Annotated in this window: 45 protein-coding genes and 2 pseudogenes; 11 read left to right on the forward strand and 36 right to left on the reverse strand. The window is 72.2% G+C overall.

Annotation, left to right across the window (positions count from 1 at the left end; translation table 11 throughout):
* The first annotated feature begins 73 nt into the window (after window positions 1–73).
* The gene (locus tag NZH93_RS00760; protein WP_259620889.1) at window positions 74–196 is read left to right on the forward strand and encodes a hypothetical protein; all 123 of its coding nucleotides are present in this window, start codon (window positions 74–76) and stop codon (window positions 194–196) included.
* Between the two features lie 51 nt (window positions 197–247).
* Here NZH93_RS00760 and NZH93_RS00765 read toward each other — a convergent pair whose 3' ends face one another.
* Window positions 248–1102, reverse strand: coding sequence for an NAD(P)H-binding protein (locus tag NZH93_RS00765; RefSeq protein ID WP_259620890.1), 855 nt, complete (start codon window positions 1100–1102; stop codon window positions 248–250).
* A gap of 111 nt (window positions 1103–1213) precedes the next feature.
* On the opposite strand from NZH93_RS00765, the gene NZH93_RS00770 reads away from it, so the two are divergent.
* On the forward strand, window positions 1214–2077 hold the full coding sequence (locus tag NZH93_RS00770; RefSeq protein WP_259620891.1) for a LysR family transcriptional regulator: 864 nt from the start codon (window positions 1214–1216) through the stop codon (window positions 2075–2077).
* Window positions 2078–2079: 2 nt separating this feature from the next.
* Here the strand turns inward: NZH93_RS00770 and NZH93_RS00775 are convergent, their stop codons facing one another.
* Window positions 2080–3225, reverse strand: a complete 1146-nt coding sequence (locus NZH93_RS00775; protein ID WP_259620892.1) for an FAD-dependent oxidoreductase — start codon at window positions 3223–3225, stop codon at window positions 2080–2082.
* A 102-nt stretch (window positions 3226–3327) separates the two neighbouring features.
* Here NZH93_RS00775 and NZH93_RS00780 point away from each other — a divergent pair, with 102 nt between their 5' ends.
* The gene (locus NZH93_RS00780; protein WP_259620893.1) at window positions 3328–3906 is read left to right on the forward strand and encodes a TetR/AcrR family transcriptional regulator; all 579 of its coding nucleotides are present in this window, start codon (window positions 3328–3330) and stop codon (window positions 3904–3906) included.
* 13 nt (window positions 3907–3919) lie between these two features.
* On the opposite strand, the gene NZH93_RS00785 is transcribed toward NZH93_RS00780, so the two are convergent.
* Window positions 3920–4795, reverse strand: coding sequence for an AraC family transcriptional regulator (locus NZH93_RS00785; RefSeq protein WP_259620894.1), 876 nt, complete (start codon window positions 4793–4795; stop codon window positions 3920–3922).
* A gap of 146 nt (window positions 4796–4941) precedes the next feature.
* On the opposite strand from NZH93_RS00785, the gene NZH93_RS00790 reads away from it, so the two are divergent.
* Entirely contained in the window at window positions 4942–5247 is a 306-nt protein-coding gene (locus NZH93_RS00790) for a putative quinol monooxygenase (RefSeq protein ID WP_259620895.1), read from the forward strand.
* Between the two features lie 31 nt (window positions 5248–5278).
* On the forward strand, window positions 5279–6244 hold the full coding sequence (locus NZH93_RS00795) for an alpha/beta hydrolase (protein WP_259620896.1): 966 nt from the start codon (window positions 5279–5281) through the stop codon (window positions 6242–6244).
* Here NZH93_RS00795 and NZH93_RS00800 read toward each other — a convergent pair.
* Window positions 6234–7505 (reverse strand): hypothetical protein, encoded by a 1272-nt coding sequence (locus tag NZH93_RS00800; protein WP_259620897.1) that lies wholly within the window; start codon window positions 7503–7505, stop codon window positions 6234–6236. The two genes, NZH93_RS00795 and NZH93_RS00800, sit on opposite strands and share 11 nt — an antisense overlap.
* A gap of 323 nt (window positions 7506–7828) precedes the next feature.
* Between NZH93_RS00800 and xynA the strand changes: the two genes are divergently transcribed.
* The 3 genes from xynA (at window position 7829) to NZH93_RS00815 (ending at window position 10620) form a co-directional block, all read left to right on the forward strand.
* Window positions 7829–8527: an endo-1,4-beta-xylanase XynA gene (gene xynA / locus NZH93_RS00805; protein WP_276022503.1), complete on the forward strand. Its 699-nt coding sequence runs from the start codon at window positions 7829–7831 to the stop codon at window positions 8525–8527.
* Between the two features lie 66 nt (window positions 8528–8593).
* Window positions 8594–9265 (forward strand): polysaccharide deacetylase family protein, encoded by a 672-nt coding sequence (locus NZH93_RS00810; protein WP_259620898.1) that lies wholly within the window; start codon window positions 8594–8596, stop codon window positions 9263–9265.
* 503 nt (window positions 9266–9768) lie between these two features.
* Window positions 9769–10620, forward strand: coding sequence for a hypothetical protein (locus NZH93_RS00815; protein ID WP_259620899.1), 852 nt, complete (start codon window positions 9769–9771; stop codon window positions 10618–10620).
* On the opposite strand, the gene NZH93_RS00820 is transcribed toward NZH93_RS00815, so the two are convergent.
* The 5 genes from NZH93_RS00820 to NZH93_RS00840 all read right to left on the reverse strand — a co-directional run bounded on the left by NZH93_RS00820 (window position 10586) and on the right by NZH93_RS00840 (window position 14764).
* Window positions 10586–11419 carry an alpha/beta fold hydrolase gene (locus tag NZH93_RS00820; RefSeq protein WP_259620900.1) on the reverse strand — a complete coding sequence of 278 codons (834 nt, stop codon included), beginning with the start codon at window positions 11417–11419 and terminating at the stop codon, window positions 10586–10588. The genes NZH93_RS00815 and NZH93_RS00820 overlap by 35 nt on opposite strands.
* A 24-nt stretch (window positions 11420–11443) precedes the next feature.
* Window positions 11444–12292 carry an SDR family NAD(P)-dependent oxidoreductase gene (locus NZH93_RS00825; RefSeq protein WP_259620901.1) on the reverse strand — a complete coding sequence of 283 codons (849 nt, stop codon included), beginning with the start codon at window positions 12290–12292 and terminating at the stop codon, window positions 11444–11446.
* Window positions 12289–13116 carry an IclR family transcriptional regulator gene (locus NZH93_RS00830; protein ID WP_259620902.1) on the reverse strand — a complete coding sequence of 276 codons (828 nt, stop codon included), beginning with the start codon at window positions 13114–13116 and terminating at the stop codon, window positions 12289–12291. Before NZH93_RS00830 ends, NZH93_RS00825 begins: the two co-directional genes overlap by 4 nt.
* A gap of 81 nt (window positions 13117–13197) precedes the next feature.
* On the reverse strand, window positions 13198–13878 hold the full coding sequence (locus tag NZH93_RS00835) for a DJ-1/PfpI family protein (RefSeq protein WP_259620903.1): 681 nt from the start codon (window positions 13876–13878) through the stop codon (window positions 13198–13200).
* Between the two features lie 145 nt (window positions 13879–14023).
* The gene (locus NZH93_RS00840; protein ID WP_259620904.1) at window positions 14024–14764 is read right to left on the reverse strand and encodes an AfsR/SARP family transcriptional regulator; all 741 of its coding nucleotides are present in this window, start codon (window positions 14762–14764) and stop codon (window positions 14024–14026) included.
* A 150-nt stretch (window positions 14765–14914) separates the two neighbouring features.
* Between NZH93_RS00840 and NZH93_RS00845 the strand changes: the two genes are divergently transcribed.
* Window positions 14915–15373, forward strand: coding sequence for a calcium-binding protein (locus NZH93_RS00845; RefSeq protein WP_259620905.1), 459 nt, complete (start codon window positions 14915–14917; stop codon window positions 15371–15373).
* Between the two features lie 27 nt (window positions 15374–15400).
* Here the strand turns inward: NZH93_RS00845 and NZH93_RS50455 are convergent, their stop codons facing one another.
* The gene (locus NZH93_RS50455; RefSeq protein ID WP_259620906.1) at window positions 15401–18475 is read right to left on the reverse strand and encodes an AfsR/SARP family transcriptional regulator; all 3075 of its coding nucleotides are present in this window, start codon (window positions 18473–18475) and stop codon (window positions 15401–15403) included.
* Between the two features lie 180 nt (window positions 18476–18655).
* Between NZH93_RS50455 and NZH93_RS00855 the strand changes: the two genes are divergently transcribed.
* Complete coding sequence (locus tag NZH93_RS00855) at window positions 18656–19507, forward strand: hypothetical protein (RefSeq protein WP_259620907.1); 852 nt, start codon at window positions 18656–18658, stop codon at window positions 19505–19507.
* Between the two features lie 40 nt (window positions 19508–19547).
* Here NZH93_RS00855 and NZH93_RS00860 read toward each other — a convergent pair whose 3' ends face one another.
* The 18 genes and pseudogenes from NZH93_RS00860 to NZH93_RS00945 form a co-directional block, all read right to left on the reverse strand.
* Window positions 19548–19763, reverse strand: a complete 216-nt coding sequence (locus NZH93_RS00860) for a hypothetical protein (protein WP_259620908.1) — start codon at window positions 19761–19763, stop codon at window positions 19548–19550.
* Window positions 19764–20033: 270 nt separating this feature from the next.
* Complete coding sequence (locus tag NZH93_RS00865) at window positions 20034–20261, reverse strand: hypothetical protein (RefSeq protein WP_259620909.1); 228 nt, start codon at window positions 20259–20261, stop codon at window positions 20034–20036.
* Between the two features lie 266 nt (window positions 20262–20527).
* Window positions 20528–21973, reverse strand: a complete 1446-nt coding sequence (argG, locus tag NZH93_RS00870; RefSeq protein WP_259620910.1) for an argininosuccinate synthase — start codon at window positions 21971–21973, stop codon at window positions 20528–20530.
* Between the two features lie 53 nt (window positions 21974–22026).
* A complete protein-coding gene (locus NZH93_RS00875) occupies window positions 22027–22533 on the reverse strand; it encodes a hypothetical protein (protein WP_259620911.1) in 507 nt (168 codons plus the stop codon).
* Window positions 22530–23018, reverse strand: a complete 489-nt coding sequence (locus NZH93_RS00880) for a hypothetical protein (protein WP_259620912.1) — start codon at window positions 23016–23018, stop codon at window positions 22530–22532. Before NZH93_RS00880 ends, NZH93_RS00875 begins: the two co-directional genes overlap by 4 nt.
* The gene (locus NZH93_RS00885) at window positions 23018–24241 is read right to left on the reverse strand and encodes an MCE family protein (protein WP_259620913.1); all 1224 of its coding nucleotides are present in this window, start codon (window positions 24239–24241) and stop codon (window positions 23018–23020) included. Before NZH93_RS00885 ends, NZH93_RS00880 begins: the two co-directional genes overlap by 1 nt.
* Window positions 24238–25392: an MCE family protein gene (locus NZH93_RS00890; protein ID WP_259620914.1), complete on the reverse strand. Its 1155-nt coding sequence runs from the start codon at window positions 25390–25392 to the stop codon at window positions 24238–24240. Before NZH93_RS00890 ends, NZH93_RS00885 begins: the two co-directional genes overlap by 4 nt.
* Window positions 25389–26573: an MCE family protein gene (locus NZH93_RS00895; RefSeq protein WP_259620915.1), complete on the reverse strand. Its 1185-nt coding sequence runs from the start codon at window positions 26571–26573 to the stop codon at window positions 25389–25391. The genes NZH93_RS00890 and NZH93_RS00895 overlap by 4 nt, the downstream gene beginning before the upstream one ends.
* Window positions 26570–27585, reverse strand: a pseudogene (locus NZH93_RS00900) (MCE family protein). The gene NZH93_RS00895 and the pseudogene NZH93_RS00900 overlap by 4 nt, the downstream one beginning before the upstream one ends.
* Complete coding sequence (locus tag NZH93_RS00905) at window positions 27582–28616, reverse strand: MCE family protein (RefSeq protein WP_259620916.1); 1035 nt, start codon at window positions 28614–28616, stop codon at window positions 27582–27584. Before NZH93_RS00905 ends, NZH93_RS00900 begins: the two are co-directional and overlap by 4 nt.
* Entirely contained in the window at window positions 28613–29881 is a 1269-nt protein-coding gene (locus NZH93_RS00910) for an MCE family protein (protein WP_259620917.1), read from the reverse strand. Before NZH93_RS00910 ends, NZH93_RS00905 begins: the two co-directional genes overlap by 4 nt.
* Complete coding sequence (locus tag NZH93_RS00915; protein ID WP_259620918.1) at window positions 29878–30702, reverse strand: MlaE family ABC transporter permease; 825 nt, start codon at window positions 30700–30702, stop codon at window positions 29878–29880. The genes NZH93_RS00910 and NZH93_RS00915 overlap by 4 nt, the downstream gene beginning before the upstream one ends.
* Window positions 30702–31433 (reverse strand): MlaE family ABC transporter permease, encoded by a 732-nt coding sequence (locus tag NZH93_RS00920; protein WP_259621427.1) that lies wholly within the window; start codon window positions 31431–31433, stop codon window positions 30702–30704. Before NZH93_RS00920 ends, NZH93_RS00915 begins: the two co-directional genes overlap by 1 nt.
* Before the next feature lie 239 nt (window positions 31434–31672).
* On the reverse strand, window positions 31673–33880 hold the full coding sequence (locus NZH93_RS00925; RefSeq protein ID WP_259620919.1) for a xanthine dehydrogenase family protein molybdopterin-binding subunit: 2208 nt from the start codon (window positions 33878–33880) through the stop codon (window positions 31673–31675).
* On the reverse strand, window positions 33877–34857 hold the full coding sequence (locus NZH93_RS00930) for an FAD binding domain-containing protein (RefSeq protein WP_259620920.1): 981 nt from the start codon (window positions 34855–34857) through the stop codon (window positions 33877–33879). Before NZH93_RS00930 ends, NZH93_RS00925 begins: the two co-directional genes overlap by 4 nt.
* On the reverse strand, window positions 34858–35433 hold the full coding sequence (locus NZH93_RS00935; protein WP_372506451.1) for a (2Fe-2S)-binding protein: 576 nt from the start codon (window positions 35431–35433) through the stop codon (window positions 34858–34860).
* A 93-nt stretch (window positions 35434–35526) separates the two neighbouring features.
* On the reverse strand, window positions 35527–36219 hold the full coding sequence (locus NZH93_RS00940; protein WP_259620921.1) for a TetR/AcrR family transcriptional regulator: 693 nt from the start codon (window positions 36217–36219) through the stop codon (window positions 35527–35529).
* Window positions 36220–36270: 51 nt separating this feature from the next.
* Complete coding sequence (locus NZH93_RS00945; protein ID WP_259620922.1) at window positions 36271–36531, reverse strand: hypothetical protein; 261 nt, start codon at window positions 36529–36531, stop codon at window positions 36271–36273.
* Between the two features lie 134 nt (window positions 36532–36665).
* Between NZH93_RS00945 and NZH93_RS00950 the strand changes: the two genes are divergently transcribed.
* Window positions 36666–37058, forward strand: coding sequence for a hypothetical protein (locus NZH93_RS00950; protein WP_259620923.1), 393 nt, complete (start codon window positions 36666–36668; stop codon window positions 37056–37058).
* A 71-nt stretch (window positions 37059–37129) separates the two neighbouring features.
* Here NZH93_RS00950 and NZH93_RS00955 read toward each other — a convergent pair whose 3' ends face one another.
* The 8 genes and pseudogenes from NZH93_RS00955 to NZH93_RS00990 all read right to left on the reverse strand — a co-directional run.
* Entirely contained in the window at window positions 37130–40429 is a 3300-nt protein-coding gene (locus NZH93_RS00955) for a discoidin domain-containing protein (RefSeq protein WP_259620924.1), read from the reverse strand.
* 27 nt (window positions 40430–40456) lie between these two features.
* Entirely contained in the window at window positions 40457–41881 is a 1425-nt protein-coding gene (locus NZH93_RS00960) for a glycoside hydrolase family 43 protein (protein ID WP_259620925.1), read from the reverse strand.
* Window positions 41882–41904: 23 nt separating this feature from the next.
* Entirely contained in the window at window positions 41905–44382 is a 2478-nt protein-coding gene (locus NZH93_RS00965) for a beta-L-arabinofuranosidase domain-containing protein (protein WP_259620926.1), read from the reverse strand.
* 72 nt (window positions 44383–44454) lie between these two features.
* Complete coding sequence (locus NZH93_RS00970) at window positions 44455–45303, reverse strand: hypothetical protein (protein WP_259620927.1); 849 nt, start codon at window positions 45301–45303, stop codon at window positions 44455–44457.
* Window positions 45304–45329: 26 nt separating this feature from the next.
* Window positions 45330–46139, reverse strand: a complete 810-nt coding sequence (locus tag NZH93_RS00975) for a carbohydrate ABC transporter permease (protein ID WP_259620928.1) — start codon at window positions 46137–46139, stop codon at window positions 45330–45332.
* 13 nt (window positions 46140–46152) lie between these two features.
* On the reverse strand, window positions 46153–47097 hold the full coding sequence (locus tag NZH93_RS00980; protein ID WP_259620929.1) for a carbohydrate ABC transporter permease: 945 nt from the start codon (window positions 47095–47097) through the stop codon (window positions 46153–46155).
* A gap of 16 nt (window positions 47098–47113) precedes the next feature.
* On the reverse strand, window positions 47114–48385 hold the full coding sequence (locus NZH93_RS00985; RefSeq protein ID WP_259620930.1) for an ABC transporter substrate-binding protein: 1272 nt from the start codon (window positions 48383–48385) through the stop codon (window positions 47114–47116).
* A 28-nt stretch (window positions 48386–48413) separates the two neighbouring features.
* Window positions 48414–48618: pseudogene (locus NZH93_RS00990) on the reverse strand (glycoside hydrolase family 127 protein); the annotation flags it as partial.

A 48618-nucleotide genomic window follows, 5' to 3' on the forward strand; every position in this document is an offset into this window, starting at 1 on the left:
CGGCCGCCCCGGGGGGGGGGGGGGGGGCCGCGGGGGGGGGGGCCCCCCCCCACCCACCACCGGAGGCACCACGATGCACCTGCACCACGTCTACGCCATGGTCGTCGTCCGGCAGCGCCGGAGGGAAGCCGAACGCGTGGCCGAGGACCACCGCCTGGCCCGGCTCCTCCGGCGGCGGAACCGGAACGGCACCTGACGACCGGTGCCCGCACCGGCCGGAGGCGGTGCGGGCACCGGTGACCACCGGCTAGCCGATCGCCGCGCGCAGCACCTCCCGCAGCGGCAGCGCGGGCCGTCCGAGCAGTCGGGGCAGCGCCGGGTCCACCCGTGCGAACTCGCCCTGGCGGCTCGCGGCGAACAGGCCGACCAGCAGGTCGGCCGCGTGGGCGGGTGCGCCGTGGGCCAGCAGGCCCGCGCGATACTTGTCGTCGGAGACGACGACCCGGCGGACGGGCTTGCCCGTCAACTCCGAGGCGATGGCCGCGACACCAGCCATGTCGACCGCCTCAGCGCCGGTGAGTGCGGGGGTCACGCCGTCGAGGACGTCGTCCGCCAGCGCGACCGCCGCCGCCTCGGCCAGGTCGGCGTGGGCGGTCCAGGACACGGGGCCGTCCTCGGGCAACGCCAGTTCGCCCGTCGTGAGCGCCGCGCCGAGCAGCAGGTGCGCCGACGACGCGTAGAAACCGTTCCGCAGCACCGTGTACGCCACCCCCGAGTGCCGCAGCACCTCCTCTGTGGCGGCGTGGTCGGGCATGGGCGCGAAGGGGGAAGCCGGGTTCGCGCCCATGTGGCTGGTGTAGACGACGCGGGCGGCACCGGACTTCACCGCCGCGCCGATCGCGTCCCCGTGCAGGCGCACCGCGGTCTCGCCCGCCGAGTCCACCGACACGACGAGGACCCGCGTCGCTCCCTCGAACGCGTGCTCCAGGCTCGCGGGGTCGGCGAAGTCGCCGCGGCGGACGCGGACGCCCCGCTCCTCCAAAGCCTTGGCCTTCGCCGGGTCCCGGACGCACACGCCGACCCGGTCGGGCGCGACCCGGTCGAGCAACCGCTCGACGACCGCGCCGCCGAGGGTTCCGGTGGCACCGCTGACAATGATCATGACAACCCGTTCTCCAGTGACCGGCCCAATTCCTGGGCCTGGTGATCACGATGCCCGCGACCCCGCCGCGCCGGAAGGATCGCCGTGCTCAGGACTGTTACCCTGGGGGACATGCCGATCGGGGGTGGCCAGGTGGAGTCCCGGCCGCTGCGGTACTTCGTCGCCGTCGCCGAGGAGCTCAACTTCTCCCGCGCCGCCGACCGGCTCGGCATCTCCGCCCCGCCCCTGTCCCGCGCGATCCGCGCCCTCGAAGCGGACCTGGGCGTCACCCTGTTCGAGCGGACCACCCACAGCGTCGCGCTGACCCCCGCCGGGACCGTCCTGCTGGACCAGGCCCGCATCGCGCTGGACGCCCTCGGCGCGGCCACCCGCCGGACGCAGCGGGCCGCCGCCCGCGAACCGAAGCTCGTCCTGGCCGTCAAGGCCGACAGCGACGCGGGCCTGCTGGACACCATCCTGGCCGACTACGCGGCCGATCCCGCGGCCATCCCCCTTGCCGTCCACCTGTGCGGCTGGGGCGAGCAGGCCCGGCTCCTGCGCCGGGGCGAGGCCGACGTCGCCCTGCTCCACGAACCGTTCGACCGCACCGGCCTGGACACCGAGACCGTCGCCGTCGAGGTCCGCGTCGCCGCCGTCCCCTCGGGACACCCGCTCGCCGACCGCGACCACGTCCGCCTCGCCGAACTCGGCCTGCCCATCGCGGACCCGGCCCGCCCCGAGGACGTCGCCCGCTTCCTGGACGGGATCGTCGAGACGCACGGCGTCCGCGACCTGCCCCAGTTGCTCAAGCTCGTGGAACTGGGCGAACTCGTCACCCTGCTCCCCCACTCCGTCGTCGCCCGCTACCCCCGGCCGGGCATCGCCTACGTCCCCGTCCCGGACGCACCGCCCGCGGTCCTGTCCATCGCGTGGCCGCAGCAGTCCCGCTCGACGGCGACCGCGGCGCTGGTCCGCGCCGCCGCCGCGTCCGGCTGAGGTCAGCCCGACGCGGCGGTGGCGCGGTCGCCGTCGGCCAGGTGGTCCAGGTCCGGCAGGCCCGCGGTGAGCGCCGAGTGCAGCGCCTCGTGGGAGTCCGCCGCGTTGGCCGCCGCCCTCGGGAGCATCACGGCCTCGTAGTCGGCCAGCGCGGTGAACAGGTCGGCGGAGCCGATCACCGCTTGGGCGAGTTCGGCCCCGTCGAGCATCGCGGTGTTGGCCCCCAGTCCGGAGAACGGCGACATGAGGTGCGCGGCGTCGCCCAGGATCGTGACGCCCGCACGGGTGTTCCACACGTGCGGGACCGGCAGCGCGTGCAGGGGACGCGGGATGAACGCGTCGTCGCAGTCGGTGAGCAGGGCCCGCAGCCGCGGTGACCAGTCCGCGAACATCGCCAGCAGCGAGGCGCGCACGGTCGCCGCGTCGAGGCCGTCCGCCCAGCCCTGATCCGCGCGGAACGCGACGTAGGCCCTGATCCGGTCCCGTGCCTGGCGCTGGGCGATGAGCGCCTTCTCGTCCTGCATGGCGAACATGCCGCCCCGACCGACCAGTTCGGCGATCCGCGGGTGCTTCCGGTCGACGTCGTCGAAGCGGATCTCGATGAACATGACCCCCTCGTAGAACGGGCGGGCGGGCGAGACGAGCGACCGCACCTTCGACCACGCGCCGTCCGCGCCGATGAGCAGGTCGGTCGTCGCCGTGCCGCCGTCGCGGAAGCGCAGCTCGTGGACGCCGCGCCCCAGCGGCACGACGTGGTCGAGGGTCTCGCCGAACCGGACCGTTCCGGGGTCGAGCGAGTCGAGCAGGAGCGCGCGCAGGTCCGCGCGGTCGATCTCGGGGCTGTCGTGCTCGTCGGGGCCCGCGACGTGCTCGGCCAGGACGGTGGCGTGCTTGTCGAGCGTCGACATGTCCTGCCCCTCGGGCCGGGCGATGGCCGAGAACCGCTCCAGCAGCCCGGCCGCGCGCAACGCGGCCTGGCCGGTCGTCCGCTGCATGTCGAGGGTGCCGCCCTGGTCGCGGGAGTCCGGGGCGCTGTCGTGCTCGTGGACGGTGACCGGGATGCCCGCGCGTTGCAGGATCCGCGCGCAGGTCAGGCCGCCGGGGCCCGCGCCGATGACGGCGATGCGGGGTGGTGTGGACGTGGTCACGGAGGTACCGCCTTTCCGGGTTTCCCCCACAAAAGCACAGCGGTTGCATATGTGCAACTGCTACACCTTTTAACTCGGTCCAGCATTTGTTAGGGTGTGTCCGTGCAGGAGACCGCGGGCAGGCGTGAACGCAAGAAGGCCGCGACCAGGCAGGCCCTCGCCGACGCGGCCCTGCGGCTCTTCCTCGACCGCGGCTTCGACGCCGTCGGGGTCCGCGAGATCGCCGACGCGGCCGACGTCGCGACCACCACGCTGTTCAAGTACTTCCCCACCAAGGAGTCCCTCGTCTTCGACGAGGACGCGGGGCGCGCCGAAGCGCTCGCCGCCGCGGTCCGCGACCGGGCGCCGGGCACCTCGGTGGTCGACGCGCTGCGCGCCCTCGTCGAGCACGACGTCGTGCGCCGCCACACCGACCCGGACATGGCGGGCTTCCGCCGCCTGCTCGACGAGACCCCCGCGCTGCGCGACTACCGCCGGGGCATGTGGCTGCGCCACGAGGCGAGCCTCGCCGCGGCCGTCGCCGCCGACGCGGGCCTCCCACCCGACGACCCCAGGTGCGCCGCGCTCGCCCACTTCGTCCTGGACAGCCCCGACTTCATCAGCGCGGCCCCGGACCCCGTGCGCGCGCTGGACGGCGTGTTCGCGCTGCTCGACCGGGGCTGGTCGACGCTCGCGGGCTGACGAGGTCCCGGTCTCAGGCCCGCAGGCGGACGGCGTCCAGGCTGGGCGGCGCGCCGAACTGGCGGCGGTACTCGCGGCTGAACTGCGAGGGGCTGTCGTAGCCGACCCTGCGGCTGATGCCGGTGACGTCGGTGGGGTCCGCGGCGAGCAGCAACCTGGCCTGCTGCAAGCGGATCTGCTTCTGGAACTGGATCGGGCTCATCGCCGTGACCGCCTGGAAGTTGCGGTAGAAGGCGGACGCGCTCATGCCCGCGAGCCGCGCCACCTCGTCGACGCGGAACTGCTGGGCGAAGTGGTCGCGGATCCACCGGACCGCGCGGGCGACGTGGCTGAGACCGCTGTCGGCCAAGCCCAACTGGCGCACGGCCGCGCCCTGCTCCCCGGTGATGAGCCGCCACAGGATCTCCCGCTTGACCAGCGGCGCCAGCACGGTGATGTCGCGGGGCTCGTCCAGCAGGCGCAGCAGGCGGACGACCGCGTCGACCAGGCCGTCGGACGCGGCGCTGACCGCGAGCCCGGACGGCGTGCCGCCCCCGGCGGGCGGCAGGTCACCCGGCCCCGCCCGCAGGAGCAGGTCGGCGATGGCGGCCGGGCGCAGGGTCAGGCCGAAGCCCACGGCGGGGTGCTCGGGGCTGACGCCGACGTAGTGGCCGGTGATCGGCAGGTCGACCGAGGCGATCAGGTACTGGCCCGCGCCGTACTCGTACACGCGGTCGCCGAGCGCGATGTGCTTCGCGCCCTGCGCGATGAGCGCCAGCACCGTGCCCGACATCGACGACGACGGCTCGGTCTCCCCCTCGACCTTCGAGATCAGCACGTCCTCGATCGCCGTGGTCGTGTCGGGGCGCGCGTGGCGGTGCAGCAGCGCACGCAGCTCGTCGAGGTCCATGCCCCCGAGTGAAGCACGGAACGATGCTCGCCACAACGAGAGGATCAGGCAAGCGCCGAAGAGCATCGTTCTACCGTTCCAGCAGGTGGAGCTGGTTTTCTTGGGTCATCGAAATCCCCGCTCCACCGGACGAAGGAGACAGCACCGTGCTCGTCAACCACGGTTTCCACGCCACCCTGACCGCGCGGCCCGGCAAGGGCGACGAACTGGTCGCGTTCCTGCTCGACGCGCCGTCCCTGCCGAACCCGGACTGCGTCGTCTTCCTGGTCAGCCGCTCGGCGGGCGACCCGGACACGGTGTTCGTCACCGAGGGCTGGACCAGCCGGGACGCCCACGGCGAGTTCTTCGCGACCGAGCGGGCCAAGGCGCTGGTCGAGCGGCTCCAGCCGCTGCTCGCGGGCGAATCCGAGTACGTCGACGCGGTGCCCGTCGGCGGCAAAGCCGCCTTCTGACCAGCCCCCACCCACCGAGAGGACCTCCACCATGGCTCCCGCCCGCCCCGACCTCGACCCCGAACTGGGCGCGCTGCTCGACGGCACGCCGCTGATGACCGAGATCGACCTCGACGTGCTCGCCCAACTCCGGCGGTACCCGTCGACGCCGGTCGACACCCTCCTCGACGGCCGCGCCGTGGAACGCCGGGAGGTCACCGTCCCCACCCCGGACGGAGCGCGGATCCCCCTGTCGGTCTTCCGCCCCGCGGGCGCCGACAGCACCGCGCCCGCGCCGTGCGTCTACTGGATCCACGGCGGCGGCATGGTCATGGGCGACCGCTTCTCCCAGATCGACATCCCGCTCGACTGGCTGTTCCGGTTCGGCGCGGTGGTCGTCACCGTCGACCACCGCTTGGCACCGGAGGTGACCGGCACGACGCTGGTCGACGACTGCCACCTCGGTCTGCTGTGGACGGTCGAGCACGCCGACGAGCTGGGCGTCGACCCCACCCGCGTCGTCGTGGCGGGCATCAGCGCGGGCGGCGGACTCGCCGCGGGCGTCACGCTGATGGCCCGCGACCGCGGCGGGCCGCCGATCGCCGCCCAGGTGCTGATCTGCCCCATGCTGGACCACCGCAACAGCACCACGTCGAGCCTCCAGTACTCCGGCGACCCCGCTGTCTGGACGCGCGAGATGAACGGGTTCGGCTGGCGGTCGGTGCTCGGCGACCTCGCGGCCGAGGACGTGCCCGGCCACGTCTCCCCCGCCGTCGCCGACGACCTCTCCGGCCTGCCGGCCACCTACCTCGACGCGGGCACGGCCGAGGTCTTCCGCGACGAGGTCGTCGCCTACGCCTCCCGGATCTGGGCGGCGGGCGGGCAGGCGGAACTGCACCTCTGGGCGGGTGGCTGCCACGGGTTCGACGCCCTGCACCCACGGGCGCAGGTGTCCCTCGCGGCCCGCCGGACGCGGAGCGACTGGCTGGCCCGCGTCCTGGACGCGCCTACCCCGTAGCGGTGCGCGCCCGGGGCCGCCGCACCAGCGCGGGCAGCCAGGGCACCGCGCCGACCACGGCCAGCAGGAGCAGCAGCGGCACGCGCCACCACGCCGAGACGCTCGCGGGCGGCGGGGACGGCGGCGGCGCCAGCCACGGCCGGGCGGTCTTCGACCACGCCAGGAACGCGTCGCCGATCGGCACCAGCCCGAGGGCGTACCGCTTGGTCCACGGGGTGTCGACCGGGAGCCCCGCCAGTTCGACGTGGTTGGCCAGCGCCGACGCGAGCCGGTCGTCGCCGTTGACCTGCGCGGCGCCGAGGGTGACCACGCTCGCGGACAGGCTGACCCCGAGCGGGAGCGGGCCGGAGTCGACGTCGGCCGGGCCGTCCACCCCGTGCGGGTACTCCCGGACGGCCGGGCCCAGCCCGAGCGGCGAGACGACGAACAGCTCGCGGAAGCGCCGGTACTGCTCGTCCGCGAAGACCGGGTCGACCTCGCGGAGGAACCGGTGGACGAGGCTCTGCGAACTGCCCCTCGCCGTCTCGACCGGGTCGCCGGTGTCGGGGTCGACCCGGTGCGGCAGCAGCCCGGTGCCGGGGTCGAGGCGTTGGCGCACGCCCTGGAGCCAGCGCTCGGTGGTGGCGGCGAACCGCGGTGGCAGCAGGGTGTCGTGCAGCCGCAGCGACGCCATCGCCACGGTCGAGTCGACCGGCCACGCCTGGCCGGGGTAGGCCGCCAGGTACGGCGAGGCCGAGGCGTCGAACGCCGCGCCGAGGGCGGTCGAGTCCTGGGTGAAGCGCTCCAGCTCGGCGGGATCGCGGCGGTCGGCGGGTTGCAGGCTCAGCACCCCGCCACGCAGCCAGTTGTCCCAGCCCCGGTAGAACACGCCGTACGTCGGCGAGAGCGCCGGGCTGAACGGGCGGCGGCCGAACGGCGAGTCCAGCCGCTCCAACGCGAACCTGGCTTCCCGCAGCGCTTCCGCCCGCTCGCCGTCCGGTTCGCGCAGGCCGATCTCGACCCAGCTCAGCCCGTACAGCGCGTGCAGGAAGAAGTTGCCCTCGGGGAACTGGCCCTGCGCCTCCGCGCCCGCCCCGTCGTCCAGTTCCGCGCGGAGGAACTCCAGTTGCCGCCTAACGCCCGCGGGTTCACCGGCCGTCCCGGCGGTGGCGGGCGCCACGAGCCGCACCGCGCCCAGGAGCGCGCAGGCCGTGACGCCGACGGCGACCAGCAGGCGCGCCCACCGCAGGAGTTGACGCGCGGTCAGCGGTCGTCGGGGCATTCGATGATCATAAACCGCCAGTGAACGCTCGAAACTTTCGCCGTTGATGACCTCTCACACGGTCAATCGATTCAGCCTTGCTTGCTCAACGTCGGGGACATTTGTGAGCTGAAGCCGCCTTTCACCTCCATTCCACCAAAGATAGTTTCCGAAACATTCCCGAAACCCGTTGACAACCTCGGGAACCCCGTCCAACACTGTCTGTGTCGACAGGGCTCACCACCGTCGCTCCGGGTCACCGACCACCGCGGTCCCCGGCCGCAGCCCGTCGGGTCGCATCACGCTGCCTCGCCGCCGCGTCACACCCTCAACGAGGAGGAAGCATGCGCACGACCGACGCACCCGCACGTCCGAAACGCCGCGGTCCCGGCCGCTTCAAGGTGCTGGCAGGCGGCGCCTGCGCCGCACTGGTCATGGCGCTCCTGCCCGGTTCGGTCGGCGTGGCGAACGCCGCCACGTGCAACAGCCAGACCGGCAACCACAACGGCTACTACTACTCGTGGTGGACCGACGGCGGCGGATCGGCCTGCATCACCCTGGGCTCCGGCGGCAACTACAGCACCTCGTGGCGCAACACCGGGAACTTCGTCGGCGGCAAGGGCTGGAGCAACGGTTCGCGCAGGACGGTGAGCTACTCGGGCAGCTTCAACCCGTCCGGCAACGGCTACCTGGCGCTCTACGGCTGGACGTCCAACCCGCTCGTCGAGTACTACGTCGTCGACAACTGGGGCAACTACCGGCCCACCGGCACCTACAAGGGCTCGGTGACCACCGACGGCGGCACGTACGACATCTACCAGACGATGAGGTACAACGCCCCGTCGATCGAGGGCAACAACAAGACGTTCCCCCAGTTCTGGAGCGTCCGCCAGCAGAAGAAGACCGGCGGGACCATCACCACCGGCAACCACTTCGACGCGTGGTCCCGCGCGAACATGAGGCTGGGCAGCTTCAACTACTACATGATCCTCGCGACCGAGGGGTACCAGAGCAGCGGCAGTTCCAACCTCACCGTGCAGTGACCGACCGGCGGTCTCCCGGCTCCGGGAGACCGCCGCCCACACCGGAGTGATGGAGGAACGAGACGCATGCGCACGAAACACCCACTGGTCACCGGACTGGCCGTCGCCGCGCTGGCGCTGGCGAGCGCCGCCACCGCGACACCCGCGAACGCCGCCGCCTGCAACGGTTACGTCGCACTCACCTTCGACGACGGCCCGTCGTCCGGCAACACCCCGGCCCTGCTGAACGCGTTGCGGCAGAACGGTCTGCGCGCCACGATGTTCAACCAGGGCAACTACGCCGCCGCCAACCCCACCCAGGTCAGGGCCCAGGCCCAGGCGGGCATGTGGATCGGCAACCACAGCTACTCCCACCCGCACCTGACGCAGCAGAGCCAGGCGCAGGTCGACTCGGAGATCTCCCGCACCCAGCAGGCCATCGCGAACGCGGGCGGCGGCACACCGAGGCTGTTCCGCCCGCCGTACGGCGAGACCAACGCGACCGTGCGGTCGGTCGCGGCCAGGTACGGGCTGACGCAGGTCATCTGGGACGTCGACTCGCAGGACTGGAACGGCGCCAGCACCGACGCCATCGTCCAGGCCAACGCCAGGCTCACCAACGGCCAGGTCATCCTCATGCACGAGTGGCCCGCGAACACCCGCGCCGCGATCCCGCGCATCGCCCAGGGCTTGGCGAGCCGCGGCCTGTGCGCGGGCATGATCTCCCCGCAAACCGGACGGGCCGTGGCCCCCGGCTGACCTGGGGGTAAGGGGAGCGCCGGGTGCGACCGACGGGGGTCGCACCCGGCAGCAGGCCTTACACCGACGCTGCCGCTGCCGCTGCCGGGCCGGATGACGGCCTGGGGCGCGGTCCCGGCACCGCACGCTTACGCACCACACCACAGCCCCCACACGAAACCCGCCCTGGCCCAACCCGCACACCATCACCAACCGACCCAGACCACCACCCGGCGCGACAGCCTGCACACGCACCACACCGCCACCCCAGCGCAAAGCCCACCCTGACCCACAATTACCGGCACCACCCACGCACGCACGTCACCGCCGCCCCATTGCGAAGCCACCCTTGCCCGCAAACCGGCCTGACGACACCGGAACCACCCGCGCACCCCGCCGCCACCCGCCTCTCACCACCACCCGGCGCGACAGCCCAGGCGCGGCGCACGCCCCCACCCCCGCCCGTTGACCACCACCCGGTGCCGTGACCAGGCCGTGTCGGGGGTCTGGCAGACTGGCGGCAAGTGGAGATCCTGCCGCTGAAGCTGTTCCTCGCTCCCCTGCTCGTCGTGGCGTCGACCCTCGCCGGTCGCCGCTGGGGGCCGCACCTCACGGGTGTCCTCGTCGCCCTCCCGATCGTCGCCGGCCCGATCCTGTTCATCTCCTACCGCGCGCACGGCGCGGACTTCGCCGCCTCGGCGGCCACCTCGTCGTTGCTCGGACTCGTGTCGTTGGCCGTGTTCGCGGTGGTGTTCGCCCGCGCGGCCGGCAGGTTCGGCTGGCTCGCCACCTCGGCGTTGAACTGTGCCGCCGTGCTGGTCGTGGACGTCCTGCTGTCCTTCGTGCACGCCACCGCCCCCGTCGCCCTCCTGATCACCCTGCTGGCGACCACGATCGCGACGAAATCCCTCCCCGCCACCAAACCCGACCTCCCCGAGGTCCGCCGACGACCACCGTCGTGGGACCTGCCCGGCCGCGCGGTCGTGACCGCCGGGCTGGTGTTCGCCGTGACCACGGCCGCGGGCGCGCTGGGTCCGAAGTGGACGGGGCTGCTGGCGCCGTTCCCCGTCGCCACCAGCGTCGTGGCGGCGTTCGTCCACGCGCAGCACGGCAGCGCGGCCACCACCCGGACCATGGCCGGTGTCCTCAAAGGCCTGTACGGCTTCGGCGCGTTCTGCGTGCTGGTCGCCGTCCTCGTGCGCCCACTCGGCGGGGTCGCGTTCCTGGTGGGCGCGGTGGCGGCGGTGGCCGTCCAGCTCGCGCGCGACTCCGGCCACCCGGCGAAGCTGCCCCCGTGCTCGCCGCGGGCGCGCTGTGGGCGGTGTCCGGACTGCCGTCGGCCTAGTCCGCCAGGAACTCCTCCACCACCGCGTTGAACGCGGGCGGGTTCACCAGGAACGGGAAGTGCGAGGTGGCCACGTCGGCGGTGAAGACGTGCAGCTTCGCGCCGGGGATCCGGGCGGCCACGTACGCCTGCGACGACACGCTGACGTGGCTGACCTCCGACCCCATCACCAGGGTCGGCACGTCGATCGCGGGCAGCACGTCGCGCCAGTCCTGGGCGCAGTGGTCGAACAGCAGCGGCACCGCGCCCGCCGCCGGGACCGTGTCCAGTTCGCCGGTGACGAACTCCCACACGTCCTCCGGAGCGCCCGCGGGGAACATGCCGCGCACGAAGTCCTCCCGCGCCTTGCCGCCCTCCGGGCCCGCCAGGCTGCCGCCCAGCGCGACGAGCGCCTCGACGTCGAAGATCGCGCCGCACTCGGCCTGCTCCCGAGGGCTCATCCACGGAACGGCGGCCACGGCCGACGGCTGGTCGACGGCGATGAACCGGCGGAGGCGGCCGGTGCCGGAGCGGTCGATCAGGCTCCACCACAGCGACACGCCCATCGACCAGCCGAGCGCGTCGACCCGGTCGAGCCCGAGGTGGTCGAGCAGTTCCTCCACGTCGGTGGCCAGCCGGGCGATCCGGTACCCGTGGTCGGGCTTGGCCGACAGGCCGTGGCCGCGGTGGTCGAGGGTGATCACCCGGTGGGCGCTCGCCAGGCCGTCGAACTGGTGGCGGAACATCGCCTGGGTCTGGCCCCAGCCCGGCAGCAGGACGAGCGGGAACCCGTCGCCGCCCCGGTCCTGGTAGGCCAGTTCCACGCCGTCGCCGGTGGTGAAGGTGGGCATAGCGGTCGTCCTCTCGGGAAGGGGTCAGCCGGTGCGGACGTGCATCCCGCCGTCGACGGGCAGCAGGACCCCGGTGACGTAGCGGGACTCGTCGGAGGCCAGGAAGAGCGCGGCGTCGGCCACGTCCTGGGCGGTGCCCATGGCCCCCGTGGGGCTGCGGGCCGAGCGGTCGGCACGGGTCGCGCCCGCCGACCCGCCCGCGAGCTGCCGGTACACCAGCGGCGTGTCGATCAGGCCCGCGAGGATCGCGTTGGCCCGCACCCCGCGTCCGGCGTACTCGATCGCGATGGTGCGGGTGAGCTGGTTGACCGCGGCCTTCGCCGCCGCGTAACCGGGGTACGGGTAGCCGGTGGAGCGGATCGAGGCGACCGACGACATCGTGATGAGCGAACCGCCGTGCGCCGCGAGGTGCGGGAGGGTGTGCTTCGCGGCCAGGAACACCGTGTCCAGGTTGAGCGCGAACGACGTGCGCCAGGCGTCGAGCGCGATGTCCTCGACGGAGCCGAGCGCGGTGACGCCGATGTTGGTGTGCACCACGTCGATCGCGCCGAACGCGTCCAGCACCTCGTCGACGACGGCACGCACCTGCCCGTCGTCGGTCGCGTCGGCGACCAGCGCGAGCGCCTCACCGCCCGCGTCGACGATCGCGGCCATCGTGCGCCCGGCCGCCTCCGCGTCGTGGTCGACCACCGCCACCCGAGCACCGTGCCGCGCGAACGTGGCGGCGGTGGCGAACCCGATGCCCGTGACCCCACCCGGCCCGACACCCTGGTGCCCACCGCCGACGACGACCGCCACCCGCCCGGCCAGCCTCCCCCCGACGACCCTGCCCCCGACGACCCTGCCCCCGACAACCGCACCGGCCCCGGTCACGCCGTGTCCCCGACCGCGACCCGACCACTGCCCCGCAGCAGCCTCTCGAGGGCTTTGGCCGTGGTGTGCAGCATCCCGGCGATCTCCCGCCGCCGGTCCGCGCGCATCCGCTGTTCCACGCCCGCCACCGTGATGGCCGCGGCGGAGTCGCCCACCACCACGGCGACGCCCCACGCCCCAGGGCACACGCGGCCGTCGTTGAACGCCCAGCCCTGCCGCCGGGTGGCCGCGATCATGTCGAGGATCCGGGCCCGGTCGAGCAGCGGGTAGTCGGTCGCGATCCGGTCGGCGTCGCGGTCCAGCGACGCCGCCACGGTCTCGTCGTCCTCGGCGGCGAGCAGCGCGAGGCCGCCCGCGTTGACGCCCATCGGGTGGGTGTCGCCGACGGCCAGCACGTACGTGCGGATCTGGCCCAGACCGTCCTCGCGGTGCAGGCACAGGCACTCGTGCTCGCGCCGCACGGTGAGCAGCACCGTCTCGCGGGTGCGGGCGGCGAGGTCGGCCAGCAGCGGCTGGGCGATCCGCTGGATGCTCGTGCGCCGCGCGGCGAGGGCCCCGACGAGCTGCGCCTCCGCGCCGAGCCGGTAGCGCGACGTCCGCGGGTCCTGCTCGGCGAACCCGCTCGCGACGAGCGCCCCGAGCAGCCGGTGCACGGTCGGCTTCGCCAGCCCGCAGGCCCGCACCAGGTCACCCAGCCCGCACCCGTACTCGGTGGCGCCGCCGTTCGTCGCGAGCAGCCGCAGCACGTGCAGCACCCGGCCAGCCGACTGGGCGCCGGAGGGCGTGCTGGTCCACGTGGTGGACCGGTCGTCCGATTCGTTCACCGCTGCTCCACAACCTCGTCGATGCGGGTCAGCGAAACATAACCGGTGGCGGACGCCGGTGGTCCACATGGCGGACCGCTGTCAGGCGCGCCAGACGGTGCCGCGCCGCTCGTACTCCAGGATGGTCTCCACCCGCTGGGTCGTCTTCGCGCCGACGAAGCGCTCCACGAGCCACAGCGCCACGTCCAGCCCGGACGTGACGCCACCGCCGGTGATCAGGTCGCCGTCGTCGACCACGCGGGCGTTGACGACCGTCGCGCCCCGCGCTGCCAGGTCCGCCTTCGCCGCGGAGTGCGTCGTGGCGTTCCGGCCCGCCGTCACCCCCGCGGCCGCCAGCACCATGACACCGGTGCAGATGCCGACGCGCAGCGCGTCCACACCGGCCAGGCGGCGGAGGAACTCCCGGTCGGCCATCAGCCTGCGGACGCCGGGACCCGCCGGGTCGGTGTAGCGGCCACCGCCGGGCACCACCAGGACGTCCGCCTCCCGCGGCGACCACCCGCGGGCCACCTCGACCCGCGAGCCGAAGTTGCAGGTCACGACTCCGGGCCGACCGGTGGTGACCAGGGTCGTGGTGATCGCGCCGCCCGCCATGCCCAGCACCTCCACCGGGGCGGCCCAGTCCTGCTCCTCCACCCCGTCGAACATCAGCACCTGCACGCGCAGCGGCTCCGACGCCGACGCCTCCCGCGCACCGGCCGCCACCGCGCCCAGCCCACCCACCGACAACACCGACGCGCGCAGGAAAGCACGACGCTCCACCGTGAACCTCCAGGGTCTCGTCCTACCCCCACAGGTCGTGCGGACCCCGCCGCGGGTTCCCGCGAGCCGCTGATCCCGTCCACCGGACAGCGGCGCAGGGACGAGAACCATGCCCCACCAACAGAACCGGGCGCGTGCCGCGGCGTCAGGCCAGCACCAGCGCCTCCACCCTGCGCAGTCCGGGACCGGGTTCCAGCCCGAACTCCTCGACGAGCACCGCCCGCACCCGCCGGTACGTGCGCAGCGCGTCCACCGACCGCCCGGCCCCGTGCTGGGCCTCCACCAGCAGCTCCCACAACCGTTCCCGCCACGGGTACCGGGCGACCAGCCGCTCCAGTTCCCCGATGGCCTCGACGTGCCGCCCCACCAGGCACAGCGCCGCGGCGAGGTTCTCCTCGACGAGCGTCAGCGCCTCGCGCAGCCTGCCGACCTCGGCGTCCGCCCAGCCGGTGACCGGGCAGTCCGCGAGCGGATCCCCGCGCCACAGGCCGAGCGCCGCGGTGAGCCGGTCGACCGCCCGGTGGCCGTCACCCCGGTCCAGCGCTTCCCGGCCGAGCCGCGCGGACGCGTCGAACTCGTGCACGTCCACCCGCACCCGCCGCAGGTCGAGCAGGTAACCGGGGTCCCTGGTCACCACCATCCCGCCGAGCCCAGCGGCGGACAGCGCTTTCCGCACCTGCGCGACGTGCCCCTGCACCGTGGCCGTCGCCGTCGGCGGCGCCCGGTGGCCCCACAGCGCGTCGATCAGCGACGACCGCGACACCAGCCGCCCGGAGCCCAGCGCCAGCAGCGCGAACACCGCCCTGCGCCGGGGACCGGTCCAGCGGACCGGCTCCTGCGGACCGCGCACCTCCAGCGGCCCCAGCAACCGCACCTCTCCGTCCACCGGTCGTTCGCCTCCCCTCCTCCGTACGGGTAAGGCGTTCCACGGTGTTCCACCGAGCGGATCAGTCGGGCAGCGCCTGGTTAGCGCACCGCGCGTTGCCTGGTGCCGTGGACGCCACCCGGCTCCACGGCACAGGCAAGGAGAATCCCCATGCACCTACGCACTCGGCTGGTCGTGCTCACCGGAGCGGTGCTGCTCTGCCTCGGCGTGACGGCCGCGAACGGTCTCGCGAGCCCGGACCCGGTCCCACCGGCGGTGGTGACCTGCGCGGGGCTGCCCGCGACCATCGTCGTCCCGGCTCCCGGCATGGTCACCTTCGGCGACCCCGGCGGCGTCCCCACCAACGACGTGATCGTCGGGACGTCCGGTGTGGACACGATCCACGGCCTGGGCGGCGACGACGTCATCTGCGGGCTCGGTGAGGAAGACCTCCTCACCGGTGGCAACGGTGACGACCGGATCTTCGGCCAGGGCGACGACGACGACATGTTCGGCGGCTCCGGCGAGGACGTCCTCAACGGCGGCCCGCACAACCTGGGCGACCGCGGCAACGGTGGAGCGGGCGTCGACGCCTGCCCGGCCACCGAGGTCCTGCTCAACTGCCCCTGACCGCCCCGACCCCTGCCCCCGCGCCGCTCACCGGCGCGGGGGCAGCGCTTGGCGCAGCAGGAGTTCCGTCGCCGGGTCGGGTCGCGCGCCGAGCTGCCGGAGCGCGGACAGGACGTCGTGCCGGGCGGTCGCGATCCGGCGGAGGTCACGGCTCTTGAGTGCCGCGGCGAGGACCAGCCGGTGGCCGCGCGCGTCGTAGGGGTCCACCGCGAGCGCCCGGACGGCGAGGTGCTCCGCCCCGGCCGCCTCGCCCGACACCAGCCGCAGTTCGCCGAGGTCGAGCAGGTTGCGCACGTGGTGCGCGCGGACCCGGTCGATCTCAATGCCTGCATCGGGGTCCGCCAGGGTCCCCAGGTCGGGCAGCGGGTCACCGCGCCACAACCCGACCGCCGTGCCGAGCAGGTCCTTCGCCCGGTCGACGTCCCCCTCCGCGCGGGCCTGGTCGACCTGGACGGCCAGCAGGTCGAACGTCCACAGGTCGACCGAGAGCCACGCGGAGCCGACCAGCCGGATCGTGTCGCCGTCGGACCGCACGTGGAAGGTCGCGTCGCCGCCGGACCGGCCGGGTTCGACCAGCCGCCGGAGGTGGGTCAGGGTGACGCGGAGGTTCCGCGCCGCGCTCGCCGGGTCCAGCCCCGGCCAGAGCAGGTCCAGGGCCCGGTCGCGGGTGAGCACCGGGGTCAGCACCAGCGCCCCGAGTAGCTGCCGCACCCGCGTCCGGCGGAGCTGCGGGACGTCGACCGGGACGCCGTCGCGGGTCACCCGCATCGCGCCGATGACGTCGATGCCGGTCCGGTGGGTCGGCGGCGACGGCAGGGCGGCCAGCAGCCGGGTCGCGCCCGCGGCGACCACCTCGTCGGCCGACCGGACCGCCCGGCGGAACTCCCGGTGCACGGCGGGGCCGACCGCGTCGGCCAGCCACCTGCCCAGTTCCACGCCCTCGCCGTCACCCGCCGCGGTGAGCCGGGCGGCCAGCTCCACCGACCACGGCAGCGGCAGGAAGCACAGCGCGTGCTCCGGGGCGAGCATCGACGGCTCACCCGCCCGTGCCCGGACCAGCGCCCGTGCCGCCGCGCGCGCCCTGCGGTGCGACGGGCCCAGCTCGACGGCGTCCCAGCACGCCCGCAGGCGCTCGTCCAGGACGTAGCCGAGGGTCAGGAACCGCCGCAGGTGCCGTTCGCCGAACCGCACGTCGACCGGCCACCGGGCCAGGTGGTGGGCGTACGCCCGGCGGGCGGCGGGCTCGTCGCCGGAGGCCACCGCGACGGCCGCCCGCGCGGCGCAGGCGAGGGCGGCGTCCCTCGGGTTGTCGTGGCCGTCCGGGTCGGCGCAGGACGGCGGCTCGTCGCCGCAGCAGGACGCGATCACCGCCAGGAAGGCCGCCGTCACGAACGCGTCCCGCGCCGTCCCGACGACCCCGCCGGGTCTTCGCGGTGGCGCGTCGCGCAGCCTGCCGAGGTCCGAGGGGTCGCCGTCGAACCAGCGCGCCACCGCCGAGGCCAGCCGGACGTGCTCGTCGTCGGAGCCGCCCACCGTCCGGTCCGCGAGTTCGGCGGCCTCCGCGCCCCGCCCGCACATGTCCAGGCAGTGGTAGTGGAACCTCACCGTGGGCAGCGCGATCACCGGCGGGACCTCCAGCACGGGCGCCTGGACGATCTCGGCGAGCGCGGCCTCCGGATCGCCGCCGACCTCGGCCAGCGTCGCGGCGACGCTGTGCCGCAGCAGCCGGGCCATCGGCGTCGGAGGACCGGGCAGGTGGTCGGCCCGGCAGGCGAGTTCGGCCAGCCGCCCCACGTCCGCCCGCGAGTGCGCGGTGATCACGGCCTGCGCGAGGACGACGGCGGCGTGCCGGTCCCGCAGTCCGGCCCAGGCCTCGTCGAGCAGGACGTCGATGCGCGGGTCGGTGAAGTCGACGGCGTGGACCACCGCGGCCCGCAGCAGCACGAACTCCGGCCGGTCCGCCACCGTCGGCGTGACGGCGCCCAGCCACCGCTCGGCCATCTCCCTGGGCAGGGCGGACAGCGTGGTGTTCACGAGTCGCACCGCGAGGTCGGCGAGCACCTCCCAGTCCCGCGTCCGGCACGCCAGCGCCCCCGCACGGGCCAGGTCCCCGCGGTCCGCCAGCACCGCGGCGGCCCTCCGGTGCAGGTGCCGCGCCTCCTCCGCCGCCATCGTCGCGGCCAGCGCCTCGGTCCACAGCTCGTGCGCGCGGTACCGGCCGTCGTCGAGGGCGCGCACCAGCGGGACCGCCCTGGCCAGCCCGTCGAGGCGGACCGCGTCCCCGGTCACCGCCGCGACCTCCGCCGAACTCGCGGTGCCCAGCGCCGCCAGCGCGCCCAACGCCCGGCGCCGCGGCGCCGACAGCCTCCCGAGGATCTCCTCCCGCGCGTACCGCCACGGCGCCGACGGCCCGGCCGCGAACGCCAGCCGCACCAGCGCGGGCCACCCCCGCAGCGCGCCGGCCAGCGCCGGGTCCCGCCCGAGCCGCCGCCCCAGCGCCCGCAGCTCGACGTCGGTGAAGGACAGGTCGTCCGTCCCGATCCGCACCACGTCGCCCGCGGCCTCCCGACGCGCCAACGGCAGGTCCGGCACCGTCCGCCCGGACAGCACCAGGTGCGCCGTGGTCGGCAGGGCGCGCACGACCTCCCCCAGCATCAGCGCTCCCGGCGACCCGGCGGGGATCTCGTGCACGTCGTCCAGCACCAGGCTCACCTCGACCGGCGCCAACCGGATCAGCGCGTCGACGACGTCCCGCGCCCCCGGCGCCCGCACCCCGTCCCCCGTGGACAGACCGGCCAGCACCACCCGCGCGAACACCACCGAGTTCCCGTGGGCCGCCTCGCAGTCCACCCACACGTCGATCCCCCGCGGCTCCACCAGGTTCGCCCGGTGGGCCTGCGCCAGCACGGTCGTCTTCCCGAACCCCGGCCCGGCGACCACTACCGTCACCGCGCGCTCCCACCGCTGCGCCAGCATCCGCACCAGCCGGAGCCGGGGCACCTCGACGTCCAACGGCCGCGGCGCGGCGGCCGGGCTGACCAGGAACGCGCGCACGGCGGACCCCGGCTCGCCGACCGGTCGGGCCGCCCTGGTGGTGTCCACGCAGGGAGGAGCCCCCACCGGGCGGTTTGATACCTCCGCGGCCCCCGTAGGACACCAAGGACACGATCGCCGCGATACCCGACCTGTTCACAGCGGTCACGTCCCTGGTCGACCGCGCGCCGGCTGACGGCGAACCTCGCGCGCGTTCGCCTCCACCGGGTCCCGCAGTAGGCTCCGTGGATGGTCGGCGCGGGGTCGGGCGGGCGTTGGGTGCGGATCACGGCGGAGGTGGTCGTCGAGGTCCGGGACGCCGCCGCCCTCGAGCGTGAGGCGCTGGCGCACGTCGACGGGGTCGAGTTCTCGGTGGACGACGGCTCCGTGGCGACCGTCGAGCAGGTGCGGGCGGGTGCGCGGGACGCCGTCCGCGGCGATCCCCTCGCCGCGCTGGAGATCCTGGCCGACCCGAGCGCGATGGTGGACTCGGTCGCGGGCGTCCACGCGCTCCAGGCCGAGTACCGGGTGGAGGACATCGGCCGGGAGGGCGGTCCGCTGCCGGACTTCGCCGCGCTGTTCCCGCCGTGCGGGTGCGACGACCCGGCGTGCGCCGCCGTGACGCCGAGGACGGCGGCGGTGCTGTGGAGCGTCGGGCAGGTCCTCGCGGGCTTCGCCTACGACGACGTGCTGGAGCACGGGGACGACCCGGTGGGCGAGACGGTCGCGTGGTCGGTGTTCGACGAGTTCCCGCGGGCCACCTGGCACCGGGACGCGGTGTGGCGGCGGCTGGTCGCGCGGTCGTTCGACGACCTCTCCCTGGACCTCGAATCCGGGCGGCGGCCGGTGCCGCGCAGCCGGGCCGAGGAAGTGGTGCTGAGCCTGATGGTGCGCCACGCCCGCGCGGCGGTGGCCGACGGGTGGGAGAGCCTGGAGGTCGGGTTCACCGCCATGCCGCGGCACCGCGACGACTTCGACTGGGCCTCGCTGGTCGACACCGAGACCGACACCGACCCCGGCGGCACCGACGACGTGGCCGCCTGGCACACCCCGTTCCCCACCGCGGAGAAGCGGGACCCGCGCAGGCCGTTCCGGCGGTGAGGAGGCCGGAACCGGTCGGTCCCGGCCTCCCGAGCACGGTCTAGGGGCAGGGCACGATCTGGTCGGCCGGACCGCCGACCGCCGTCCAGGTGGTACCGGACACCCACCGGTAGACCTCCTGCCTGTTCGGCGTCAACCCGTAGATCGCCCCGTCGGTCACGGCCCACTCGTAGCCCGCGCCACCGACCTGCGCCCAGTTGTTCGGCGACCCCAGATAACCGTAGATCGCACTGCCGTTCGGCGTAGTCGCGAACAAGCCGTAGCTCCCGCCGTACAACCAATCGGCGGGACCCCCGACCTGCGTCCAGGCGGTGCCACTCCCGTTGTAGCGGTACACGCCACTGCCATTGGGCGAAATTCCGTAAATGGCACCGCCGGTAACCGCCCAGGTGCGGCCGGGACCACCGACCAGCGCCCAGTTGTTCGGCGACCCCAGATAACCGTAGATCGCGCTCCCGCCGGGAGTGGTCGCGAACAGGCCATAGCCGCCGCCGTACAGCCGCCCGGCCGGACCACCGATCTGCGTCTACCCGGACCCGTTGTAGCGGTAGACCCCGTTTCCCCCTGGTGAGAGCGCGCAGACGGTGTTGGCGGCCGCGACGCCGGGTCTGCTCGGGGCGAACGTGGCCGAGGGCTCGTTCGACGGGAACGAGGTGGTGGCCACCGCCGAGGCGGACGGCCCGATGAATAGACCGGACACGACGACGAGGGTCGCCGAAATGACGGACGAGCGAATCCTGCGGAGTGCGCCCATGAATCCTCCAGAATTCCACACGAAATGGTTTTCGCCCCGGTTCGGACACCACCCATGGTGCAGTAATCCGCTATCCCGAACAGCCACCATCCGCTCGTCGACGGAATAGCCCGATCGCACGACCGATCATCCGCCGGACCGATTCACCACATTGTTTTTCGCCATGACCACCGGCGGCCGTCGCCCATTCGCACGACGAACACGGGTCGGGAAACGTCGAGAGCCGCCGGACAGGTGTCCGGCGGCTCTCGGCGAAGGGAGGGCGGTCAGTCGTTGCCGGCCTCAAGGGCGGCGTGGTCGAGCAGTTCGTCGTCGGCGACCTCGCCGCGGGACGCGATGGCCTCCGCGCCGCCGTCCGGCATCGTGCCGATGAGTTCGGTCGACGTGACCTGCGCGGCGCTGATCAGCTCCGAGTGCCTGCTGCCGACCATGCCGAACCCGGCGTACAGCTCCAGCTTGGCGCGGGAGTCGGCGATGTCCAGGTTGCGCATGGTCAACTGGCCGATGCGGTCGACCGGGCCGAACGCCGAGTCCTCGGTGCGCTCCATCGACAGCTTGTCGGGGTGGTAGCTGAACGAGGAGCCGGTGGTGTCGAGGATCGAGTAGTCCTCGCCGCGCCGCAGGCGCAGCGTCACCTCGCCGGTCACCGCCGTGCCGACCCAGCGCTGGAGCGCCTCACGCATCATCAGCGCCTGCGGGTCCAGCCAGCGGCCCTCGTACATCAGCCTGCCGAGCTTGCGCCCGTCGTTGTGGTAGGCGGCGAGGGTGTCCTCGTTGTGGATGGCGTTGACCAGCCGCTCGTAGGCGGCGTGCAGCAGCGCCATGCCAGGGGCCTCGTAGACGCCGCGGCTCTTGGCCTCGATGATCCGGTTCTCGATCTGGTCGGACATGCCGAGGCCGTGGCGGCCGCCGATCGCGTTGGCCTCCAGCACGAGGTCGACCGCGGAGCCGAACTCCTTGCCGTTGATCGTCACGGGACGACCCTGCTCGAACCCGATGGTGATGTCCTCGGGCGCGATCTCGACGGCGGGGTCCCAGAACCGGACGCCCATGATCGGGTCGACGAGCTCGATGCCGGTGTCGAGGTTCTCCAACGCCTTGGCCTCGTGCGTCGCGCCCCAGATGTTCGCGTCGGTGGAGTACGCCTTCTCGACGCTGGAGCGGTACGGGAGGTCGCGGGCGAGCAGCCACTCGGACATCTCGGTGCGGCCACCGAGCTCACCGACGAACTCGGCGTCCAGCCACGGCTTGTAGATCCTCAGCGACGGGTTGGCCAGCAGGCCGTAGCGGTAGAACCGCTCGATGTCGTTGCCCTTGTAGGTGGAGCCGTCGCCCCAGATCTGCACGTCGTCGTCGAGCATGGCGCGCACCAGCATGGTGCCGGTGACGGCCCGCCCGAGCGGCGTGGTGTTGAAGTACGTGCGGCCGCCCGTCCGGATGTGGAACGCCCCGCAGGCCAGTGCCGCGAGCCCCTCCTCGACCAGCGCGGCCCGGCAGTCGACCAGCCGGGCGATCTCGGCGCCGTAGAGCTGGGCGCGGTCCGGGACCGAGGCGATGTCGGGCTCGTCGTACTGGCCGATGTCGGCCGTGTACGTGCACGGGACCGCGCCCTTCTCACGCATCCACGCGACCGCCACCGAGGTGTCGAGGCCGCCGGAGAAGGCAATGCCGACGCGTTCGCCGGCCGGGAGGGAAGTGAGCACTTTGGACACGCATCAATTATGCACGACGATGCATGATCATACAAACCCCTAGATCCGGACCCCTAGAGCACGGTGATCGCCGTGATCCTCCACTGCTCCTCCACCCGCTCCGCGCGGACCTCCAGTTGACCCGCGCGCGAGGTGTGGTTCCCCTCCCCCGACCGCAGGGTCTGCTGGTCGACGAACACCAGCAGCCGCGCCCGGTCACCGGTCAGCTCCACCACGCCGATGGACCGGACGGTGGTCGTGAACACCACCTGCTGCTCGACCGCTTGCTTCCGGACCTCGCCGAAGAGCGCGGTGTACTGCTCGACAGCCTCACCCGCCAGCACCCGCCGCGCGGACTCCTCGGTGACGTCGGTGTTGCCGTAGTCGTAGGAGAACACCGATCGGACCGCCGCGCCGACCTCGTCGACGACCGCGCTGGTGCCGGACGCGTCCACCAGCGCCGCGTTGGTCGCCCACGGGCTCTCGCGCAGGCGGTCCGCCGCCAGGCCGAACCACAGCGAGGCGACCGCGGACACCACCACGACCGCCGCCAGCACGCCCAGCGCGGACGCCCGCCTCATCCGCCGAACCCCACGACCTGGACCGAGCTGAGCAGCCACTCGTCCCCCACCCTGGTCAGGTCCGTGTCGAACCGGGTGCGCTTGGCGGTGGCCTGACCGCCCTCCGGGGTCACGCTCACCTCCAGCACGGCGATCAGCTCCGCCTGCCCGGAGTGGACGTCCAGCGACGTCACCGCCGCGCCGAGCACCGTCACGGCCGTCACGGTCTTCGCGGCCCCGATGTCCTGCACGTACGCGTCGTGGTCGCGGGTCAACTGGTCCAGCAGCCGTCCGGTCGCCGTCGCCCGCCAGGCCCGCTGCACCTCCTCCGGCTCGCGGTGGTCCAGGGTGTTGAGCACCACGAGCCGCTGCTCGCCCTGGCGCAGCACCTCGTCCCGCGTCTGCGCGAACCGCTGGAGGTCGCCGTGGCCCGCCTCCCACCAGGTCCAGCCGAACCAGAGGGCGCCGAGCACCCCGACGGCGGCGAGCGCCGCGAACAGGCGCATCACTCCCCCAGCCCGAGCAGGCCCGCCAGGCTCGTCGGCGCGGGCCGGGCGTCCAGCGAGCCGAGGACGCCGGGGAGCCGCTGCCGCTGCTGCTCCGGCGCCGGGAGCTGCTGCGGGATCCCGGCGAACGGGGCGTTCTGCGCGCCGCGCACGCTGATCGGGCTGCCCGGCGGCTCAGCGCAGTAGGCCTGGCTGTTCGCCGGGATCGAGGTCACGTCGTCGGCGGGCCGCTGGTGGGTGGTCTCGTAGCCCCTGGTGCACGACATCGGGTCGAAGAAGTTGAGGACCGCCCCCAGGTGCCCGGTCCCGTCCGGTGACGTCGTGCGGGTCGTGGCGACCACGATCGGGTAGACCACCAGCGCCTGCTCGATGGCGTCCTTGCGGCTCGTGGTGATCTGCGTCGTGGTGAGCAGGTTCGCCACCAGCACGCTGAGGTCGGTGCCGGAGGTGCGCAGGACGTCGTCGACCTGCCTGGCCACGACGGGCGCCTGCCCGATGACCGCGCGCAGGTCGGGGTCGGACTCCTTGAGCTGGGCGGAGATCCGCGCGAGCCCCTCGCCGAACGCGGCGATGTTCGCCGACTCGGCCCGCTGCGTCTCCAGGACCGTGCGGCCGTCGGCCAGCAGCCCGACCGTCTGCGGGAGGTGGTCGATCGCGGTGCCGGTCAGGGAGTCGGCGCTGTCCAGCAGCCGCTGCAACGGCTCCCCGGCGCCGCTGAACGCGGTGTCCAGCTCGTCCACGACGGTGCGCAGCGACTCGATCGGGACGGACGTGACGAGCGCGTCGAGGTTGGCCAGCACCGATTCCGGGCTGGGCGGGATGGCCGTCCGGTCCAGCGGGATCACCGAGCCCTGGCCGAGGAACGGGCCGTTCTCGTCGTCCGGTTCCAGCTCCACGTACTGCTCGCCGATCGCGGACCGGTTCGCCACCAGCGCGCGCGTGCTCGCCGGGATCGGCGGCGCGGACGGCTCGACGTCGAGGTCCACCTCCACGCCCCAGTCGGTGAGCCGCAGCTCGGTGACGCGGCCGACGGTCACGCCCCGGTAGGCGACCTCGGCGTTGACGAAGATCCCGCCGGAGTCGGTGAGGCGCATGGTCGCCACGTACCCGCGCGCGCCGAACAGCCGGTCCAGCCTGGCGTACTCGGCGCCCGTGTAGGTCACGCCCACCACGGCGATGACGACGAGCACCAGGAGGCGGACCCTGGTCCCCCGGCTGATCACCGCCCACCCCCAAGCAGGTCTTCGAGCACGCCCGCCAGCCCGCCGACCGTGGAGCCCACGACGGGGAAGCCGGGCAGGGCGAGCACGGGCGGTGTGGTCGCGGTCGGCGGCGCGGTCAGCCCCGGCACGGACGTCAGTGGTGGCAGCGGCAGCAGCGGCCGGTCCGCCGAGGCGAGGTTGTCCACCAGGTTCGACAGGTCCAGGTCGATGCGGACGTCGGAGTTGAAGTAGTCGCCCTTGACCGCGTTCGCCGCGTACGGCGTGAACGGGTAGGTGGCGATCGTGGTCATCGCCTTCGGCAGGTCGTGCCCAGCCTCCACCAGCCGCTGGAGGATCGGCACGAGCGCGCGCAGGTCGGCGACGACGTCCTCGCGGCTCCGGTTCAGCGTGTCGACGGCGACGGTCGACAGCTCGTCCAACGCCTGGAGCATGGTCACCAGCTCCACCCGCTGCTCGGTGATCACCTGGAGGCCGGGGGCCAGGTCGTCGAGCGTGGTGGTGATGTTCCCGGTTTGCGCGACCAGCGTCCCGGACAGCCGGTTGAGGCCGTCGATCGCCCTGGTGATGCTGTCCTTCTGCCCGTCGAGGTTGCCGACGAACGTGTCCATCGTGGACAGGAAGGAGCGGATCTGCGGCTCCTTGCCGGACATGGCCGCGTTCAGCTCCTGGACGATCCCGCGGAGCTGGCCGATGCCACCGCCGTTGAGGAGCAGGGACAGCGCGCCGAGCACCTCCTCGATCTCCGGGTTGCGGTTGGTCCGGCTGATCGGGATCACCGCGCCCTCGCCAAGCACGCCCTGCCCCGGCTCACCGGTCGGCGCACCCAGTTCGACGTACTTCTCCCCCAGCAGGCTGGACTGGCGCAGGTGGGCCGACGCGTTCGCGGGCAGCCGCACGTCGCCGTTGAGCGCGACGGTGACGAGCGCGGTCCTGTTGTCCTGCGCCAGTTCCACCCGTTCGACGCGGCCGATCGCGACGTCCGCGGTCTTCACCCCGGCCTGCGGCACCAGGTCCAGCACGTCGGCGAACTCCGCGGTGATCCGGTACGGGTGGTCGCCGAGGTCCGCGCCGCCCGGCAGCGGGACGTCGTAGAGGCCGCCGGAACACCCGCCGAGCGCCAGCACGGCCACCAGGCCCCACCGGGCGTTCACCGGTCCGCTCCCCGGTACCAGACCTCCATGGCGGGCAGCGGCAGCGGCGGCAGCTTGCCCTGCTGGACGGCCGCCAGCACCTCGGCGACCGAGGGCAGCCGGACCACGCCGTCCAGGATCGGCGCCAGTTGCTCGCACGCGGAGGCCAGCGCGTCCGGGACCTGCTTGGGCGTGGTGAGGCGGAGGAGCTTGCACGCCATCAGCACCGGCGGGTAGGTCAGCTCGTTCAGGTTGGCCCGCACGGCGATCGAGCCCGACGCCTCGTCGTAGGCGTTGAGCAGGCCGGACGCCGCGTTGGGCGCGATGTCGAGCACCTCGGCCAGCGCGCCCCGCTGGTCGACGAGCGCTTTCGTGACGCCGGTGAGCCTGCCGACGTTCGACTGGAGCAGCTCCCGGTTCTGCTCGATGAAGCCCTGCACGTCGGTCAGCGCGAGGGCGAGCGAGCCGAGCGCGGCCCCGGCCTGCTCGCTGTCGGCCGCCAGGAACGTGGACACGTCCGCGACCTTGCCGCTGAACTCGCGGACCTGGCTGTCGCTCCGGGCCAGCGCGCCGGTGAAGGTGCGCAGGTTGTCGACCGTGGCGAACAGGTCGCCCTTGGAGCCGTCCAGCGCGGAGGCCGCCTCACCGAGCCGCTTGACGGTGTCGTTGAGGTTCTGCCCGTTCCCGTCGAGGTTCGCCGCGGCGGCGTCGAGCAGGTCGGACACCGCCCCGTCCGCGTTGGCGCCGTTGGGTCCCAGCGCAGTGGAGAGGTCGTTGAGGCTGCGGTACAGGGAGTCCAGCTCCACGGGGGTGGCCGTGCGCTCCCTGGGGATCCCCGCGCCCGGAGCCAGTTCCGCGCCGTCGCGGTAGGCGGGGGTCAACTGCACGTACCGGTCGCTGACCAGGCTGGGCGCCACGACGACCGCGCGCACCTCCGCGGGGACGCGCACGTCCCGGTCCACCAGGATGTCCACGTCGACCTGGCCGCCGCGCGGCCGGACGTCGGTGATCACGCCGACCTGCACGCCGAGCACCCGCACCGCGGATCCGGTGTGGACGCCGATCGCCTTGTCGAACACGGCGGTGATCCGCTTGCCCGCGGTCCCGATCTGCACCCACCACAGCGCTCCGGCGGCCAGCAGCGCGAACACGCAGCCGAGTGCGAGCCACCTGCCGAGGCCGCGGTCCGCGTCCGTCCTCATCGGACACCCGCCGCGAGCGGGGGCAGGCAGCCCTCGGGGTTGACCTGCACGACGTCGGTGATGATCGGCGGCGGGAGCAGGCCGCACAGGTAGCCCTCGAACCAGCGGCCGTTGCCGACGGTGTTGCCGAAGACCCGCACGAACGGCGCCATCGACGCCAGCGCGGCGCTGAGGTTGTCCTGGTTGCGCTGGAGGATCGTGGTCACCCGGTCGAGCTGCTCGAGCGTCGGTTTGAGCTGGGCGGTGTTGTCGGCGACCAGTCCGCGCAGCTCGTCGGCGAGCTTGCGGGTGCCGGACAGCAGGGCGCTGACGGCGTCGCGGCGCAGTTGCAGCTCGCCGAGCAGGAGGTTGCCGTCGGAGATGAGCTTCGTCAGCTCGCCGTCGCGGTCGGCGAGGGTGTTGCTCACCTGGCGCGCGTTCGACGCCAGCGCCACGAGCTGGCGGTCGCGCGAGGAGATGGTGGTGGACAGCGCCGACAGGCCGTCGAGCGCGCCCTTCAGGTGCGGCGGGGTGTCCTTCAGCGCCTCGGCGACGACCTCGAAGCTCTGGGCGAGCTGCCCGGTGTCGATCCGGCTCACCGTCTCCGAGAGCTGACCGACCGCCTGGGAGACGTCGAACGGCGAGAAGGTGCGGTCGCGCGGGATCGCCGCGGCGGGGTCGAGCGGGGAACCGCCCACCGGGGCGAGGTCGAGGTACTTCTCCCCCAGCAGCGTCTTGATCCCGATGGACGCCGACGTGCGGTCCCGAGCCAGGTGTCGCGCACCCGGAACACGACGTCGACCTGGTCGGCCGCCAGCTCCACGTCGGTCACCTTGCCGACCTTCACCCCGGCGACGCGGACCTCGTTGCCCGAGGCCAGTCCGGCCGACTCGGCGAAGTGCGCCCGGTAGGTCACGCCGCCGCCGATCAGCGGCAGGTCGTCGAGGTTGAACGCGACGACCCCGCCCAATAACAGGATCACCAGCGTCGCGACGCCGACGTGCGCCTGGTCGCGTTCTCGCAGCGGTTTCACGGGCCGCACCTCTCGGGCATCCTCGTCGCGGGCAGGGGGGCGATGGGCAGCTCGACGCTCAGCGACGAGATGCCGACGGTCCCGGACATCCGGCACAGGAAGAAGTTGAACCAGCTCCCGTAGCTCGCGGTCCTGGTGAACGCCTGGAGGTTGCCGGGAAGGCCGATCAGCAGCTCATCGATCACCTGCCCGCTGTCGCCGAGGTTGGCCGACAGCAGGCCGAGCGCCGCGATGTCGTCCTTGAGCGGTGGCCGCGCGTCGGTCAGGAGCCCGGCGGTGGTGTTCGTCAGGTCGCCCAGCGCGCCGATGGCGGCACCGATCGGCTTGCGCTGCTCGGCCAGGCCCGTCGCGAGCTGCTGCACCTGGACGATCAGCCCGGACAGCTCGGGGCCGCGGGCGTTCACCGCGCCCAACACGGAGTTCAGGTTGTCGATCACCTGCCCGATCACCGCGTCCTTGTCGGCCAGCGCGGTGGTGATGGACGCGGTGTGCGCGAGCAGGCTGTCGATGGTGCCGCCTTCTCCTTGCAGCACCTGGATGATCTCGTGGGACAGCTCGTTCACCTGCTCGGGGTCGAGTGCCTCGAACAGCGGCTTGAACCCGTTGAACAGCACCGTGAGGTTCAGCGCGGGCCGGGTCCGCTCCAGCGGGATCGCGCCGCCGGGCGGCAGGGTGGCGCCGACGTCCCCGACGCCCACGTCCAGCGCCACGTAGCGCTGGCCGATCAGGTTGCGGTACCTGATCACCGCCGAGACGCTCGCGGGCAGCACCCGCCGCTCGTCCACGTCGAAGCCGACCTCGGCGAGCGTGCGGTCGGCCACCTCGATCGACGTGACCCGCCCGACGCGGACGCCGGACATCCGCACGTCGTCGCCGACGTTGAGCCCGACGACGTCGGTGAACCTGGCCGTGTACGGCGAGGTGCCGCCACCGCCGAAGTTCGCGATCGTCGCGCCGAGCACCCAGGTCAGCGTGATCGTCACCACCGCGAAGACCACCAGCTTCACCAGCGCCGGCCGGAAGGCGTTCACCGCAGCTCCACCTCCGTCCCCCGGTAGAGCGGCCCGACCAGCAGGGCGCCCCAGCTCGGCACCTCCTCCGGCATCACGCCGACCTGCGGTGCCAGCAGCAGGCCGACGAGTTCCTGCTCCTGCGGGGAGTTCGCCAGCGCGGGCGCTCCGGCGGAGGACGGTTTCGTGGAGCCGTCGAGCACGGGACCGCCGGGCGGGTACTGCGGGAACTTGCCCGGCGGCTCGACCGGGTCGTAGCAGCGCGGGCCGCGCTTGTCGTCGTAGCGCGGGGTGTCGACGCCAGGCAGGTACTTCCCGCGGCTGGTGGTGATCTCCAGGGTGAACTTGCCCATCTCCGGGTGTTCGGTCCCCTTGCCGAAGGTGAAGTCGGCCCGGTCGACGGAGTCGGCGAGCTGCTTGAGCACGCACGGGTACTCGGGCGCGTACCTGGCGAGCAGTTCGAGGGTCGGCCGGGCGGTCGCGCTGAGGTTGATCACGTTGTTCCTGTTGACCAGCAGGAAGTTCCCGAGGTCGATGGAGGTGGTCGTGAGGCTGCCGTACAGGTCGAGCAGGTTCTCCCGCTGCTCGACGAGGGTCCGGCTGGTGGTGGTCAGGTCGGCCAGCGCCCCCAGCAGGTCCGGTGCCACGTCGGCGTAGTCGTCGGCCACGTCGGCGAGCGCGGCGATGTCCGCGTTGAGGTCCGGGATGGACTCGTTGAGCGCGGCCACGTACCGGTCGAGCCGCACGACGGTGTCGCCGAGCCGCGCGCCCCGCCCCTCCAGCGCCCAGGACATCGCGCCGAGCGTGGCCGCCAGCTTCTGCGGCTGCACGGCTTGCAGCAGCGGCATGAGGTTCGTCAGCACCTCGTCGATCTCGATCGCGGCGCTGCTGCGGTCCTGGCCGATCACGTCCCCGGCCGCGAGCCGCGCCACCGACGGCCGTTCGGGGACTTGCAGCGCCACGTACCGCTCGCCGAAGAGCGTCTTCGGCAATAGTCGCGCGGCGACGTTGCTCGGGATCAGGTCCACCTTGTCCGGTCGCAGCGCGAGGTCGAGCACGGCGCCACCGCCGGACGCCCGCACGGCCCGCACCTCGCCGACGAGGACCCCGCGGATCTTCACGTCGGCTCCCCGCTGGAGCTGGCTGCCGACGCCGGTCGCCTCCAGCCGGACGAGCACCACCGACGTGAACACCTTGCGGTACACGGCGATCGACCCGGAGACGAACAGCGCGGCGACGAGCAGGAACACCACGCCCAGCGCCTGGTGCCGCCGACGGGTGCTCACCCGGCTATCCGCACCGTCGTGGTGGCGCCCCAGATGGCCAGGCTGAGGAAGAAGTCCAGCACCATCTGGAGCACCAGCGCCGCCCGGACGGCCCGGCCGACCGCGACGCCGACACCGGCGGGGCCTCCGCTGGCGTGGTAGCCGTAGTAGCAGTGCGCCAGGATCACGACGGTCGCGAACACCATGACCTTGAGGAACGACCACAGGACGTCCTGCGGCGACAGGAAGAGCGTGAAGTAGTGGTCGTAGGTGCCCGCGGACTGGCCGTAGAACAGCACGGTCACCTGTCTGGACGCCAGGTAGGAGCAGAGCAGGCCGACCACGTACAGCGGGATCACCGCGCCGAGCCCGGCGATCACCCGCGTGGTCACCAGGAACGGCACGCTGGGCACGCCCATCACCTCCAGCGCGTCGATCTCCTCGGAGATCCGCATCGCGCCGAGCTGGGCGGTGAACCCGCACCCGACGGTCGCCGACAGCGCGAGGCCCGCCGCCAGCGGCGCCACCTCCCTGGTGTTGAAGTAGGCGGAGATGAACCCGGTCAGCGCGGCGGTGCCCATCTGGTTGAGCGCCGCGTACCCCTGGAGCCCCACGATCATCCCGGTGAACAGGGTCATGCCGATCATCACGCCGAGCGTGCCGCCGATGATCGCGAGCGCCCCGCTGCCGAAGGTCACCTCGGCGAGCAGCCGCAGCGTCTCCCTGGAGTGGCGGAGCAGGGTCGCGGGGACCCAGGCGATCACCCGGCCGTAGAACGCGAGCTGGTGGCCGAGCCCCTCGAGCGCGTCGAACGGCTTCGACGGCAGCCGGACCGCGGCCATCACATCCCCTTCGCCGGGACGACGCTCAGGTAGATCGCGGTCAGCACCACGTTGATCAGGAACAGCAGCAGGAACGTGATGACGACGGCCTGGTTGACGGCGTCCCCGACGCCCTTGGGGCCCGCGGGCGGGTTCAGCCCGCGGTAGGCCGCGACGACACCCGCGACGAACCCGTAGAGCAGCGCCTTGACCTCGCTGATGTACAGGTCGGGCAACTGGGCGAGCGCGTTGAAGCTGGCCAGGTAGGCGCCGGGGGTGCCACCCTGCATGACCACGTTGAAGAAGTAGCCGCCGAGCACGCCGACGACGCTGACCACCCCGTTGAGCAGCACCGCGACCATCATCGCGCCCAGCACCCTCGGCACGACCAGGCGGTGCACCGCCGAGACCCCCATGACCTCCAGCGCGTCGATCTCGTCGCGGATCTTGCGCGCGCCGATGTCCGCGCACATCGCCGAGCCGCCCGCGCCCGCCACGAGCAGCGCGGTGATCAGGGGGCTCGCCTGCTGGATGATCGCCAGCGCGCTCGCGGCCCCGGTGAACGACTGCGCGCCGATCTGCTTGGTCAGCGCGCCGAGCTGGAGCGCGATCACCGCGCCGAACGGGATGGAGACCAGCGCGGTCGGCAGGATAGTCACGCTCGCGAAGAACCAGGCCTGGGTCACGACCTCCTTGAACTGGAACGGCCTGCGGGGCACCATCCGCAGCACGTCCCAGGCGAGCGACGACATCCGGCCGACCTGGCGGAACGCGGCTGCGCCGAAGTAGCTGTGCTGGATGTCGCCGCTCACCACGCCTCCCCGGATCACCTCAGGCTGGAGCGTTACCCGGATCACACTAGAATCTGTTCTCTTTTATCTCAAGGGGCACCGCTCCGACCCGGCTGAATGCCTACCAGTACTGACCTGCGGGGATGACGATCGAAACCGGAGCGAATCCACTTTCACTAGAACTCGTTCTAGAGGATTGCTCAGTTCTGGGCGGACAGCGCGGCGATGACCTTGTCCTGGGTGATGGGCAGGTCGCGGATCCGGTGCCCGATGGCGTGGTGCACGGCGTTGCCGATGGCCGCGGTGACGCCGGTCATCGGGGTCTCGCCGAAGCCGCGGGCACCGAGCGCGGGACTCGCCGGGTCCGGCCGGTCGACGAAGCCGACGTCGATGTCCGGCACGTCCGCGTTGACCGGCACGAGGTAGCCGGACAGGTTGGGGGTGACGACCCGGCCGAGGTGCGGGTCCACCAGCGTGTGCTCGGTGAGGGTGAAGCCGATGCCCCACACCGCGCCGCCGATCGCCTGGCTGCGGACGGTCTGCCGGTTCAGCACCCGGCCGGGGTCGAAGACGCCCACGACCCTGCGGACCCGCACCCGGCCGGTCACCGGGTCGACCCGCACCTCGACGAACACCGCGCCCACGGAGTAGCCCAGCGGCACGGGAACGGGGTTGCTGGTCACCTCGACGGGCGTGCCGCGCCTGCGCACCACGTCCCGGTAGGAGACCCGCCGCCGGGGCTGGTCCGCCACGAACAGGTAGCCGTCGGCGGTGCCGACGCGGTCCGGCGGCACGCCGTGCAGCGGACCGCCGACGTCCGCGACGGCGGCGGCGACCACCTGCTCGCGGGCCGCGGTGGCCGCCCTGACCACCCCGCTGCCGACGCTCGGCACGGTCGCCGAGGCCGCGGAGGCGAACGCGGGCGGGTAGTCCGTGTCGCCGAGCGCGAAGACGACGTGGTGGGCGGGCAGTCCGAGCACCTCGGCCCCGACCTGGGCCATCACCGTGGACGTCCCCGTGCCGATCTCCTGCGTGCCGGACCGGATGGTCGCGGTGCCGTCGAGCCCGATCGTCACGGTGGCCCCGGAACCGGGGCGCCCGCCCGCCGTGTGCGCGGCCGTGGCCATGCCCAGGCCGACCAGCTCGCCACCGTCGCGCATGGACCCCGGTCGGGGGTCGCGGTTCGACCAGCCGAAGCGGCGGGCACCCTCCTCGTAGCACTCGCGCAGGTGGTTGCTGCCGTGCCGGACCCCGGTCTCCTGGTTGGTGTCCGACCAGTTGCGCAGCCGCAGCTCGACCGGGTCGACGCCGAGCGCGTGGCTCAGCTCGTCCAGCGCGGACTCCAGCGCGTGGGAGGTCGCCGCCTCCGGCGACCGCACGAAGCTGCCGGTGGGGAGGTCAAGGCGCACGGCGCGCTGGGTGGAGCGCACGTTCGGGCAGGCGTAGAGCATCCGCGTCGGCTCGGAGCTGTTGAACAGCGCCTCCTCGGTGCGCGACACCTGCTGCGTCACGACGTGCTCGATCGCGGTGAGCCCGCCGTCGCGGGTCGCGCCGACGCGGAGCACCTGGTGGGTCTCGGCGCGGTGGCCGTTGGAGGTGTAGGTGTCGGCTCGGGTCAGGACGAGCTTCACCGGCCTGCCGACCTGCCGCGCGACCGCCGCGGCGAGCACGGTGTGCGGCCACACCGGGCCCTTGGCGCCGAACCCGCCGCCGACGAAGGGCGTGACGACCCGGACGTTCTCGCGCGGCAGGCCGAACGCCTGCATGAGCGCGTTCTGGCTGTTGCCGATGCCCTGCGTGGATTCGTGCACGGTCAGCCGGTCGCCGGTCCACTCAGCCACCGTGGCCGACGGTTCCAGGGCGTTGTGGTGCTGCAACGGCGTCGTGCACGTGGTCTCGACCACCACGTCCGCCGCGGCGAACCCGGCCGCGACGTCGCCGCGCAGGTAGTCGTTGGGGCCGTCGTTGCCCGGTGGCGGCACGTAGGCGTCGGCCATCGAGTCGGCGAGCACGACCCGTGGCACTTCGGCCTCGTACGACACGCGGAGCAGCGTCGCGGCGTACCGCGCCTGTTCGAGAGTTTCCGCGACGACCACCGCGACGGGCTGGCCCGCGTGCCGGACCACGTCGTCCTGCACGGGCAGGAAGCGCTTGAAGTAGGCGGCCGTCGGGCCGGGCACGGTGAGCCGGGGCATGGTCAGGTGGGTGAAGACACCGAGCACGCCGGGCGCCGACCGCGCCGCCGCCGTCTCCAGCGCGGAGACGCGACCGCGCGCGATGGTGCTGGTCACCAGCACGGCATGGGTCACGCCCGCCACGTCGGCGTCCGCGGCGTACCGGGCAGCCCCGGTGACCTTGGCGACGCCGTCCACCCGCGTGAGCGGTCGACCGATCGGTGACGGGCTCATCGGGTCCTCCTGAACCGGCGCAGGACGTCGGTGGTCGCGCGCTGGAGCAGGGGGACCTTGAAGGCGTTGTGCTCGCGCGGCACGGCGTCGCGCACCAGCGCGGTGACGGCGGCGCTGATCGCCTGGTCGTCCAGGGGCCTGCCGACCAGTTCCCGTTCCGCCTCGTGCGACCGCCACGGCCGCGGCGCGACCCCGCCGAACACCAGGCGCGCCTCGCGCACGACGTCCCCGCTCACCCGCACGGCGGCGGCCACCGAGACCACCGCGAACTCGAAGGTCGCCCGGTCGCGGACCTTGAGGTACCGCGAAGTCCCGGCCAACTCGGTGACGGGCACGTCGACACCGGTGATCAGCTCCCCCGGCCGCAGCGCGGACTCCACGTGCGGGGTGTCGCCGGGCAGCGGGTAGAACTCCGCCACCGGGATGGCGCGCGGGCCGTCGGCGCCGAGGACGCGCACGGTGGCGTCCAGCGCGGTGAGGGCCACGGCCAGGTCGGACGGGTGGACCGCGATGCAGTGGTCGCTGCCGCCGAGGACGGCGTGCCACCGGTTCATCCCGTCCAGCGCGGCACACCCGCTGCCGGGTTCCCTCTTGTTGCACGGCATGGTGGCGTCGCGGAAGTACCAGCACCGCGTGCGCTGCAAGAGGTTGCCGCCCAGGGACGCCATGTTGCGCACCTGCGGCGACGCGCTCGCCAGCAGCGCCTGCGCGAGCGCGGGAAGCCTGCGGACGACCTCCCGGTGCGCGGCGACGTCGCTCATCCTGTTCAGGGAGCCGAGGCGGACGAGTTGGTCGGAGACCCGAACGTCGTTCAGCGGCAGGGAGTTGATGTCGACCAGGCGGTCGTGCCGCTGCACGCCGTCCTTCATCAGGTTGAGCAGGTCGGTGCCGCCCGCGATGTAGCGGGAGCCGGGCGCGGTGCCGAGCGCGACGGCGTCGGCGGGCCGGTCGGGGCGGGTGTAGGTGAACGAGTCCATTCAGGACAGCTCCTCTGCGGCGTCGCGAACGGCCGCCACGATGTTGGGGTAGCAGCCGCAGCGGCACAGGTTGCCGCTCATCCACTCGCGGATCTCGTCGTCGGACCCGGCGTGCCCCTCGGCGACGCACGCGACGGCCGACATGACCTGCCCCGGCGTGCAGAAGCCGCACTGGAACCCGTCGCGGCGGAGGAACGCGGCCTGCACGGGGTGCAGCTCACCGCCCGCCAGGCCTTCGACGGTGGTGATCTCGCGGTTCTGCTGCATGACGGCGAGCGTCAGGCACGACTTGATCCGCCGTCCGTCGACGTGGACGGTGCACGCGCCGCACTCGCCCCGGTCGCAGCCCTTCTTCGTACCGGTCAAGCCGATGCGCTCGCGCAGGGCGTCGAGCAGCGTCACCCGCGGTTCGAGGACCTGCTCGTACACCTTCCCGTTGACGCGCAGGGACATCGGCACGGTGCTGTCGGCCGACGCCTCCCGCGGCCACAGCGGTATGGCCGTGGCCGCCGCACCGGCCTTGAGCACGGTGCGCCGGGTCGGCGTGAAGGCCGACGGGGGTTCTTCCTCGGGCATCGGGACGCCTCCACGTGTTATCGATGGCAACGTGGAAAAGCTACCAAAGATAACGTAACGCCGGCAACGTCCGAATGCTATCGATGTCAACAGCTAGGCGGTGGCGATCCTGGTCAGCCACTCCTCGAGCAGGCCTCGCTCCAGTGCGCTCAGCGCTCCGAGGGTGGGCACGACGGCGCGCAGCGCGACGGCCGTGCTGACCGGATCCACACCGGACCGCTCGGGCGCGGCGGGGCCGGTGGTGACCGCGGCGATGGTCGACTCGCGGGCCAGCAGCGACAGTGCCGGGTCTCGCTCTTCTTCCGGGAGGCTGATCAGCGTGAACGTCATCCCGCACCCGGCGGCGTGGACGAGGTGCGCCGCACGTTCCTCGGTGACCTTCAGCCGACCGGCCTCCGCGACCCGCTTGACCTTGCCGGCGAGCACGGCCGACGCCTGCCGCGCCGCGGGCGACTCCACACCGGGCCGGGCGTCGCCGTAGATCAGCGAGTACAGCGCCGGGTTGCGCACCCCGAAGTCGACGTGCAGGTCCCACCCGTGCCGCAGGTCCTCCACCGGGTCGTCCGTCTCGGCGAGCGACGTCTTGCTCCGCAGGTAAACCTCAAAGCCGTGACTGGCGACCGCGTCCAGCAACCCCTGCTTGTCACCGAAGATCCGGTAGAGGGTAGGCGACTGCACCCCCGACGCGGCACACACGGCCCGCGTCGACAACGCCTCCCGCCCCCCTTCGGCCAGCAGGTCGGAGGCGGCCCCGATGATCCGCTCACGCGTGAGGTCTCTCTTCATGATGGCGACGGTAACAGGAGACCGTTACCGCTTGACCAGCGACGACGGCGGCTACAACGTCCCGAACAACTCGACGACCCGCCGCGGCACCTCGTCCCGAGGCACCTCGTCCTCGAAGTAGCCGCCGTGGTCAGGGAACAGGAAAACCTCGAACCCGGCCTCGGCGATGGCTTCGAAGTACTCCTCCCCCAGTTCGAAGGTGAAGTACCGCAGGTCGCCGAGGTAAGCGGTGATCACCAGTTCCCGCAGCCGCGGACTCAGACGAGCGATCTCGCCTTCCCAGCCCCGCACGAGGTCGTCGACAGCCACCACCTCAGCCACACCTTCCCGTCGAAACACGCACCCAACCTCCCCCTGTCCAGCGACAGTATCCAGCCATCGCTCATCCGGATCTGGCTCCCCAACGACGCCGACCACCGGGTTCGAACTGCCGGCAAGATCGGTCCGTGACCTTCATCCGCTACGAGGCAGAACAGGCGAGTCCCGGCAAGACCCCGACAGGGATCTTCGGCCTTGCCAACGGACTCGCCCGCTCAGGGCGGCTGACACCGGAGGACCGGGCGTTCTGGCGAGCGGGCAACGATTGGTACGACGCGGCGTACCAGGATCCGGGCGCCGTGGATCCCGCGCTGTTCGACAAGACCGTCAACCCTGTCGTGTCCTGCTGGTTCAGGGAATCCGCTGCCGCCCACCTGCTCGCCAGGGTGCCCGCCTATCTCGCCTTGCTCGACCGCTACGGCGTCGGTTGGGTCGAGCGACGGTCGCATGACCCTGGCGTGGTCTTGTACGCCGACGACGTGCAAATCGTCGTCCGGCCACACGACTCAACCCGGCCGTAGCGGGCGACAGTTCGGTCAGCGTCTCAACGGAGCGCCTTCAACCACCTCGTTGCTCCTGGCCATCCGACGAGTCACCCGAAGGCCTTCACCTCCAGCATCCCCACCGAGTTCGTTCCGCTCTGGAGCACCACCCGCAACCGCGTGGTGCTGACCCCGCTGAACGTGACCTCGTTGTACCGATCCCCCGCCGCGGGATACCCGCTCGCCCCCGGCACGTCCACGTACGACCCGCCGTCCCAGTACTGGACCTTCCACGACGCCGGCAGCCGCACTCCCCCGTTGTCGTCGAAGAAGTACACCTGCGCCGACTTCACCGTCTGCGCCGCGGACCAGGTCAACTCACCCCACTGCTCTCCGGTGTTAGGCCAAGTCGCCCACCGCGGGTTGACCGTGTCGTTCGACGCGGGCGGGTCGACCCCGTCGTTCAAAGCGGCCACGCTCTCCCAAGACGACGTGTACGAAGCGGAAGCCGTAGCGGCCAACGCCAGGTTCGTCGACGGCGCCGGATCGTTGCCGCCGCCGCGGTTGTACACCTTCACCTCGGTCAACCCGGTCTTGAACCCCGCCGCGTGGGTCATCACCACCCGCACGCGCTGCGCGCTCACGGGTGTGAAGCGGACGATGTTGTAGTTGGCCCGCGGGGTGCCGGGTGATCGTGACTGCCCGGACGCGTCGGCCCACGCGCTGCCGTTCCAGTACTGGACGGTGTACGCCGACGGTGCCCGGTACCGGTTGCCCGCGCGGTCGTCGCGGAAGTGCAGGCGCACCTCGTCGACCGTCCTGGACTGCCCGAAGTTCACCTCGTACCAGTCGGAAGCGTTGGGAGACCCCGAACTCCCCCAGATCGGCTCGTTGATCGGGAACCCGTCGACCGCCGCGCCGGTGGACGTGCCGGACGCCGTGTAGGACGCCGACACGGCCGCGCCCGAAGCGAGGTTGGGGGTCGTGGAGGTCAGGTCCGCGCCCGCCTTCGCGAACACGTCCACCATGCGCGCGCTGCTCTGCACCACGTTCTGCGGCGCCTGGAGCCCCGGCACGGCGGCGCTGTACGTCACGGTCCCGACCCCGCTCGGCAGGCTGACCGCCCCCGTGGCCGGGTTGTAGAGGACGCGGGTGAGGCGGTCGACGGTGAACGCGCGGGTCCCGTTGAGGTAGACCGAGTACCCCTGCGGCACACCGCTGTAGCGGACCACCCCGTCGGCCGGGTCGTCCCACACCACGCTCAGGTCGGTGTTGCGGTAGCGCAGGTTGTTCACCGCGAAGTGCGACCAGCCGATGGCGATCGGCGACAGCTCGACCTGCGCGTCGGAGCGCGGCCGGAGCCCGGCGACGTCCTCGACCACGGTCCAGTTGCTGCTGCCGAGGATGTTGTGGTGGATCCAGGACCGGTAGTCGATGGCGCGGGTGCCCGCGTTCCAGTCCGCCCAGAACTCGTTGGCGTCCGGCCACTGGGTGTTGCCGCCGACGTACTGGGCCCACGCGTTCCAGTAGAGCAGCTTCTTGTAGTCCTCGGCCGTCATCCACTGGTTGGGGTAGTTCCGCAGCACCGAGGAGTAGAGCCGGAACTGCACCGTGGAGTTGATGGTGGAGAAGTTGTTGGAACCGGGGTGACCGGCCGCCGCCGCTTCGGCCTTGTCCTTCTGGTTGGCCGTGTAGAAGGGGAATACCGGGTACTCGGCCGGGTTGTCGAACAGCCGTAGCGCCTCGCGGTACTGCTCGGTGTTGGGCATCAGCCCGACGGAGTACGGGTAGTAGTTGTTGATCTCCTTCCACGGCACGTGCTCGTTGGTGGCGACGTGCTTGTGCTCCAGCAGCCTGCGGTTCGGGTTCCACAGCGTGGAGACGACGCCGGTGCGGATCCGGTCCGCGAGCGCCTGCATCTCGGTGGCCTTGGCGGTGTTGCCGGTGACCGCGTACGCCTGCTGCGCGGCCATCGCACCGCTCCACACGTACGCCGTCTCGGCGCGGTCGAGCCGTCCCGCCCGCCAGTCGAACGAGACCGCGTCGGCGTCGTTGCCGGTCAGGGCGCCCCAGTCGTACTCGATGACGCCGTTGTTGTTGGTGTCGTAGTAGGAGAGCTGCCCCTTCGCGTCACCCTCGGCGTACCTGGCGAGGTTGCCCGCGATCACGGGCTGGCCGCCGTGGACCTGGTAGCTGCGCCAGGCCGCCTCGGAGATGTACTGGGTGTAGGAGTTGGACCAGTTCTCCGGGTCGCCGGGGTTGTCCATGAACCGGCCGCCCTTGGACGTCTGCCCGGCCGACAGCCACGGCCCGTAGGAGTAGACCGGGTCGCGCAGGTACTTCAGGTCGTCGATGTGCATCGGCTGGGTCAGCGCGATGGCGTTGTTGTAGCCGGTGACGCCCTCGATGGACACCGGGAACTGGTAGTCCTGGCCGGGGATGTCCACGTCCAGGTGGTTGAAGCGCATCAGCCACCAGCGGTAGTAGACGTTCTTCTTGATCGCCGGGTCCGGCACGTCGATGTACGGGATGTTGTCCGCCCACCAGCGGTTGTAGTCGCGCACGTGGGTCGCGAACGCGGTCGACGGCGAGTAGCCGCGGTAGGCGTTGTACTCGGTCAGGGACTCCGGGATCTCGGTGGTGACGAACCCCATGACGACCTTGGTGGTGACGGTCTGGCCCGCGCCCACCGTCACCGAGCGCTCCAGCCCGCCGCTCGCGGCGGTGAACCCGTCACCGGACAGCCTCGGGTAGATCGTGGTGAGGTTGTTCTTCACCGCCCGGCTGCCGGTCAGCTCCGACCCGCTGCCGCTCGTCGCGTACGGCGAGGTGGCGCGCAGCCGCAGCGTCGTGGAACCGCTGCCGCTGTTGACGATGGACAGGTTCGTGACGGCGACGTTGTTGTGGGTGATGAACTTCGTCATGTCGACGCGGACCGAACCGCTGGTGAAGACGCCCTTCCAGTGGCTCGGCGCCTGCCAGCGCCCGCTGACCTGCTCGGCGAAGCTGCCCGGCGTGATCGTGACCGAGTAGGCGTTCTGGGAGCTGATGTTGTCCCAGTACGCGGCGTTCCCGCCGAACCCGATCACGGCCGGGTTGTGGGTGTTCAGGTACAGCCCGCGACCGCGGGTCATCAGCCACGGTCCGGCCGGGTCGTTGCCTGGTCTGGCGAGCAGCCGGTCCATCCAGAAGTCGGTGCCGGAGCTCTCCGCGTCGTAGATGGCGCGCATCGTGCTGCCGGTGCTGTAACCGACCGGTGGGGCGGGGATCGCGGGTCCGGAGAACGTGGGGTAGCCGATGGTCTGGGCCGCCGAAGCGGTGACGACGGGGACGGTCGGGGTGGCCGCGACGAGGACCGCGGCCAGCACCACCGCCCACCGCGCCCGCACGGCGCGTCGGGTGAGCAGCACGGTGTGCACCTCTCGGGAGGGTGGGGATCAGGCTTGGAAGGCTTGCCACTCCAGGATTCCGGTGGAGTGGTCCGGTGTGGACGTGACGCTCAACCGCAACCGGCTGGTCGTGACCGCGGTGAACGTGGTGGTGTTGAAGGTGTTGCCCGCGACGCCGCAGGCCGACTGCCCCGGCACCGGCGCGTAGGCGCTGCCGGTCCAGTACTGGACCTCGCACGAGGCGGGCAGGTCGATGCCCTGGTCGTCGTCGAACCAGTAGGTGGCGACCCTGTCGACCGACCGGGCCGACGGCCACGTGTACTCGACCCACTGCGTGCCCCGCTCGGGCCAGTTGCCGTACGCGAGGTTGGCGCGGTCACCCGAGTTCGCGGGCACGCCGCCGTTGTTGACGGCCTCCAGGTGCTCCCACGCGGAGACGAACGACGTGGACCGCGCCGCCGAGGGCGCGATGTTGGTCCCCGTGCCGGTGCCGGGGTTCGGTGGTGGTCCGGTCGTGGTCTGCACGACCTTCTGCATGGTGCCGTCGGCGTTGAAGTACAGCCGGTCCACGGCGACCGAGCGGCGGAAGTTGCCGCCGCCGGGGGCGCTCGCGTTGTGGTAGACGATGTACCACTGCCCGTTGAACTGCACGACACCCGCGTGGTTCGTGGTCGAGGAGACCTGGCCCAGCACCACACCCCGGTGCGTCCACGGCCCCAGCGGGCTGGTGGCCGTGGCGTAGCGCTGGCAGGCGTAGCTCGACGACGTGACGCAGCCGTTGGTGTCGTTGGCCGCGTACACCAGGTAGTAGAGGCTCGCGCGCTTGAACATCCAGGGCGCTTCCCAGTAGTCGGTGAGCCCGGTCGGCGTGACCACCGGTCCGTCCAGCTCGATCATGTTCGACTTGAGCTTCGCCGCGAGGACTCCCCAGTACCCGCCCCAGTACAGGTAGGCCTGGCCGTCGTCGTCGGTGAAGACGGTCGGGTCGATGTTCAGCCCGGACGAGTTCGGGGTGCTGTCGCTGACGAGCGGGCCGCCCTTGGCGTCGGTGAACGGCCCGAGCGGGCTGTCCCCGACGGCGACGCCGATGTCCATCCACCCGGCGCCGTTGCCGTTGACCGAGGTGTACCAGTAGTACTTGCCACCGCGCGGTTCCACCTCACTGGCCCACGCGTCCGCACCCGCCCACTTGAAGGTGGCGACGGACGCGCGAGCGCCGTGGTCGGTCCAGGTGGCCGCGTCGGTCGACGACAGCACCCGCCACTCGCGCATCAGGAAGTTGCTCCCGCCGGACGGGGCTTCGTCGCGACCGGCGTAGACGTACATCGTGTTGCCGACGACCAGCGGGGCCGGGTCGGCGGTGTAGTAGGAGGTGATGATCGGGTTCGCAGCGTGCGCGGGTACCGCGACGACGGCACCGGCGACGAGCACCGCGGCGGCCGCGAGCCTGGCGGCCCAGCGGGTGGCGGGCATGGCTTCTCCTTCGGGGAACGGCTCTACAGCCCGGTCGTGTGCAGGTCCGCGACCTCGGCCGCGGTCAGCGCGCGGGCGTAGACGCGGAACCCGTCCACCGCCCCGTCGAGGGAGGGGTCGCCCGTGTACTGCGAGCGGCCGATCCAGTTCTGACCCGTGCCGCCGAGCGCCGCGGGCCGGACCGTCAGCGCGGTGTTGCGGGCGACCTCGGCGCCGTTGACGTGCAGGACGCCCAGATCCCCCTGCTGCGTCACGGCGACGTGCGTCCACACCCCGACCGGCAGCGGGCTCGCGGCGTCGATCCGCTGCTCCCCCGCGGCGCCGGACGCGGTGATCGCGAACCGGGCGCCGCCCGCCGAACTCCGCGGGGTGAGGTAGAGGTACGCGCCGGTGCCCGCGCCGAAGTCGAACAGCCTGGCCCACGTGGCGACCGCGTCCAACCGGACCCAGGCCGCCACGCTGAACGCGCTCGCGCCCGCCAGCAGGCCCGACGGCAGCACGACGTGCGCGCCGGACCCGGTGAGGTCGACGGCGCCCCCGGTGCGACCAGTGGTCCAGCCCGCGCCGCCCGCCAGCGTCGCAGTGCGGCCGTTGCCGGTGGCGTCGGCCGCCACCGTGCCCGACCCGGCGTCGAACGGGTAGTGCGCGACGAACGGCGGTGGCGGCGGAGTGCCGTCGACCCTCCAGTAGACGGTGTAGCGCTGGCCCTGCGTGCGGAAGAACGGCAACAGCGTGACCTGCCCGGTGCTCGCGGTGCCCGTGTACTGCAACGGGGTCTGGGTCGCGCGCAGCGTGGCGGGCTGGAGCGTCGGCATCGTCTGGAGGTTGGTCGTGCCGTAGGCGCCCGCCAGCACGATCGGACCGTGCCGGACCGCCTGCACCGCCGGGTCGTCCGGGGTGGCCTCCCTCGTCAGCGCCATCGGCAGGCTCACGTCGACGACGTCACCGCTCGCCCAGGTCCGGTTGATCCGCGCGTAGGTGCCCGCAACCGGGGCGGCCTGCGGCACGCCGTTGACCCGCAGCTCCGCGCCGGTCGTCCACGACGGGACGCGCACGCGCAGGTCGATCGCGCCGGACCCGGTGATGGTCAGCCGGGTGGAGGCCGCGTCGGGGAACGTGGTGTCCTGCCGGACCGTGATGCCGCGCCCCGGCCAGGTCAGCACCGAGGCGATGAACAGGTTGACGTACAGGGTGTTCCCGGAGTGCAGGTAGACGCTGTCGCCGTGCTTGGTGTTGGTCTCCATGCCGGTGCCGTGGCAGCAGGTGAAGTCGTCGTAGTCGTTGCTGAACGACCGGGCCCCGCCGGGTCGCAGCGGCACGTAGTAGCTGTGGTGCCCGTGCGCGGAGTTCGGGTTCTGCGCGCCGAGGAGGTGGTTGTAGAGCGCCTTCTCGTGGAAGTCGAAGTAGTCGGCGCGGCTCGGGTCGGTGCGGAAGAGCTGCCGGGTGAGCTTGAGCATGTTGTAGGTGTTGCAGCACTCGCAGGTGCTGTCCGACAGCTCGGAGGCGATCCGGCCGGGGGCCTTGAAGTACTCGCCGTTGGAGTTGCCGCCGATGGCGTAGGTGTGGCGGCCGGTGACGATGGTCCAGAAGGTCGAGGCGATGTCGCGGTACCGCGTGGTGCCGGTGGCGTGGTACTCGCGGATCGCGCCGATCGCCTTGGGGATCTGGGTGTTGGCGTGGTACCCGTTGAGCGCGTCGGTGCCCGCGGCCAGCGGGTCGAAGACCTCCGCGTGGTCGAAGTACTGGGCGCTGGTCAGGTGCGCCGGGTCGCCGGTCACCTGGTAGAGGTTGGTCAGGACCTCGTTCATGCCGCCGAACTCGGTCTTCAGCATGGCCTGGCGCTGGGCGTAGGTCAGCGCGCTGTTGCGGGTCCGCACCCACGCCGCCATGCGGGTGAGCACGGTGAGCGCCTGCGCGTTGCCGACCAGGAGGTGGGCGTCCAGCAGGCCCGCCATGACCTTGTGCAGCGTGTAGTAGGGGGCCCACACCGGTTCGCGGGCCTCGACGCGGGCGATGAAGCTCTCCGGGAACGCCGACAGGTAGCCCGCCGTGTACCCGGCGGCCTGGGCCCGGTCCTGGCAGGTCGCGAGCTGCGCGACCAGGTAGTCGGTCTTGGTGGAGAACGCGGTGTCGCCGGTGCTCGCGTAGGCCTGCGCCAGCGCGGTGAGCACGTGGCCCGTGGAGTGGCCGCGCAGTTCGGTGGTCGGCGACTCCCACCCTCCACAGGGGACGGCCGAAGAGGACAGACCGACGTTGAGGCGGAACGTGCGCAGCAGCCGGTCGGGGTCGAGGAACCTCAGGTAGGCGTGGGTGCGGGCGGTGTTCGACTGGAACGGGCCCGCGAGCAGGGACACCGCGCCGAGCGGGAACGCCTCGGCCGACACGCCGACGTCGGCTCGGGACGCCGCGGCCGCGGCGGGGAACGTGAGCGTGCCGGGCAGCGCGGCCGCCAGCAGGCTCGCGCGCAGCACGGAACGCCGGGAGGGGGTGGGGACGGGCATGCGCGTCACCTTTCAGGGAAGGGAGTGGCACGGGGACGAGCCCGCGGGCCGGCAGGTCGCCCGCGGGGTCGGTCAGAAGCCGTAGCGGTACTTCAGGTGGCGCCACCAGTCGCGCAGCATCCACTTGTCGAACTCGGTGATGGTGGCGGAGCTGCCCGCCTTCATGATGAAGCCGCCGACACCGGACGGCGTCCAGTCGTAGAAGTCGTCCAGCCCGAACGTGTGGCCGACCTCGTGCAGGAAGATCGTCACGCTGTCGGCGTCGAGGTTGTTCAGGAAGTACTCGCTGCCCATGCGCTGGCCCCAGTCACCGCCCGCGCCGCCGCCGAACCCGGACGTGAGCCACAGCGACTGGTCGTAGTGGTGCGCGTCGCCGCCGGGGCAGTTGGGGTAGGTGCCGCCGCGGACGAAGAACCGGCCGCACGGTTCGGCGCACTGCGGCGCGTTCTCCCTGATGTTGTTGACGTAGACGTCGACCGAGCTGTCGGACCACTGGAGCTGCGCCCGGTCGCGCACCGCCCAGCCGACGACCTTGATCGGCACCGTGGCGTAGGGCCAGTTGTCCTGGCCCACCATGGTGTCCATCCACTTCTTGTACTGCCGGGCCAGGGTGGCGTGGATCCGGTCGCGCTGCGCGGCCGTCACCGACGCGGGCGAGTCCCAGCGCACGCAGAAGTTCACCGAACCGCGGTTGGCGAAGAGCTGGTCCCAACCGTAGTTCCGGAACCCGTACAGGTCGCCGTAGGTGCTCTCCTGGTGCGCCCACACCTGGTTGAGCGGGGTGACCAGGTTCGCGGGCGGGTTCCACGCGAGGGTCCCGACCTCCGCCGGGGACGGCGAGGCGCGGCCCACGCCCGCCCCGGTCGACACCAGGACCCCCACCAGGGCGGTGAGGAGGAAGTTCTTCCACAGTCGTATCACCGTTGATACTCCTAATCAGCAGGGTTTCAGCCTTTCAGCGCGCCGGAGGTGAACCCGCGCACGTAACTGCGCTGCATGAAGGCGAACAGCACCAGGCAGGGCAGGGCCATGAAGACGACGCCCGCCTCCAACGCGGCGTAGTCGATGGAGCCGTGGCTCGCGGTCCGCATGTTGACCACGGCGAGGGTGGTGGTGAACGTGTCGGTCGAGTTGAGCAGGATCAGCGGCGCGAAGAACTCGCTCCACGACGTCAGGAACGCGAACAGCCCGACCGTGATCAGCCCCGGCCGCACGGCGGGGAGCATGACCCGGACCAGCGTGCCGACGGTGTCGCAGCCGTCGACGCGCGCCGCCTCCTCCAGCTCCAAGGGGACCGCCTCGAAGGAGTTGCGCATCATGAAGATCGAGAACGGGAGCTGGAACATGGTCAGCACCAGGCTCAGGCCGATCAGCGAGTCCTCCAGCCCCAGCCACCCGAGCAGCACGTACAGCGCGATCAGGATCGTCGCGTACGGCACCATGAGGATCGCCAGGGTGAGCAGGAACAGCACGTCGCGGCCGGGGAACCGGAACCGGCCGAACGCGTAGCCGCCCAACGTCGCGACGAACAGCGTCGCCCCCACGGTGAGGGCGCTGACCACGACGCTGTTGAGCACGTGGTGCGGCCGGACGCCATTGTCGGAGGTGAACAAGCGGGCGTAGTTCTCCAGGCCGAACCCGGTGTCGGTGCGCAGCGAGGCGAAGCCGCTCCACAGCAGCGGGGACAGGAACAGGATCGCGAGCGCCGTACCGGTGATGTGGTGGCCCCACCGCGAGGCCGTGCTGGATCCGGACATGGTTCGGTGCCCCTCACTCGGACCGTCGGCGCAGCACGCGGAACTGGACGACGTTGACCACGACGAGCACGACGAGCAGCGCGACCGAGATGCCAGCGGCCGAGCCGAGGTCGAGGCGGACGAACGCCTCCCGGTAGATCACCATCACCAGCGAGGTGGTGCTGTTGTCCGGGCCGCCGCGGGTGAGGATCCAGAACTGGTCGAACGCCAGCAGCGAGCCGGTCGACATCACCGTGAGCACCAGCGCGATCGTCGGCCGCATCAGCGGGAGGGTGATCCGGTGGAAGGTCTGCCACCGGTTCGCGCCGTCGATGCGGGCGGCCTCGTAGACGTCCGGCGGGATCGCCTGCAACCCCGTCAGCAGGACCAGCATGTTGAACCCGGCGAAGCGCCACAGCACGAGCACCACCGCCGAGCCGAGCGCGGTCTCCGGGCTGCCGCTGGTCCACGAGACGTAGCCGTCGACAAGTCCCAGCCAGGACAGCAGGTCGTTCACCGGGCCGATCTCGTCGCTGAGCAGCCCGAGGAACAGCAGCGACGCGCTGGCGAAGCCCACCGCCATCGGCAGGAGGAACGCCGTCCGCAGGAAGCCGACGCCGCGGCGGCGGTGCTGGACCAGCAGCGCCAGGCCGAAGGCGACCACGAACAGCAGCGCCGTCATCACGGCGGTGTACTTGAGGGTGAACCACACGGCCGACTCGACCAGTTCGTCGTCGGCGATGCCGGTGAAGTTGTCCGGCAGGTTGAGCGTCGGCTTGCCGAGCAGTGGCCAGCGGTGCAGCGACATCCAGCCGACGAGCACCAGCGGCACCAGGAAGAACAGGCCGACCACGACGGCCGTCGGGGTGGCGTACGCGGCGCCGACCAGCGCTCGCCACCGCCGTCCGCCGAGCGCGCGGCGGGCACGGCGAGGTGCCGCGTGCCGCGGTTCCGCCCGGTCCCGAGGAGGTGACGTCATCGTCGCCGACACGGGTTCAGCCCTGCTGGAGCGACTTGGTGATGGCCGCGTTGCCCTCGGCCAGCGCGGTGGCCGCGTCGCCGAACAGCGCGCCGCGCACGGTCTTCAGCCACGGGCTCTGCGGGTCGTTGAAGGAGGAGTTGAAGTTCTGCGCGTACGGCGTCCGTCCTTTCGCGACCAGTCCGTTCACCGTCACGAGGCGCGGGTCGGCCGAGGAGTGCTCGTTCGCGGCCAGGTCGGTGCGGGTGGGCACGCCCTTGTTCTTGGCCACCACCCCGACCTGGGCCTCCTCGGACATCGTCCAGGCCAGGAAGTCCCACGCCTGCGCCTCTTTCCCACTGGTGGCGCCGATGCCGAGGGTGTCGCCGCCGACGAACGTGGACTCGCCGCCGGTCAGCCCGGTGATCGGCGCGACCCCCACGTCGATCCCCTTGGCCGCCAACGCGTCCAGCCAGGTCGACGGGCCGGGCGCGACGCCGATCGTCCCGGCCTGGAGCGCGCCGAGCCACGTCGGCCCCGCCTCGTCCTTGGAGGCGGGCGCGGCCACGCCGTCCTCGTAGAGCGAGCGGTAGAGGGCGAACACGTCCGCCATGGCGGCGGAGTCGATCTTCGCGTGCGTGCCGCCGTCGTCGAGCACGTCACCGCCCGCGGCCCACACCGACGGCCAGAGCGTGAACTCGACGCACCCGCCGCAGTTGCCGCCGAAGTAGGTGCCGTGGACGTCACCGCCGAGCTGGTCGACCTTGCGGGCGTGCTCGGCGAACTCGCGCAGCGTGGTGGGCGGCTTCGCCGGGTCCAGGCCCGCCTTCGCGTACAGGCCCTTGTCGTAGAACAGCACCGACAGGTCGATGGTGTGCGGGACCGCGTAGGTGCGCCCCTCCCAGGTGGCAGCCTTCACGTGGGACGGCGCCATCGCGTCCTTCTCCGGGAACGCCGCGAACCGGTCGGTCAGGTCGGCCCACAGCCCCCGGGACGCGTACTGGGCGGCGAACACGACGTCGGCCGCGAAGAGGTCGGGCAGCGCCTTCGCGCCCGCGGCCGACGCGAGCTTGGCCGGGTACTCCTCGTTGGGGTAGGCGGTGACCTCGACCTTGTTGCGGTGGCCCGCGTTGTAGGCGTCCGCGTAGGCCCTCGACACCGACTCGGTCGCGGCGCGCGTCCACAGCGTCAGCGTGGTCCCGTCGTCCGCCGCCCCGGTCGGCTCCTCCCCGCCGCCGCACGCCGTCGTGGCCAGGAGCAGCAGACCCGCCGCCAGGACGGCGGTCCTTCGAAGACCTCTCGGTGTCACCGGTATCTCCTCTCGCGCGGGCGGATCGTCAGGTGGTCGGCAGCCAGACGCGCATGGTCGACGGGCCGCGGCGGGCCCAGCGGTGGTACGGCACCAGGTGCAGTGGGGCGAGAGCGGTGTCGGACGGCGGTTCGGCCGTCCCGTACGGCCAGCGCGCGTCGGCGGGGACGTCGAACCGGGCGCTCACCGCGACCCCGCCGTCGTCCTCGACCGGCTCGGCGGTGACCTCGACC

The sequence above is a fragment of the Umezawaea endophytica genome (assembly GCF_025061645.1).
Lineage (GTDB): Bacteria > Actinomycetota > Actinomycetes > Mycobacteriales > Pseudonocardiaceae > Umezawaea > Umezawaea endophytica.

What these genes read in the sequence shown, in the direction of transcription:
- NZH93_RS00930 (WP_259620920.1), bottom strand. Translation starts at nt 34,857, where the DNA reads ATGGACTCGTTCACCTACACCCGCCCCGACCGGCCCGCCGACGCCGTC.
- NZH93_RS00855 (WP_259620907.1), top strand. Translation starts at nt 18,656, where the DNA reads ATGGTCGGCGCGGGGTCGGGCGGGCGTTGGGTGCGGATCACGGCGGAG.
- NZH93_RS00765 (WP_259620890.1), bottom strand. Translation starts at nt 1,102, where the DNA reads ATGATCATTGTCAGCGGTGCCACCGGAACCCTCGGCGGCGCGGTCGTC.
- NZH93_RS00935 (WP_372506451.1), bottom strand. Translation starts at nt 35,433, where the DNA reads ATGCCCGAGGAAGAACCCCCGTCGGCCTTCACGCCGACCCGGCGCACC.
- NZH93_RS00915 (WP_259620918.1), bottom strand. Translation starts at nt 30,702, where the DNA reads ATGGCCGCGGTCCGGCTGCCGTCGAAGCCGTTCGACGCGCTCGAGGGG.
- NZH93_RS00960 (WP_259620925.1), bottom strand. Translation starts at nt 41,881, where the DNA reads ATGCCCGCCACCCGCTGGGCCGCCAGGCTCGCGGCCGCCGCGGTGCTC.
- NZH93_RS00975 (WP_259620928.1), bottom strand. Translation starts at nt 46,139, where the DNA reads ATGTCCGGATCCAGCACGGCCTCGCGGTGGGGCCACCACATCACCGGT.
- xynA (WP_276022503.1), top strand. Translation starts at nt 7,829, where the DNA reads ATGCGCACGACCGACGCACCCGCACGTCCGAAACGCCGCGGTCCCGGC.
- NZH93_RS00925 (WP_259620919.1), bottom strand. Translation starts at nt 33,880, where the DNA reads ATGAGCCCGTCACCGATCGGTCGACCGCTCACGCGGGTGGACGGCGTC.
- NZH93_RS00895 (WP_259620915.1), bottom strand. Translation starts at nt 26,573, where the DNA reads ATGAGGACGGACGCGGACCGCGGCCTCGGCAGGTGGCTCGCACTCGGC.
- NZH93_RS00880 (WP_259620912.1), bottom strand. Translation starts at nt 23,018, where the DNA reads ATGCGCCTGTTCGCGGCGCTCGCCGCCGTCGGGGTGCTCGGCGCCCTC.
- NZH93_RS00800 (WP_259620897.1), bottom strand. Translation starts at nt 7,505, where the DNA reads ATGCCCCGACGACCGCTGACCGCGCGTCAACTCCTGCGGTGGGCGCGC.
- NZH93_RS00875 (WP_259620911.1), bottom strand. Translation starts at nt 22,533, where the DNA reads ATGAGGCGGGCGTCCGCGCTGGGCGTGCTGGCGGCGGTCGTGGTGGTG.
- NZH93_RS00845 (WP_259620905.1), top strand. Translation starts at nt 14,915, where the DNA reads ATGCACCTACGCACTCGGCTGGTCGTGCTCACCGGAGCGGTGCTGCTC.
- NZH93_RS00795 (WP_259620896.1), top strand. Translation starts at nt 5,279, where the DNA reads ATGGCTCCCGCCCGCCCCGACCTCGACCCCGAACTGGGCGCGCTGCTC.
- NZH93_RS00760 (WP_259620889.1), top strand. Translation starts at nt 74, where the DNA reads ATGCACCTGCACCACGTCTACGCCATGGTCGTCGTCCGGCAGCGCCGG.
- NZH93_RS00785 (WP_259620894.1), bottom strand. Translation starts at nt 4,795, where the DNA reads ATGGACCTCGACGAGCTGCGTGCGCTGCTGCACCGCCACGCGCGCCCC.
- NZH93_RS00920 (WP_259621427.1), bottom strand. Translation starts at nt 31,433, where the DNA reads ATGTCGTCGCTCGCCTGGGACGTGCTGCGGATGGTGCCCCGCAGGCCG.
- NZH93_RS00965 (WP_259620926.1), bottom strand. Translation starts at nt 44,382, where the DNA reads ATGCCCGTCCCCACCCCCTCCCGGCGTTCCGTGCTGCGCGCGAGCCTG.
- NZH93_RS00980 (WP_259620929.1), bottom strand. Translation starts at nt 47,097, where the DNA reads ATGACGTCACCTCCTCGGGACCGGGCGGAACCGCGGCACGCGGCACCT.
- NZH93_RS00810 (WP_259620898.1), top strand. Translation starts at nt 8,594, where the DNA reads ATGCGCACGAAACACCCACTGGTCACCGGACTGGCCGTCGCCGCGCTG.
- NZH93_RS00770 (WP_259620891.1), top strand. Translation starts at nt 1,214, where the DNA reads ATGCCGATCGGGGGTGGCCAGGTGGAGTCCCGGCCGCTGCGGTACTTC.
- NZH93_RS00820 (WP_259620900.1), bottom strand. Translation starts at nt 11,419, where the DNA reads ATGCCCACCTTCACCACCGGCGACGGCGTGGAACTGGCCTACCAGGAC.
- NZH93_RS00940 (WP_259620921.1), bottom strand. Translation starts at nt 36,219, where the DNA reads ATGAAGAGAGACCTCACGCGTGAGCGGATCATCGGGGCCGCCTCCGAC.
- NZH93_RS00865 (WP_259620909.1), bottom strand. Translation starts at nt 20,261, where the DNA reads ATGGGCGCACTCCGCAGGATTCGCTCGTCCGTCATTTCGGCGACCCTC.